Annotated in this window: 44 protein-coding genes (1 of these 44 running past the window's edge); 26 read left to right on the top strand and 18 right to left on the bottom strand. The window is 40.7% G+C overall.

The features are described from left to right. Positions 1 to 1918 carry the 5' portion of an NACHT domain-containing protein gene (locus tag PL11201_RS16395; RefSeq protein ID WP_079679999.1) on the bottom strand. It extends 650 nt beyond the left edge of the window, so the window shows 1918 of its 2568 coding nt (coding positions 1-1918); it begins with the start codon at positions 1916 to 1918; the stop codon falls past the left edge of the window. A 161-nt stretch (positions 1919 to 2079) separates the two neighbouring features. Between PL11201_RS16395 and PL11201_RS16390 the strand changes: the two genes are divergently transcribed. From PL11201_RS16390 to PL11201_RS16380, 3 genes are all read left to right on the top strand, one after another. Continuing rightward, complete coding sequence (locus tag PL11201_RS16390) at positions 2080 to 2328, top strand: hypothetical protein (protein WP_079679998.1); 249 nt, start codon at positions 2080 to 2082, stop codon at positions 2326 to 2328. Between the two features lie 352 nt (positions 2329 to 2680). Next, complete coding sequence (locus PL11201_RS16385; RefSeq protein WP_079679997.1) at positions 2681 to 6508, top strand: hypothetical protein; 3828 nt, start codon at positions 2681 to 2683, stop codon at positions 6506 to 6508. Positions 6509 to 7379: 871 nt separating this feature from the next. Further along, positions 7380 to 9278 (top strand): hypothetical protein, encoded by a 1899-nt coding sequence (locus PL11201_RS16380; protein ID WP_079679996.1) that lies wholly within the window; start codon positions 7380 to 7382, stop codon positions 9276 to 9278. A gap of 35 nt (positions 9279 to 9313) precedes the next feature. Here PL11201_RS16380 and PL11201_RS16375 read toward each other — a convergent pair whose 3' ends face one another. Further along, the gene (locus PL11201_RS16375) at positions 9314 to 11134 is read right to left on the bottom strand and encodes a DUF262 domain-containing protein (protein ID WP_079679995.1); all 1821 of its coding nucleotides are present in this window, start codon (positions 11132 to 11134) and stop codon (positions 9314 to 9316) included. Between the two features lie 413 nt (positions 11135 to 11547). Here PL11201_RS16375 and PL11201_RS16370 point away from each other — a divergent pair, with 413 nt between their 5' ends. The 6 genes from PL11201_RS16370 to PL11201_RS16345 all read left to right on the top strand — a co-directional run bounded on the left by PL11201_RS16370 (position 11548) and on the right by PL11201_RS16345 (position 18689). Next, complete coding sequence (locus tag PL11201_RS16370) at positions 11548 to 13125, top strand: hypothetical protein (protein WP_234996730.1); 1578 nt, start codon at positions 11548 to 11550, stop codon at positions 13123 to 13125. Between the two features lie 9 nt (positions 13126 to 13134). Beyond that, entirely contained in the window at positions 13135 to 14004 is an 870-nt protein-coding gene (locus tag PL11201_RS16365; RefSeq protein ID WP_079679994.1) for a hypothetical protein, read from the top strand. Between the two features lie 358 nt (positions 14005 to 14362). Next, the gene (locus tag PL11201_RS16360; protein ID WP_079679993.1) at positions 14363 to 15493 is read left to right on the top strand and encodes a hypothetical protein; all 1131 of its coding nucleotides are present in this window, start codon (positions 14363 to 14365) and stop codon (positions 15491 to 15493) included. 1 nt (position 15494) lies between these two features. After that, the gene (locus tag PL11201_RS16355) at positions 15495 to 16211 is read left to right on the top strand and encodes a hypothetical protein (protein WP_079679992.1); all 717 of its coding nucleotides are present in this window, start codon (positions 15495 to 15497) and stop codon (positions 16209 to 16211) included. Between the two features lie 15 nt (positions 16212 to 16226). Beyond that, positions 16227 to 17951, top strand: coding sequence for a TrbI/VirB10 family protein (locus PL11201_RS16350; protein ID WP_079679991.1), 1725 nt, complete (start codon positions 16227 to 16229; stop codon positions 17949 to 17951). Between the two features lie 30 nt (positions 17952 to 17981). Next, entirely contained in the window at positions 17982 to 18689 is a 708-nt protein-coding gene (locus PL11201_RS16345) for a hypothetical protein (protein ID WP_079679990.1), read from the top strand. 57 nt (positions 18690 to 18746) lie between these two features. Here the strand turns inward: PL11201_RS16345 and PL11201_RS16340 are convergent, their stop codons facing one another. Continuing rightward, on the bottom strand, positions 18747 to 19166 hold the full coding sequence (locus PL11201_RS16340; RefSeq protein WP_079679989.1) for a type II toxin-antitoxin system VapC family toxin: 420 nt from the start codon (positions 19164 to 19166) through the stop codon (positions 18747 to 18749). Continuing rightward, positions 19166 to 19423 (bottom strand): type II toxin-antitoxin system Phd/YefM family antitoxin, encoded by a 258-nt coding sequence (locus PL11201_RS16335; protein ID WP_042158411.1) that lies wholly within the window; start codon positions 19421 to 19423, stop codon positions 19166 to 19168. The genes PL11201_RS16340 and PL11201_RS16335 overlap by 1 nt, the downstream gene beginning before the upstream one ends. Before the next feature lie 373 nt (positions 19424 to 19796). Here PL11201_RS16335 and PL11201_RS16330 point away from each other — a divergent pair, with 373 nt between their 5' ends. Then, positions 19797 to 21212, top strand: a complete 1416-nt coding sequence (locus tag PL11201_RS16330) for an ATP-dependent DNA helicase (RefSeq protein ID WP_079679988.1) — start codon at positions 19797 to 19799, stop codon at positions 21210 to 21212. Here PL11201_RS16330 and PL11201_RS26850 read toward each other — a convergent pair whose 3' ends face one another. Then, the gene (locus PL11201_RS26850; RefSeq protein WP_200816794.1) at positions 21213 to 22301 is read right to left on the bottom strand and encodes an energy-coupling factor transporter transmembrane component T family protein; all 1089 of its coding nucleotides are present in this window, start codon (positions 22299 to 22301) and stop codon (positions 21213 to 21215) included. It abuts the gene before it with no gap. A 501-nt stretch (positions 22302 to 22802) separates the two neighbouring features. On the opposite strand from PL11201_RS26850, the gene dnaN reads away from it, so the two are divergent. From dnaN to holA, 3 genes are read left to right on the top strand one after another with little or no spacing between them, the layout of a single operon-like run. Beyond that, positions 22803 to 24197 carry a DNA polymerase III subunit beta gene (dnaN, locus tag PL11201_RS16320; protein ID WP_079680107.1) on the top strand — a complete coding sequence of 465 codons (1395 nt, stop codon included), beginning with the start codon at positions 22803 to 22805 and terminating at the stop codon, positions 24195 to 24197. A gap of 14 nt (positions 24198 to 24211) precedes the next feature. Then, positions 24212 to 25594 (top strand): DNA polymerase III subunit gamma/tau, encoded by a 1383-nt coding sequence (gene dnaX / locus PL11201_RS16315; protein ID WP_079679987.1) that lies wholly within the window; start codon positions 24212 to 24214, stop codon positions 25592 to 25594. Continuing rightward, the gene (holA, locus tag PL11201_RS16310) at positions 25591 to 26574 is read left to right on the top strand and encodes a DNA polymerase III subunit delta (RefSeq protein ID WP_079679986.1); all 984 of its coding nucleotides are present in this window, start codon (positions 25591 to 25593) and stop codon (positions 26572 to 26574) included. The genes dnaX and holA overlap by 4 nt, the downstream gene beginning before the upstream one ends. A gap of 116 nt (positions 26575 to 26690) precedes the next feature. On the opposite strand, the gene PL11201_RS26515 is transcribed toward holA, so the two are convergent. Beyond that, the gene (locus PL11201_RS26515; protein WP_158442920.1) at positions 26691 to 26852 is read right to left on the bottom strand and encodes a DUF6364 family protein; all 162 of its coding nucleotides are present in this window, start codon (positions 26850 to 26852) and stop codon (positions 26691 to 26693) included. A gap of 213 nt (positions 26853 to 27065) precedes the next feature. Between PL11201_RS26515 and PL11201_RS16305 the strand changes: the two genes are divergently transcribed. Together PL11201_RS16305 and PL11201_RS16300 are read left to right on the top strand one after the other, a co-directional pair. Next, the gene (locus tag PL11201_RS16305) at positions 27066 to 27455 is read left to right on the top strand and encodes a ParB/RepB/Spo0J family partition protein (RefSeq protein WP_079679985.1); all 390 of its coding nucleotides are present in this window, start codon (positions 27066 to 27068) and stop codon (positions 27453 to 27455) included. Between the two features lie 60 nt (positions 27456 to 27515). Then, entirely contained in the window at positions 27516 to 28628 is a 1113-nt protein-coding gene (locus PL11201_RS16300) for an IS630 family transposase (RefSeq protein ID WP_079678737.1), read from the top strand. 309 nt (positions 28629 to 28937) lie between these two features. On the opposite strand, the gene PL11201_RS16290 is transcribed toward PL11201_RS16300, so the two are convergent. Further along, a complete protein-coding gene (locus tag PL11201_RS16290; RefSeq protein WP_234996729.1) occupies positions 28938 to 29369 on the bottom strand; it encodes a helix-turn-helix domain-containing protein in 432 nt (143 codons plus the stop codon). 81 nt (positions 29370 to 29450) lie between these two features. Between PL11201_RS16290 and PL11201_RS27105 the strand changes: the two genes are divergently transcribed. Then, on the top strand, positions 29451 to 30011 hold the full coding sequence (locus PL11201_RS27105) for a hypothetical protein (RefSeq protein WP_234996728.1): 561 nt from the start codon (positions 29451 to 29453) through the stop codon (positions 30009 to 30011). Positions 30012 to 30055: 44 nt separating this feature from the next. On the opposite strand, the gene PL11201_RS16280 is transcribed toward PL11201_RS27105, so the two are convergent. The 6 genes from PL11201_RS16280 to PL11201_RS16255 form a co-directional block, all read right to left on the bottom strand. Next, on the bottom strand, positions 30056 to 31285 hold the full coding sequence (locus tag PL11201_RS16280) for a HEAT repeat domain-containing protein (RefSeq protein WP_144017787.1): 1230 nt from the start codon (positions 31283 to 31285) through the stop codon (positions 30056 to 30058). 38 nt (positions 31286 to 31323) lie between these two features. Further along, positions 31324 to 32430: an IS630 family transposase gene (locus PL11201_RS16275; RefSeq protein WP_079678947.1), complete on the bottom strand. Its 1107-nt coding sequence runs from the start codon at positions 32428 to 32430 to the stop codon at positions 31324 to 31326. A gap of 35 nt (positions 32431 to 32465) precedes the next feature. Further along, positions 32466 to 34610 carry an NACHT domain-containing protein gene (locus tag PL11201_RS16270; protein ID WP_079679982.1) on the bottom strand — a complete coding sequence of 715 codons (2145 nt, stop codon included), beginning with the start codon at positions 34608 to 34610 and terminating at the stop codon, positions 32466 to 32468. Positions 34611 to 34769: 159 nt separating this feature from the next. Continuing rightward, entirely contained in the window at positions 34770 to 35198 is a 429-nt protein-coding gene (locus tag PL11201_RS16265) for a hypothetical protein (protein WP_079679981.1), read from the bottom strand. Between the two features lie 172 nt (positions 35199 to 35370). Continuing rightward, the gene (locus PL11201_RS16260) at positions 35371 to 36522 is read right to left on the bottom strand and encodes a type IV secretory system conjugative DNA transfer family protein (protein WP_234996727.1); all 1152 of its coding nucleotides are present in this window, start codon (positions 36520 to 36522) and stop codon (positions 35371 to 35373) included. 98 nt (positions 36523 to 36620) lie between these two features. Next, positions 36621 to 40787 carry an NACHT domain-containing protein gene (locus tag PL11201_RS16255; RefSeq protein WP_079679980.1) on the bottom strand — a complete coding sequence of 1389 codons (4167 nt, stop codon included), beginning with the start codon at positions 40785 to 40787 and terminating at the stop codon, positions 36621 to 36623. A gap of 241 nt (positions 40788 to 41028) precedes the next feature. On the opposite strand from PL11201_RS16255, the gene PL11201_RS16250 reads away from it, so the two are divergent. The 4 genes from PL11201_RS16250 (at position 41029) to PL11201_RS27095 (ending at position 43562) form a co-directional block, all read left to right on the top strand. After that, the gene (locus PL11201_RS16250) at positions 41029 to 41373 is read left to right on the top strand and encodes a hypothetical protein (protein ID WP_079679979.1); all 345 of its coding nucleotides are present in this window, start codon (positions 41029 to 41031) and stop codon (positions 41371 to 41373) included. A 168-nt stretch (positions 41374 to 41541) separates the two neighbouring features. Further along, a complete protein-coding gene (locus PL11201_RS16245) occupies positions 41542 to 41772 on the top strand; it encodes a hypothetical protein (protein ID WP_234996726.1) in 231 nt (76 codons plus the stop codon). A 32-nt stretch (positions 41773 to 41804) separates the two neighbouring features. Continuing rightward, positions 41805 to 42428: a ribonuclease H-like domain-containing protein gene (locus PL11201_RS27100; protein WP_234996725.1), complete on the top strand. Its 624-nt coding sequence runs from the start codon at positions 41805 to 41807 to the stop codon at positions 42426 to 42428. Between the two features lie 51 nt (positions 42429 to 42479). Beyond that, positions 42480 to 43562, top strand: a complete 1083-nt coding sequence (locus tag PL11201_RS27095) for a DNA polymerase (protein WP_255377702.1) — start codon at positions 42480 to 42482, stop codon at positions 43560 to 43562. An 82-nt stretch (positions 43563 to 43644) separates the two neighbouring features. Here PL11201_RS27095 and PL11201_RS16235 read toward each other — a convergent pair whose 3' ends face one another. Then, the gene (locus PL11201_RS16235) at positions 43645 to 43965 is read right to left on the bottom strand and encodes a hypothetical protein (protein WP_079679978.1); all 321 of its coding nucleotides are present in this window, start codon (positions 43963 to 43965) and stop codon (positions 43645 to 43647) included. Between the two features lie 113 nt (positions 43966 to 44078). Here PL11201_RS16235 and PL11201_RS16230 point away from each other — a divergent pair, with 113 nt between their 5' ends. Together PL11201_RS16230 and PL11201_RS16225 are read left to right on the top strand one after the other, a co-directional pair. Beyond that, complete coding sequence (locus tag PL11201_RS16230; RefSeq protein WP_079679977.1) at positions 44079 to 44465, top strand: hypothetical protein; 387 nt, start codon at positions 44079 to 44081, stop codon at positions 44463 to 44465. Positions 44466 to 44533: 68 nt separating this feature from the next. After that, positions 44534 to 45394, top strand: a complete 861-nt coding sequence (locus PL11201_RS16225) for a hypothetical protein (RefSeq protein ID WP_079679976.1) — start codon at positions 44534 to 44536, stop codon at positions 45392 to 45394. 32 nt (positions 45395 to 45426) lie between these two features. On the opposite strand, the gene PL11201_RS16220 is transcribed toward PL11201_RS16225, so the two are convergent. Beyond that, complete coding sequence (locus PL11201_RS16220; protein WP_079679975.1) at positions 45427 to 45729, bottom strand: HNH endonuclease; 303 nt, start codon at positions 45727 to 45729, stop codon at positions 45427 to 45429. 272 nt (positions 45730 to 46001) lie between these two features. Between PL11201_RS16220 and PL11201_RS16215 the strand changes: the two genes are divergently transcribed. Both PL11201_RS16215 and PL11201_RS16210 read left to right on the top strand, forming a co-directional pair. Continuing rightward, positions 46002 to 48284, top strand: coding sequence for an FdhF/YdeP family oxidoreductase (locus PL11201_RS16215; protein WP_079679974.1), 2283 nt, complete (start codon positions 46002 to 46004; stop codon positions 48282 to 48284). 122 nt (positions 48285 to 48406) lie between these two features. Then, positions 48407 to 49513 (top strand): ParB N-terminal domain-containing protein, encoded by a 1107-nt coding sequence (locus PL11201_RS16210; protein WP_079679973.1) that lies wholly within the window; start codon positions 48407 to 48409, stop codon positions 49511 to 49513. A 204-nt stretch (positions 49514 to 49717) separates the two neighbouring features. On the opposite strand, the gene PL11201_RS16205 is transcribed toward PL11201_RS16210, so the two are convergent. Next, positions 49718 to 50113 carry a DUF4351 domain-containing protein gene (locus tag PL11201_RS16205; RefSeq protein ID WP_079679972.1) on the bottom strand — a complete coding sequence of 132 codons (396 nt, stop codon included), beginning with the start codon at positions 50111 to 50113 and terminating at the stop codon, positions 49718 to 49720. 44 nt (positions 50114 to 50157) lie between these two features. On the opposite strand from PL11201_RS16205, the gene PL11201_RS16200 reads away from it, so the two are divergent. After that, positions 50158 to 51552, top strand: a complete 1395-nt coding sequence (locus PL11201_RS16200) for a Uma2 family endonuclease (protein WP_079679971.1) — start codon at positions 50158 to 50160, stop codon at positions 51550 to 51552. Positions 51553 to 51692: 140 nt separating this feature from the next. Beyond that, the gene (locus PL11201_RS16195) at positions 51693 to 52667 is read left to right on the top strand and encodes a tyrosine-type recombinase/integrase (protein ID WP_079679970.1); all 975 of its coding nucleotides are present in this window, start codon (positions 51693 to 51695) and stop codon (positions 52665 to 52667) included. Between the two features lie 216 nt (positions 52668 to 52883). Here PL11201_RS16195 and PL11201_RS16190 read toward each other — a convergent pair whose 3' ends face one another. After that, a complete protein-coding gene (locus PL11201_RS16190; RefSeq protein ID WP_079679969.1) occupies positions 52884 to 55562 on the bottom strand; it encodes a penicillin-insensitive murein endopeptidase in 2679 nt (892 codons plus the stop codon). 153 nt (positions 55563 to 55715) lie between these two features. Then, entirely contained in the window at positions 55716 to 57584 is a 1869-nt protein-coding gene (locus PL11201_RS16185) for a caspase family protein (RefSeq protein ID WP_255377701.1), read from the bottom strand. Between the last annotated feature and the right edge of the window lie 87 nt (positions 57585 to 57671).

The raw sequence follows: 57671 nt of genomic DNA, 5'->3' as shown, positions 1-57671 counted from the left end.
AAGCTTGCTTCCAATAAAAATTTTCACACCCATCATCAAAATTCACCAATTTCTCAATAAACCCCTCCTTCTCCTCATCCGCAATATCCCGCCCCAACCACAACAAAATCACCTGCTTCCACTGCGGTTCAAAAATTCGATATTCCTTCCCCGCCACCGGAAAATTAACATGATTCCGAGGTAAAAAATAATCCCAATCATCTACCGCCAACGCTGCAAAATACTCCTGAAACGTGGCATGATAAAACACGCAAATCGCCTCTGGAAACCGTTCCACCCGATTCAACAACCCCAACTTCTTCACTGCTTCAAAAATTGGGCGACTTCCCAACACCTTCAACACCCAACTTTCCCGCAACCGCGATCGCGAAACCTCATCTTTCTGTTCCATCGCCACCAACGCCAACCGCGCCAAGGCTGTATCAATTGCCTCCCGTTGGTCTAAAATCTCCTCATCCGCCTTCCAGTCATACACCCAATCCACAAACTGCCCGTATAACCCCGCCTGCGTTTCCGGCAAACCGCCGCCAGTCTGCCAAATTTGACACAACATCCACAACCGCAAAGGATTCTGAATCAACTCCTTGAGACGGGAATTTTCCGACTGTGCTAACTCCGCCTCTAAACTCTCCCCCGTCGCTGCATCCCCTATCCCGGCAAACCAACGGCGAATATAGTCCGTTACCTGTTCCGGTTTAAACGGCAAATTGCGAAACACATCAAACCCCGAAAAAGCATTCTTATCCGCTTCCCAGACATTCACCCGACAAGTCACCACCACCCGCGCATCCTGCACCCATGAACTTGATAAATCTTTTGCTAACTGTTCCATTCTTTGAGTGTGGCTCATTTCATCCACACCATCAAGCAACAACCAAGCCTGACTAATTTGCGGTTCTAAATCACTGAGTTTGACTTCTCCTTTACATTTGGGTAGCCATTCATTTTCCAAATACTGGCAGATATTTTGATTTTTTAAATCAGCTAAATCTATCCAAATTGGAAAGCCTAAGTCTTCTTGATCTGGCTTTAAAATCCAATCGGCAATCTTCTGTAACCGCGTGGTTTTACCCGAACCCGGTTCGCCAATAATGGCAATTTTTCGCCCTTGACTAATTTGGCTTTTCCCTTGTCGCAAGACTTCCTCAAAAAAGCATTCTTCTGCAATAGGAATTGGTTTTTCTTCTTCCTTTTCTTCCTGCTGATTCCTTGAGAGAGATTTGGGCAGTTTTTGTTCAACAATCGCTAAACGAACATAATTTTTATCTAGTTGCAGTTCTGCCCCGTAACGCTGAAACACTTTTGTGGTGAATTTCTTTTCTGCGAGCTTTTGACTACAGATTTCTCGCCAGTTTAGGAATTTATTTTTCGATCTGAAAGTTTCATCAGATGTCTTGGTGGCAATAGATCCAATTTTAATCTGCCATCGCTCCTCAATTACTTTTAAATTATCTTTTATCTCGGCGGTTTGATGTTTCAGTTTGAGAGAAAATTTCCAAAAGCCGTGAGTTTTTACAGTAGGTTTACCCTTAATAGTTTCCTCAACAAGTATATCTAAATCTTTTAGACAGTCCAGAATATCTTGAATTGCATTATCTTTTCTGTCAGCTTCGGGAGGTTTGTTTTTTTCATCCTTGGGTGGAGAGAGTTCTAACGCCTCTCCCAAATATTCTACCAATGTCCATAAATCTTTTTTAGTTATTCCTTTCTCAACGGTTTGGGTTCTGTTTCTGCGTGTTTCTTGAACCTTCCCCGATACCAGCAACTCATCTTCCTTGACCCATTCTACACAAAACGTGGCCTTCAGCTTATCCCCTGGAACCGCTATTTCCTTATCATCCGCAAGGGGAAGTAACGCCTTAACCAATTTTAGGACGTTGTTGAGCGTGGTTTTGTTTTTCCCGTATTTTCGTGCCATCGCTACATTTTTAGCCTCAAGATGACCGCTTGCCCAAACGCAGGGGTTTGCCCAAGCGGTTAACTCTCATTATAGAAGGGTTTGAAGATTTTTGGGGTTGGCTTGATTGGGCAAAAACCCAAAAAAACAATTCATCTCAAAGCTACAAAACGAGGTGAATTATGGACAGCCAACAAGATAAAATCAAAGACCGCGAAGCCTTAGAAAATGCTTATACTAATTTTGTTGAACCCCATGTTAATCAATTGATTGAAATTGATGCACAGTCTTTACCTACTATTCCTGTGGTTCATTCTGGGTTTTACTGTGTATCGGGATGGTTACTATTAACTCTGTTATATTGTTTTTGGATGCGCTGGCGAACAGAAAGTCATCTTGAACCCAAAACTAAGAACAATATTCGCTATTAACCAAACATACAACTTAAAGGGCGGCTACCACCGCCCACCGAACCCAGTAAAATACCAAACTTTGCCGCTTTTTTCCTTACCTTATTGGTAATAGAGGCTATTTCCAAGTTCAAATTTGCTAGACCAATTCCACCAACCTAATCTCCGTTACTTTAAACGAAACCCGACTAGCGATGGCGTAGCCGCCTGCCAAGGCATCGCATCAACCTTTAGTTCCATTTCAACCCCCTCAAAAACACTACCAACGGTTAACACCTGACCCAGTTTAAACCTGTTAACGCTTAAATAGTTCCCGCTATACCTTTCCAACAATTCCAACTCTAACCCTTCAACGATTAGGAGAAATCAACTTATGGTCACTACAACTGTTACCGAAGAAGGACTCAAAATTCCTGTCTTTGATGCTGCTTATACTGATGCCAAAGGACGCAATGTGGGACAGTTTTATAATAACCCAGAAATCCTGCGCCACTCAATTCTGCAAGCAATGTTTGAACCAGAGGAACTGCAATCCTTAATGATTGTCAAACTAGACAAATCCAATCCAGATCCTCGCCAACTCCGCGCTAGTATCCATGATCCAGAAGATAGCATCAAACGACGCATGATCTTTCAATCTGGAAACAGTTATTACTTCGGTGATGAAACCCTAGCCAAAAAGATAGGGGACTTATTCGTAACCGAAAAAGATACCGCCTGTCGCTACGGTTCTCTTCTCGTTAGCACTTGTATGTCCGGTGTGTCAGAATGTGATACAAATTTACGAGTAAAAATTGTTGATTTCACCGACCCCCAATATGCACAATATCGAACTGGAGACTGTCACGGTGTTATCAGTTCTGAATTACTGAAAAGCATCGGAGGGGAGAAAAATCGAGCCAGTCAATTTCGTTTTGCTTGGTTACGGAGTTGGAATACAGAAAATTCCGAATCCACACCTCAAGTAAGCTTTTTAGCAAAAGGAACCCTCCGTCCTGATGATCATTTACTTCACTCATTAGCTGATTCTGAAGGCAATCAACCCCAACTTATTTTAGATCGTTCCAGCATTAAAGGCATCAACAAAAAACAACTCAAAGACCTGATTCCTTGTGGTGATTATGAGTTACCAAAAGCCATCCTGGGTAATCGCAAAAACAGTCAAATTGGCATCACCCAAACAAGCTGGCAATCTACTGGAGTTTGGTTCGATGAAGAAGCTCAAAGACAAGACTTAGTACCCGCCGCTAAAGCCGAAGCCCAACGACTCGCAACCTTGCAACGTGATCCGATGAAATTGCGCCAAGCGATGATTGAAGATCATGACCGACGGGAAGCTTTTCTAGCTCGTTTAAACGAAAGAAAACTTCAAGAACAACAGGATAAACTTCCCAAAAATTGTGATGATGAAATCACAGTTAATAATGAAGATAATTCTGAAGAGCAAAAGCGGGAAAGACAAGATATTCAGATGCTAAAAGCCGATAAATTAGGATTGATGATTGGGAGTCCTGAATTTACGAATATGGCTCAACGCTGGTTAGCTTCTAAATGGCGAAATCTAGCAACTAGAGGCGCTTTAGCGATGACTTCAGCAATGGCTTTACCTTGTGAAGATTTACCCAGAGGTATTGTTTGTGCTAACCATCTCGAACAAGGAGACTGTATTCAAGGACGATTTCCCATTCTCAATAAAGATGGTCTGAGAAAATACCAAAATATCCATGCCAAAAACCTCGAAACTGTTCCTGAAGAAATTCGCACGGTTATGGCAAAAATTAAAGGGGTAATTTGGTTTCATCCTAAAGATTTAGAAAGATTCCACCAAGGGGATTTTGATGGAGATGAACCCTTTGGAATTGAATCCAGAAAAATTCCCCATATTGCTCAACAAATCTTACCTGCACAAGAGGAATTATTTGACTTTGGGGAAGTGATTCAAGCTGAGAAAGTTCCTTATACCCAAGCTCGATATCGAGAAGATGACTCCGAAGTTTTAGAAGGTAAAGCCAAAGCAGGCGATCGCAAATTCACTACCCTCGAACAAATTGGTGTAGCCAGTTCTCAAAATGAAGTTGGACTTGTGGCTTTAGCTATTGGTAAAGTTGCGGCTGCACTTCCCAACTCTGGAGAAGATGAAAAGCTATTTCTTAAACAGCAAAAGCGGTTCATCTCGGCTTTGAGTATTATGGAACAATACGAAGTTGATTACCAGAAAAATTCCTTACGGGGTAAAGATGCCAAAGAAGTCAAAGAGAAAACCGGTTTAAACCCCGATACTTTACTAGAAAAAGTTGATGAATGGTGCGAGAAACACAAAAGCTGCACTTACTTTTTCCAGTATAAAGGAGATGACCGACTTTATAAACAATTTGCCATGCCCGCCGACTTTCCTAATGCTGTTTATGTTTTAGCTAAGGAAGCGGTGAACCCCTATTGGGAACAAACGCGACTCGTTTGCCGAAACCGAGATGAATTTCAACATATTCTTCCCGCAATTCCCGCTTATCTTATTGTATCAAAAGAATATCGCAAACAGTTAGATACAGCAAAGATTGAATACGAGAAAGAAGGCAGTCAATTGCACGTTCCTTACCCCTACAAAGATACTTTAATTGACAATGAAATTGAGTATCGTCCTAGCCCAGAAAATGACCTTAATTGGGAAGAAAACGAATTGCAGTGGGCAAAAGATTTAGTGCAACGCTTTCAAGAAGACAAAACGATTATCTACGAACGAACAGGTAATGATATCAAAATGCGAAAGGAGGAAATCGGCAAACTTTATGACAGTTATCGGGTTGAAATTGATGAAATTTGGGATACCCCTGAACGGAAAACCAGAGCCGCTCATGCCCTGTTCCAAGCTACCCACACTTGTGATAACCTCAGCAAACACCGGACGATTGGTCAGAAAGTAGCCGAGGAACTAGAAATTACCTTTTCTCTCCAACAAGACTACGAGTTACTCCACGAAGCTTTGCCACGAGATGTCTATGTCCTGCAAGTTCCTTTCAAGAAAGTAAAAACTCAAGACGGCCGTAGTATTGACCTTCCTAACCAATGGAAAGATTCACTTGATAGAAAAGGCATTGAATATGAAGCCAGTGCTCATCACGAATTACCCTTAGTTGAATTTGCCTTTAAAGATTTACCCCAGAGCATGGCAGCGAAACTTGATGCTAAATACGGAGATAACTCTAATCACCATATCGATCCTGACGCTTTGAAGGTGACAAACTACTCCGGTAATGAAACCCGATTGCTCATTGTACCTCCGGTCGATTGTCGCTGGATTGAGTCTCACGATAAAGCGGGTCGAGGCGCACTGGTCTATAAACTATTTATGGATGAAATTTGCCATGCGTTGTCCAACTATCAGGTTAACCAAATCGAAGTTGTTAATGTCAAACATCCTGATAACGACTACTCCCAGGAAGATTTCTGCAAGTCTAAATGGAAAGACCGGACTGTGACTCTGCAAGTGGGAACCCTAGACTTACCTCCTACTCACGAGAAATATTACCGATTTCAAGGCACTCCTATTATTCAACTTGACGGGAAGAAATTGGGAACCTTCTCCCCCGATAGTCCAAAGTTGCCCCCTGGAACAACGTTTGAAGCCACGATAACGCTGAATCAAAGTGGTAGATCGCTGATGCTGAAGGTTGATTCAGAATCCATCCAATTACCTCAAACCCAATTGCCGCCAATTGATTCCCCTGAACCTTCTCACAGTCCTGCTTCCATCGTTCAAAATGGCAGCCAACCCCCAAAACCTCAACAAAAACCCGCCTTAAAACCAGAAACAGCAGTGAATAACGGAAAACACAGTCCGACGACTCCTGACACTAACAACTGGCGGCTTTCTCTCCAATATCTGCTGTTTAGCGTTGTGTCAGACACATACCAACAACGACAAGCGCAACTTCCTCCCGAGCGCACCCAGCACTTCAAGTTTGGGGACAACCAATGGACAGCTTATGTGCAACCTAACGGGGATTGCTTTGTCAGAAACGAGTCTAAGCGCACCGTGTTTAAAGCCAACGTTCACACCGGAGAGGTTCAAATTCCCTTGACAGAAAAAGCCGCAACTCGTTTCCAAGAAATGATTATGGCGCGAGAGAAAGCGTTATCCCAACCTCAAATAACTGTCATGTCTACGGCGAAAGCCAAACCAAAAGAACTAGAACTGGTTTAGTCGAGAGGGTTGCAGATTTTAAGGCGATGCCGCAAGGCGGCGGCTACGCCATCGCACAGGAGTCAATGGAAAATTTTCCATTGACTCCTGTTACATTTGTAGTATTAAGACTACAATTTGACTCTTTCTTTCCACACAAGCTCAAAAAAACGCTTGAAACAGATAGGAAAAAGTAGAGAATAAATGCACTATTTTCCCTATTATTTCCTTCTGTATTACGTTGTATTATTCAAAATTTGGTATCTTATGTAACATTTTGCCATTTAATCAAAATCACAAAGAGGGAGTTTATGCACTGTTTTCCCTTCTATTTTTCCCGCAGTGGAACAGCAAGCCATGTCAAAATTCCGTACACCAATTTAGTAAGTAAAATTACTCATTTTAGTAGGTTAGGATTTTGATTGTTGATTAATTTCTAAAGTGCTTTAACCCTTTGATTGTTTTGTCCTTGTTGCTTGCGATGCCCACAGGCCGCGGCTATGCGATCGCGGAGTCGTTGTTGATTAGCATTGCGATGTCAAGGCGCAGGCGGCTACGCGATGCCGACAGGCGGTAGCTACGCGATCGCATAGACAGACACACATCACCTATCGGCATCGCACCTAGCCAACCTGTGATTAAAGTAGTTATCCACCCACAAAAGCATTAAATATCAGTCTTCAGCCATCAGGGGGAAGCAGTAGCATCAATTAATCCTCTTAGTGTCTCAACCCAATGGATGATAGCTTTCCTAGTAATAACTTCCAATTTATCTAACTTGTGACTGAATCAAATATAAACCCAAAGAAACAACCTTATTTCAAGCACTATTACCGACAATTAATAACTATTAGAGCCAACAAAAATAATTAGCTGAAATGGAGATTAATAAATGGCTACAAAATCAGCAACTAAGCCTAAAAAGTTTTCCCCACCTAAACGGGATTGGTCTGTTCTAACCGCTACAGATCCCAAACACGTTAAAAGGCTAGAGCATATTCAAGAAACTTTAGATGCTGCCATTGATGCTATTCAAGAAGAAGGGGGTGTTGAAGATTGGGAGGATTTCAAAAACTTTGTTGAGTCCTTCAATAAACGTCCTGATCGACTCAATGAATCAGGAAATCAAAAAGCCAGTATTAGTGTAGATTTAATCACTGAAGGAAAAAATGATGAAGTTTCTGGCTTTGTTTTCTACCTAACTAAAGATCCCAGTCAAAGAACCAGTGGGGTCTATTTAGTTAAAAATCTCAAACAGGCTGGAGTTGATACGAAAGAAAATAACAATTTCTACACGCCTTCTCATGTCAGCGATTTAATCGATTTAGAAGCTAATGATCAATTAGAAGATGATGACCTTTCAGAAGATTTTGATGAGGATTTAACAGATTTAGAAGAAGATGAAGAACTCTCAAAACCCAAGAAAGCTACATCAAAATCAGCTTCTTCTCACCGAAATCGTCAAGAACCACAAAACCTAGAGGAAGATGATATTGATGAACTACTATCAGAGGATAACGATACTCCTTTGAAAACGGGAGCTTTAGGTGAAATCGCTAAGAATCGCACTTCCCAAAAGTCGATGAAAACTCCTGAAACTCAGCAACAAACACCTGAACAGTCAGAAGAACCATATCCACTGCTTGAGTCTTTGGAAGCGTTTCTCAAAGAAAGCCAACATCAAGGTTCAATCATTAATGCTAAATCCAGTGAAATTGATGGGCTAACCGTCACAGGTTTAACCCTTCAAGCGACTTCTTTAATGGGATTATTAGCAGTTAACAGCATTCAAGAACTTATTGATGGAATTACCCAAGCGAAGGAAAACAATCAAGCTAAAAAACTTGAGGAAATTCTGGAGCAAATTCAAACTTTAAATGAACGAACGGAGGAAATTAGCATTCGCGTTCGACAAACTGACGTAATCGCTGATTTAGAAACCTTAGCAGAACGAACTGAAAATCTTTCTGAACGAACTCAAAAGGTTAAACCCAATAAAACTTTCCAAAACCAACCAATTAGTTCTAAAGAAGAGAAACAGCAAGTCACCTCCGAGCAAAAAGATCCCATCTTAATTGATGATACTGAAATTAAAGCCGTTGATATTGGAGAGAAAATTGATAAACTCGGAAACCAAATTGATCCGAATTATAAAAGGTCTCCTCCACTCGAAATTAATAAAAATGTCAGCCTTAACCAACAACTTGACCAAATTCAAGATTATTTAGGGAAGTTGTCAGAAAGGTTAGATCGGTTAGAAGAAATTGTTGAGGAACTAGAGCAAACCATAAAACCTCAAGTTTCCACTCAATCTCATAGCGAACTTAACTCAACTCTGCCTGTTTCTAAGCCTCTAAATTCTTCTGTTCCTTCTCCTTCCGAATCATTGATTGATGACGAACCTGAAGATCTCCTAAGCAAAATTGTGACTCAAAAAAAAGTACAACAGCAACGTGAAGCCGTCGCCGATTGCTTAGTTAATTATGCCATGGCAACTGGGCAATCTCCCCCATCTGGAATTCCTTTTGAGCAAGGTGGCACACTGTATGTTACTCCTGATCATCACAAAATTCAAGTTGCTGTTATAGGCAGTGACGGACAGGATATCTTCTCAGGGACAAAAGAAGGCGATCGCTGGAAATTTGGGGCCAATCAAGACAAATTAACCCCAGAGGAACGGGAAGCCATCTTTAAATTGCCTCAAACAGAAGCGGAATACGACAAACTTGCAACCGCCCAAGCCCTCGTTGAAACCTTCCAATCTGCCTTTCCCAAACACTTAAGTAGTTAAAAATACTCCATATTTCCCTCCATATAAGCTAGGAACTATATTTGAAAAATTTTCATTCCTATATTTATAAGCTGTTGCTTATAAGAATTAATTTCATTTAAGTCCCAAGCTGTTTTTGTTCCAACCTCTTCTTTTGTTAAAAAGACTGAAGACCCTTGATAAACCAATTTTTTTGTGACAAAACTATCATTATTTCCAGTCGCATTCAAAGCTGGATCTAGAATTGTCAAGTTTCCTAATGAATGCTTTACAGGCTCTAAAGTAGAGTCAAATACACTACTATCTGCATTTTGTGAGTATATATGCTCGATAGAGGTACTAGCAAAGTCATATACTCTAGTCTTGTCAGTACAAACAGGCTCCCCAGTCGCTCCCTGTTTAAACCATTGGTAATAATACTCAGCAGTTAACAAAAAATATTTAAGTGGTTTATTACTACCGCCTCCCGTCTCTTTATAATGAAGCAACTCAAGGTTGGCTTTGAATACGTCATCTGAAGCTCTTTTATTTATTAAAGTGCGTAACTTCCCCTTTAAACTTGTGAGTTTGTATTGTGTCGGATTAGTTCTAATTGAATTTGCTTCTTCACGATAGATTGTTTGAAGTGGAGTAGCGTGTTGGTTACATATAATTTTGTAACGAAAAAAAGCCTTTTCTATAATTTGTACAACTTGAGAAAATTTTTGATGATCCAGTGTCGATGCTGCCAACAACAAAGGTATACATAATGTATGATCTAACTCTTTTAACAAGAGATTGAGACGGTTTTTATCCCAACCTGTTATAGGTTGCTGGTTTTTATAGAGCCACTCTCCATTTTCTAATTTTCTACACTTTATAATATTTTCATTTATGTCCTTTACTTTTATATAAATATTATTTGCATCATCTACAGTCAAATTAGGAGATTTATGCTCAGGAAAGAAAGCGTCAATAAAATTATCAAACAAAGCATTTTGTGATGCTCTTCTCCCATGATTAGATTCATAAATCCAATTAAGATAGTTTGCAGTTTTATTAGGAGGATCAGAAAGAATTTCATTCCATAAATCTTCAACACTATTCTGCTCTGTGCTAAAATTTTCTAATATTTCCAACGTTTTTGCTCTTAGTAAATCTCCTTCCGTTAAACTTGTCCCTCTATCATTAATAACTTGAAACAGCCTAAAAGCATCTTCTTTTGCTTTCGTAACCATGTGTAAGACAGTAAAGTCACTATCTATAACGTTCTGAATAACTTCAAGATCGTCCATCTTAGTTACTAAATTCGACTTATCTATCATTTCTTTAACCGCCTCAGATATGCTGTTATATGCTTCTAGTAACTTTCTATGAGAATCTCTTGATACTGATGGTTTTTTTTCTCGAATTAAATTTCTATAAAAATTCTGATCGGGCTTTGATAATTTTAAAACCTCAACTTTAGTAATAGTTCTTTGTACTTCTTGATCAAATTCTATAAATCTCTTAGATAAATCCTTGATTCGGCTTTGAAGGATTTCTTCATTTGTTGCATCTTGTGAATTTTTGGCTTGATTTAGTAATTCTTTATACATTGTGACGAGACAAGCCATAAGCAGAGTAAAAGTTGCTGCTCTTTGTTGCCCATCTATAATTTCATATTCATGTTGCCTTACTACACCTGCAACAGGATACTCTACGCTTAGAATTCCACCTAAAAAATGATTGATAGGAGATTGAGATTTTCGTTTAACAAAACAATTTTTTAAATCTTTGATAAAGTCTTTTATAGATTCGCCTTCCCAAGCATACGCTCTTTGATACTTAGGAATAAAAAACATGGGTTTATTATCAAATAAGGTTCCTACAGGAGTATAAGCTGGATTCAGATCCATAATAATTCCCTCATTTCTCAGTTAGTATAATTAGCCTACTATTGTACCATACTAAGTCAACATAGACACAGTAAAATTAAAATAAAAGCTGATTTTATGCTTAAAAGCTGTGTATTATAGCAGGTAGACTTAATTTCTGATGTTGATTTAATAATATTTAAAATTTTGTTCAAGATAACTTAGCTCGGCAAGCAAAGGGTGCGAAAACTGCGAGTATTAGAGCCGTAACGAAAGGGCAGGGACGAGATATTGGTGCTGAAATTAAGCAAGAGGAGTCTTTTGATGCCCAACATCGGCTTTATAAAGGGGCGATTCCTTTAAATACAGCCGTTGCCTTTTTAGTATACAGAAATACGGCTGAAGAATTAAACCAAGCTTGCAACGCTCTTTCTAATAGTTTTGGAACTGCTAAAGTGATTCGTGAACGTAATATTGCTTGGGAAATTTGGTTGCAATGCCTTCCCATTACGTTTAAATGGTTGCTTCACAGTGGCTCATGGTTAAGCGAAAGACGTTTAACATTAGATACTGAAACGATAGCCGGAATTCTACCGTTAACGGTTCCCCGTGATATTGATCAAAAAGGAGTTGAATTATTAACTGAACGGGGCGGAAAACCGATTTTTATTGATTTGTTTTACAATCAAATTAGTCGGGCTTTAATTATGGGAGAATCGGGTTCTGGAAAAAGCGTTTTAGGATGGCGATTTGCCACAGAAGCTTTAGCAAATAATATTCCTGTTGTGGGGATGGATATTAGCAGTGGCGGTAACAGCACTTTCAAAACTGCTATTGAACTTTTAGGAGATCAAGGCGCTTATTATGATATCAGCGAAGGGTCAAGTAATTTATTAGAACCTCCTGATTTAAGAAAATTTCCTAAAGCTGAACGAGAACGGCGGATGGAATCTTGGAAAGAATTTATTCGTAAAGCATTAGTGGCGATCGCAATGGGAAAAATCCATAATCCCCACTTAGCACAACGAGTTGATTCTATTCTCTTACGAATGCTTGATTTCTACCTCAAAGATCCAGAAATTGTAGCTCGTTATAATCAAGCATTTGAAAACGGTTGGCAATCTTCCCAATGGCAACAAATGCCAACTTTCCAAGATTTATTGAGGTTTTGTAGCAAAGAAAGACTTAATCTCAAATCCTTTGAAGATCTTGACAAATTGGCAATTAATCAAATCCTAAGTCAAGGTAATGCGTTATTAACATCCCGTTTAGGGAAAGCCATTGGCAGACCCAGTACCTTTTCCCCAGAACCTGCGGTTAAGTTCTTCGCCCTATCGGGTTTATCAAATGAACAAGATGCTTATTTGATGGCAATTAATGCCCATACTGCCTGTATTCGGAACGCGCTTTCTCATCCAAAAAGTTTATTTTTAGGGGATGAATTGAGCGTGTTGTTAAAGAAAGATGGATTTGCATCTGTTGTGGGCGAACTTTGTGCAACGGGGCGAAAAGATGGCATAGCCGTTGTGCTATTAAGCCAAGATTTTGATGCAATTTGTGAGTGTTCAGCAGGTGCTCAAATTATGCAAAATATGGTCTACAAAATTACTGGAAGAATCACGAATACAGGCGTTGTCGCGGCTCAAAAGTATCTTGGTTATGACCCCCGACTCATCAGCCAAAATGCAACAGAAGCCTTCTTACCCAGAGTTTCTGACCTCTATTCCTGTTGGTTAGTTGAAAAAGGAGGTCGGTTTTGGCGAACTCGATTTTATCCGGCGGAGATGATGCTGGCTTCTGTTGCTAATAACTTACAGGAAAAAGAAGCTCGCGATCGCCTTTTCGCTCAGTACCCATCCACTCTCAAAGGGCGACTCCAAGCTTTAAAACAATTCACTCAAGATTATGTTGCAGCCCTCAAAGATGGAAAAGGTTTTGACTCCATCGGACGGAGTGATTCTGAAACAACTTCATCTCCATCTGCATCTACACCGGACACTACCCCTTCCAAAACACTTGTCACCTATCGGTAGGTAATGTTTATGAAATCTCAAATTCTATTGATTACAAAACCAGTAGCCGTAAAAACTGCAATTGTGCTGGGACTGAGTTTAAGTTTAATAAATTCAAACCAACTCACCTTGGCTCAAACGACTCCTCCTGTTGTAACACCCACCCAAACTTCTGTGGTTCAAACGTCATCAACTTCGGGTGATTTCTTCGCACCTATTGAAAACGTGATTAAGGAAGTTGATCAGTTTATTGGTGATGTGCGTGGCTTTGTACAAAACGACTTATTCGGCACACTAAATGAACTGCTTTCTTCGTCCTTGGGAGCGATTAAAATTCCCGATTTAAGTCAAATTAGTCGCGAAATTTTAAACGCGCCAACCTCCCGTTATGAAGGAACACAACTTTCAGATCAATTGGAGAACAAATTAGGCTCATCCGATAGCCAAGGTTCAACTGCAATTATGTCTGAACTTGATAGACAAGCTCAACGCAATACTGCGACAGGAATTGCAGATGGCTCCACCTTGAGTGAAGAGGCTCAAGCTCAAAGTCGCTCAGTTTTACAAGCCACAGAGCAAGATACAACCCAGAATGTTCAACTCGCTGAACAATCCCAAAGCCTTGATGTGAGCCAACATATTTTGCAAAACCTCTCTCAGCAAACAGCACTCAATGCTCATGTTAATGCTCGAGTTTTGCAAGAAGCTCAACAAGCTCGTACAGATCGGGCAATTAACAACGTTTTACTATCCCAAGCGGCTCAGGAAATATCTGCTATTAATACGAGCGATCGCCGAGGCAGCATTACATCCGGCAATCAAGCAAGCTCCCAAGCGGGAATGCTCATGTTGCCAGGAGGGGGTTATCTGGGACAAACAACCCACGAGAGCACGAATTAGATAGAGTGCAATAAGAGTGCGGAGTACAGGGTGCGGGGTGCGGTGTGGAGAGTGCGGTGTGCGTCAAGAGTGGGTTGTTTGCTGTCTAATTTTCGCTCTTCACCTGAGTCAACGAAAGGTCTTAAACCCTTATTCCACCGTTGGCGACGATGCTCCGCCCAGCCGAAGGCGATCGCAAACTGTCTGAAGTGTTGTTACTTGAATTGTTCTTATTAAACCCATACTCCGCACCCCACACTTTTATTGCACACAGCACCCCGCACTCTTATTGCACTCCGTACTCCGCACCCCGCACTCTCTCTTCTTGCACTCCGCACTCCGTACTCCGCACTTCGCACTTTCTTATCCGGTCAAACCCATGATGCAACTTTTAGGACAAATAACATCTCCCACCAGTGGTGGGGAAGGAGCAGCATTAGATATTGTTCGTGAATCGATCAATTTAGCTAGGGCCACTTCCGAATCCTGGGACAAAGTTTGGATTGGGACAATTGACCCTATTGCTTCAGGATTGTGGGTCGGTTTAGTATCCTTGGGAATTACCTTAGCCGCCATCAGTATTTTGTTCCTCACCCTTACCAGTGGCAAGGATATTATCGAAAAACAATCTTGGTCAGAACTAGCCTCATTGTTTGTTTGGCCCCTGGTCATCATGCTCTTTCTAGGCGCTAATGGTCGATTACTCGCCAATACCGTCATCGTTAGCCGCAGCTTTGCTTATCAACAAGTGCAAAGCGTTTTGGAAGCCCAATTAGGAGAACTCACTTTTAGAGATGCAATTACTAACGTTACCCTGAGCAGTATTGGTAAACAGCAGCTTGAAAATCTCTATAGTGAATGTCGAAACCAAGTCGGGGAAGAACTCGTAACCTGTTGGAATTCTAAACGCGAAGCGGCTCAAAAAATTGTTGATGAAGCTGAAAGACAAGCGGCTGGTTCTGTTCCTTTACAAGCATTGCGAACCTTTGGACAAATGCTTTGGAATCGTACCTTATTCGGTGCTGCTGAAGATGCCGTTACTTTCGTCACTGACCCGGGTTCCGTGTTTCGAGAAAAAGCCATACCCATTCTTCGTTTTATTTTGTACAGCATTCAATGGGCCTTCGTCAACGTTCTTGAAGCTGCTTTACTGCTGACTGGTTTGTTTGCACCGATCGCAATGGGGTTGTCTCTCCTGCCGCTGCAAGGTCGTCCGATTTGGGCTTGGGTAACAGGTTTTCTCAGCTTATTTGGTGTCCAGCTTGGTTACAACATTATCGTTGGACTGGCTGCCGTTGTTCTGGTCAACTCAGGAGCAGAACTGGCCAGTGATGTTGCTTTCCTCTTCTTCATCAGTATTTTTGCCCCTGCACTAGCTCTTCTCATCGCCGGAGGAGGGGGAATTGCTTTATACAACGGCATTGCGGGTCATGCTAAACAACTGGTCGATTTATTCAGCAATGCTCTTGGAGCCACAACTAATCTGATTATTTACAAAGGATTCAGATAATATGAAGCTTCAAAAATTAACACACCCTGCGCTACTTCCCGAAGCTAAAAATTGGCTTGCCTTGTGTTTTGTGATTTTAACATCTATCAATTTTTTCACGCTAATTCTGCATTTATTTATTGCCTCCCGCATGAATTCATTGGCTAGTTTAAGAACAACCCAAGTTCAACTAATCAATGGTCAAACTTATTATGTTTCTGAACGAGACCAACGGTTCCGCTATCCATCAGTTATTCAAAATTTCGTCAAGACTTGGGCTGAGTTAACCTTTAATTGGGATAGTAAACTTCCGGGTACGAATGAAACTGACTCAGGGATCAAAGTCAATTCAAAACGAGTTCCAACCAGTACCTACTTTGCTTCTTTATTAATGGAACCTGAATTTGGCAAGGCTTCTCTTGATAAAATTGCTGATTTGGTTCCAAGTACCGTTTTTTCGGGTCAAGTCCGCTCAACAATTATTATTTCGTTTCTTTCTGAACCCAGAGAAATTCGCCCTGGAGAATGGGAAATTGATATGATTGCCACTCGACTAATTGTTGATCGGAGTTTAGGAAAAGATGAAAGAATTCCGTTCAATCGAACCTTTAGAATTAAAGCCGTTGAGATTCAAACGGCGACATTAGGAGACCAAGCGTCCGCATTTGAGCAAAAAGTTTATGAAATCCGCTCTGCGGGGTTAGAAATTAATAAGATTACTGAATTCAATCTCCAATAAAGTGAGGTCAAAATCATGAGTAATAATGGTTTTCAACATCAACCTGATTTTAATTCTGAACCTGATACGATTGAAGAAGGATTAACTACGTCTAATTTGAAGCAGCAAAATTCCTCTAAAACATCGATCTCTAGCTTTTCAGAGACAATTGATGAACTTAGCCCTGATGAAGAAAGATTATTAGCGGGCTATGATCAAGATGCTTTAGAATTGTTAGCTTCTGAATACAGAATTAAACAGGATGATGAACAAGTAGAAAGTCGAGAAATTTCTCAAAAACCATCCGTTCGGATGTTTTCTGTTTTGACTGCTACAGGTTTTGTTTTAGGCGTTTTTGGCTTTTTATGGTTTGTCTTTTTTGCTCCTAAACCCGTTGCTCAACAACCGAAAACCTCAAAACCCGAAGTGACAACATTTTCCCCTAAAAATGAATCAGGCGAACTGAAAAGTCAATTGGCTTTTCAAGATCAGCAACGCACCCTAAACGCTCAATCTCCAACACCTAAAAAACCGCCTACTTCAAATGCAGCGCCACCTTCTAAACCCAAACCTACACCTGCATCTAATTCTGCAACCCCCCAACCTGTAAGACCTGTTCAAGCGACACCACCACCCAGACCCAGAACAGTACAAGTTGTTCCTCCCCCTGTACGGCCTGCACCTGCCCCCCGTCCTGCACCGACCGTAGCGTCTCGACCTTCAAATCCCCCATTAGAAGATCGAGACCCCTATCAACGCTGGGCGGAGTTAGCGTCTTTAGGACAAAGCCAAGCCGATGTTACAGACTATCCAGCTATCGCCCGCAATTCCATTACACCTCCACCTTTTGGGATGACAACGGCCGTAGCAGCGCCAACATCTATTCCTCAAACTGAACAATTTATGCAGATCAGTTCACCCACCATCCCTTCTCCCAAACAATCTGAACAACATCAAGAAATCAAAACGGTTGTTATTGGTAATCCTAGCCCAGAACGTTTAACTTCTGCTTCAAGGGTTGATGAAATGAGTGCCGGAGAAATTGGTATTCTTAACCGCACAACGCTTGACGAGAAAGGAACTGACTATACTTCTCCTAAACAGATTGCAATTGGTTCATCTGTTAAGGGAAAAGTGATTGTGCCGATGATTTGGGATGAAACCAACCAAAGCCCAACGGCGGGAAGATTTGCAGTAGAATTAACTGAGAATTTGTTAGCTAGTGATGGGGCGATCGCTTTACCCACAGGAACTATTTTAATTACCGAAGTTGATAATGTTACGCCTGGTAATCGCTTGGTTTCTCAAAGTGCTGTCGCAATAGTTTATCCCGATTCTACAGGCAATATTCAGCAGATGCCTATCCCTGAAGAAAGCTTACTGATTCGAGGTTCAAATAACAAACCGTTGATTGCTCAAGGATTATTTGATCGGGGTTCTGCAATTGCTAAAACCGATATTTTAGTTGGTGTATTAAGTAGTTTAGGACGGGTTGGACAAATTATTAATCAACCTACTCAACGCACATTAAGTCAACACAGTGGACTATTGGGAAGTAGCAGTGTGGAAACTCTTACCGGACGCGCTCAACCCAATATTTTAGCCGCCGCTTTGGAAGGTTTCTTTACACCTACGGCTCAACGTTTACGCGAACGCTCAGATCAAACTTTAGAAGAACTGATGAAGCGAGGTAATGTGGCAATTGTGCCAGAAGGAACGGAAGTTTCAATTTTTGTTAATGCTTTTATTACGGTCAATTAATCACTGAATTTAATTCGAGGTTATTGCATCATGAAAAAACTTCTTCAAAAGATGGGTCTAATTGTACTTTCTCCTGTTCTCTCAACAATTCTGATCACCAGTTTATCTTCCCAAAGTTCTGCTCAAAATCCAGCTTTACAACCGATGAGTCGGGATACGGCAACTCGTACAACCACCAATCTCCCAGTCTGGCCAGGTCGCTTTAGCGTGATTGACTTTAGCCAAACCGATGAAATTGTTACTTATATTCGATTAGCTGACCCTTCTAAAGCAGTTTTTAATACTGATATAGAATTAAAAAGTAATCAAGCTCGGATGGTATTAGTTCAACCCATTCAACCCTTAAATTTTCCAGGGGCAACTACTACTTCTATTACTAATCTTGTCATTAAAACTCGCTCTAGTCAAGGTATTGAACGCCTCTATTTGTTTAATATTATTCCCCATTCAGGACAGCCAATTAGTAATGGAATTGCGATGACTACGAGTACACTTGGGCAGGAATCGACAGTATTTGTAGATCGTCATCGTGTTGCTACACTCCAAGATATTGAACAAGGTTTAAAGATTGCTATTCAAAAAGGTTATACCCCTGCCACAGATCCGGTTGTTTTCAAAGTTCGAGAGTTTCTAACGTTGGTTAGAAATGGCATGGGAATTCCTGAAGCATCAGCCCAAACTCAACTGTCTATGCCGATTCTTATTTCCTTGGGAAAACTGGGGCTTGAGAAGCTATAAATTTGATAGAGCTACAATTACTGATTGTAATAAATGGGTAAATTCTTCTTATTCTCTCTAAACAAACCAGTTTTCAATGGTCAGTCCTTCAAAGTCGGCAAAGTCTGAAACATTACGAGTCACCAGAATCAAATGATTGACTTTAGCGATCGCTGCGATCTGCCCATCCGGGTATGACGGCATTCGACCCAAAGCAGTCAGTCTAGCCCGTTCCACCGCAAACCATCCGGCGGCAGCATGACAGTACGGCAAGATGATCATTTTTTCTTGGATCACCTGGGTTAAGTAATCAGATAAATTCTTTTTTCGCCGAGACTCCGGCAATCGATATAACCCATAAAGAAGTTCATGCCATGTCACCGATGCGATCGCCGATTCTTCAAGATTCTGTCGAAAATGTTCCAGAAAAATATCATTAGGCTGTAGTTTGATACTTTCGGAAATGATGTTAGTATCCAGGAGAAATTTCACGCTCATCACCAGCAAGGTTTTTCGGGAGTCGGGGTGCAGTCCCGAACATCAGCAAAGATTTCATCACTATCCAAATCAATTCCTTCTGAAACGATTTTGGAGCGAAAAGCATCGAAAGCCTCTAAAACACCCTCAGATTTAGCCGAAATAATTTTAGCAATCGGTTGGTCTGCTTGAAAAATCACAAAACTTTCTCCAGCTTTAGCCCGTTGAAGATAGTTGATCAAATCTTGAGTAATTTCTTCTAGGGTAATTTTATTCATGGGTTAATCTCCCGACAAAATTGTACGACTGGTCTAGTCTAGTTATATCTTAAATCAAAGCCAAATAGCCCGCAGGCAAAAGGTTCACTCAACAAGAAAATAGAAAATTGAGCACTATGGGGAGGAGGTACTAACGAGGCTTAAACAGTTCCCATAAGCCAACGGTGCCAACGAAAAAAGTATAAGCACCATATTGAATAGGCTGGTGTTTGAAAGCAGGTGCATAAGTAGCCGCTTCGGACTGCCTCAATTGAATGAATGGTGATCGCAAAATGCCCCAACCAAAGAATTGGCATAACTCATTGGGAATTGCGATAGAGTATTTCACAGCTAACGCTGAATCCAATTAGTAGTCAACAAAAACCTAATCGTTATGACACAAAATTGGGTTCAACCATCTTTTCAACTCACCTCTCAACAAGATCAAGCTTTAAAACAAATTGAGCAATTTCTCAACAGTCCTCAACAAATATTTGGATTATTTGGATATGCAGGCACAGGAAAATCAACGATTATTAATTTAATTGCTCAACAGCTTGTCAATACAGGAAAACGAGTTGCATTTACCGCTCCTACAAATAAAGCTGTGGGAGTTTTGCAACGCATGGCAACTGAGAAAAAAGTTAGAGGAGTAGATTTTATGACAATTCATCAACTCTTAGGATTAGCTCCTGTTAAACAAGGACAACATAAAATCCTCAAACAAGTTTTACCTTCATTACTGCATTTATACGATACAATTTTTCTGGATGAATGCAGTATGGTGACAACCGAATTGTGGAATATTATTCAACACCGAATCCAGAATACTTTACTTATTGGTAAAAATCGCCAACTCATAGTCATGGGAGATCCCGCTCAATTATCCCCAGTTAACGAGGATAACCATGAACGAAGATCACCATCTTTTAACGTAGAAAATAAAGTTGTTTTAACCGAAGTTGTTCGCCAAGGAAAAGATAGTCCTCTCCTAGAATTTGTAACCGCTTGTCGAACTGCTGTTAAAAGCAAAACCGTTTTCCAACCCTTCTCCAAATTTGACTTAGATCGCAAAAATGGAGCCTTCATGGTTCGAGAAGAAAGGTTTCTCAAATATGCACTAAAAAAATTCTCTGCAACCTTTCCTTCAGATCCAGATTGCTTCCGAATTCTCTGCTACACTAATAAACGAGTTGCTTACTGGAACCATAAAATTCGAGCCAAACTCTACGGAAAAAATGCACCTAGATTTGTGGTGGGAGAAAGACTCATTAGTAAAGCTCCTGTGATTGCTCCTGACAAAAAAACCGTTATTCTTCCTACCTCAACAGAAGTAGAAGTGATGGAAGTGGCAGAAGATCGCTATTCTGGTTATAAAGCTTGGAAACTGAAGGTTAAAATCGAGAATAATGGGAGTTTTTATGCTTCCGAAGATTTGCGTCAAATCTATCTTCTTCATGAAGACGATGCTCAAAAGTTTCACAAAGATAATATCAAATTATTACGAAACGCTAAAACTAATCCTAGCCTTTGGAAATCTTGGTATAATCATTGTGAAATCTTTGCGGATCTGCGAAATTGTTGGGCTTTAACTGTTCATAACGCTCAAGGCTCTACTTTCCGAGAAGTCGGAATTGATAGCAATGACATCTCCAAAAAAGTTGCGACCAAGTTTTTGTATTTAGCCCAACATCTTCCTAAGCAAAAACTTGAATTTATGAGGGACTATCGCAACAGTGTGTTAGCGTGTAACCAACTTTATTATGTCAGTTGTAGCCGAGCTAAAAATCGAGTTTTCATTATTCGCTAATTAGAAGTCAACTACCCAATAGTTTGCAACCAACCAAGCACCCAGTCCTGAACCAATCCAACCCAATAAAGCCATTGCAATCAATGCCATGATTGCTTGACCTAACCCTCCCAACGACCCCGCTTCAGATGGGCCTGTTTGACGCTCATGAAGCTCGAAGTTGTAGTTGCACAAATACATCGCAGCGATCGCCATCAGCACAAACCCAACGATTCCACCGACCGGAATCAACAGTAGCCTCCAAGTCAACCCAAATCGCGCAACAGCACCCCAGAGAATCAAAAGGGTTGGACTCAGCAATATTATCAAACCCACCATCCAAGGCAATAAAACTCCAATAAAAGCAAGGATAGAGTCAGCCCCGACCGTAACCACCCACTTCCAGGCCGGATGCACAACTGGGGCTGTGTCAATCTTTGAGTTAGGACGATCTCCTATTGTTTCTAGTGTTTCGGGGCTAGAATCAAACTTACCAAACCAGCCTCCGGTGTCCCCTCCAGCCCATCCTTCAACGCCAAACGTCTTACGACATAACGCTTTGAATTCTGGAGCTACACTGATGTCTTGATTTAAGTAGCCTTCGGGGTGAAAAATTCTGCCGATATATCGACCCTTAAGCCGAACTTGTCCCACCACATAAATTCCTCCCCCGACTGAATACACAGCCTTGGCCGGATCTCGCGAATAAAACGCCACATATCCACCGTCTGCACCCTTGTACTGATTGACGGTCGGTAAAATTCGCGGCTCAACTCCCTGCCCCTCACCCCTTGAAGTGCCAAATATACCCTGATTATCCATAAAGATGGGGAAATCTTCTGGTAGCCAGTAGGGAATGAGATCCGATTGCGATGGTTTTTCTGGGATTAAGCTAGGAATCATCGCATCAGGCTGCGGTAGGGGATTGGCGGTTTGTGAAGGTACTTTGGAGCGTGTCCCCATTTCTACAAACTGACTCCCACTCATGAACAAACTCCCATCTTCTTGTACAAGAAGGGTTTCAGTGAAGGGATCAGTTATCCAAGCCAGCAAAACCGAGCGACCATCGGGTAAGATGGTGTACTGACCTCGGCGATCTGTGCTTAACAATCGATAAGAGCCATCGACTTCAAATAAATAACAGTATTTGTCCCTGTGCAGCCAGATTGAGCGGATCAGTTTCTCCCGCAGACTGTTTTCTGGCTCTGTTATGAATGAATGTGAGGAATTGCTAGGCATAGACGACTTGCGCTTTTTTCTCCTCAAATCTAGCTCAAACTCAATTCACGGTATTCTAAAATGTTTTTGAATCGATAACGTTTCTTCCTCATAGCCATTAAAAATCATTATCCTAATGCTTCTTTATCTAGGATTTATCAAGAATTCATCAGAAGGCACTTAGGCTCAGAATGGCTAACCGTTTTAAGATTAAAAACAACAGAATTTGAAGAAAAATTTAGGATTGAAGATCCTTTAGAAGCAGAAATTCTTCAAGTTCAATCTCTTTTAGAGTTAGCTTTACAACAAGCAGGGTTATAAAAAATAATAATAATGCCTCAGTTTGTAAGCAGCTATCGCTGCTAGGTTTTGATCAATATATTAATGGGAAAAATGCCAACTAAAACCCGACGTTCGGCAACTCAAAGCCGAATTAAAAAGACCAAATCCTCTGACCTTCAAACTGTTCCTTCTAAAACCTCCAAAATTTTAACAGAAGAAAAAAGCCAAGTTGTTAACACCTCTAAAACTTCCCCATCTTCCTCAACTTCAGATGCTACTCTGCAACTGCTTTGCACACAAAATGATTTAGCAACTCACCTCGAACTGGTTAGCCATGCTGTTCCTGCTAAACCAACCCATCCCATATTAGGTAATGTTCTGTTAGCAGCTTGCTCTAAAACTCAGCGTGTTTACTTAAGCGTATTTAATCTGAGTTTAGCCATTCAAACTTCCTTTGAAGCTAAGGTTAACACTCCAGGGGAAACGACAATTCCCGCCGAACTTTTAAGTGAAATTGTCCGTAAGTTTTCTTCCGGTGATCTCCAATTAAGTAACTCAATCTCCTTGAACGCTGAAAATAACCAAGATCACCCTTTAAGTACAGTTAAACCCGAACAAAATCCAATTTTAACTTTAGTTTCCGCCAGTGGACGTTACCAAGTTCGAGGTTTATCAAGCGATGAATTCCCCTCAATTCCTGAAGTCAACCCTTGCCAAAATCTGGCTATGGCTGCGGAAGCTCTAAAAAGTGGTATTAAAGGAGCATTATTTGCAACAGCGACCGATGAAACGAAGCAGATATTAACCGGAGTTCATCTAAAAATTAACTCTAATACCTTAGAATTAGCTGCAACGGACGGTCATCGGTTAGCTGTGGTAGAAACCTCCATTCAAGGGTTCAAGAAAAAGAAAGAAACGGAGAATACAGAACCTTTGCAATTTACCCTTCCCGCTAAATCTCTATTGGAATTAGAGCGAATTTTAGCGAGTCGGACTTCTGCTGAACCTGTACAACTATCTTATAATCTGACCACGGGTTATGTAGAATTTTCTTGGGGCGTGCAACGGCTAATCACTCGTTGTTTAGAAGGAGAATATCCCGCCTACCAAGAGCTATTAAACCACGAGTTCAAACATCAAGTTTACCTGGAAAAATTACCTTTTGTGAAAGCACTGGAACGGCTCTCGGTCTTGGCGGATAAAAAAGAAAAAATCATCAACATTGACTTTAGCCCTGAAAACCAGCAAGTTTCCTTATCCTTATTAAGGGAGTTTGGGAATGGCAGAGAAGAACTGACAGCAATTATCAACTTTAGTCATTCTTTTTCCATTTCTTTCAATATTAAGTATTTGTTGGAAGGGATTAAAGCGATCGCTAGTTCTGAAATTTCAATTCACCTCATTGATAGTGCTCATCCGGCTATCTTAAAACCCTTTGGTAATCGAGAACAACCCCATCTTTTAATCGATAGCCAATACTTGTTAATGCCTGTTGTCAAATCATAACTTTTCTTGTCATTATGTACACTCCATTTCCTCAGAAATATCGTCCCCGTACCCTATCTCAATTAACCGGACAGGAGTACATTCAAAGAACCCTTTCTAACGCCATTCAAGCGAACAAAATTGCTCCTGCTTATTTGTTTACAGGAGAACGGGGGACTGGAAAAACTTCAACAGCCCGAATTTTAGCAAAGTCCTTAAATTGCACCGCTACCGACCAACCCACTGTTACTCCCTGCGGTCAATGTCAGTCCTGTCATTCTATCGAAAAAGGAAGCAGTTTAGATGTCATGGAAATTGATGCAGCTTCCCACAACGGAGTTGAAGACGCTCGGAATTTGATTGAACGAGTCCACTTTGCTCCAGCCATCGGTCGTTACCGAATTTTTGTTTTAGACGAAGTTCATTGTCTCAGTTCCCAAGCCTTTAACGCCCTTCTCAAGTGTCTTGAAGAACCACCCGCTCATGTTGTCTTCATTCTCTGCACAACAGAAGCACATAAAGTGCTACCTACTATTGTCAGCCGATGTCAAGTGTTTCGGTTTCAGCCGCTTTCTGTTGCTGCGATTGTTCAGCATTTAACCATTATTGCCGAAAAAGAAGCTATTTCTATTACCTCATCGGGTAAAATTGCGATCGCTCGCGCCTGTGGGGGTGGACTGCGAGACGCCTTGCAATTACTGGGTCAGTTAAGCTTGTTGGGAGAAGAAATTACCCATTCTCAGGTTCTAGCACTATCGGGTCGCGTTTCAGAGTCCGACTTAGTAACAATACTGCACTCCATTAACACTGGAGACACCCTGAAGCTGCTACAACTGTCTCGTGAACTCCTTGATAGTGGAAAAACACCCCTGACTCTGCTAACCTGCTTACTGAGTTGTTATCGAGACTTGTTGCTAGTCGCCAACGTCCCTGACTGTTCATCCTTACTCACCAGTGGTGTTTCCTATTCAAAACTCAAGGCGATCGCAAAAACTTGGAGTCAATCTTCAATTCATCAAGGTTTTGAACAGTTAAGCACTTCAGAATGGCAGCTTAATAAAAGTGTGCAACCGAGTTTATGGCTAGAAGTTTGTTTACTGGGATTAATTCCTAAATCTGCTAAAAATAAACCCCGTAATCATCAAACTCATAAGCGAAATTCAACCTCTGTTTCCTCCTCAAAACCCATTGATCTAAAAAACACCATTTGGGAAACCGTGCTGTCAAAAGCATCTGAAAAGAATCGAGTTTTCCTGTCGGTTGCTTTCCTTGCGGAACTAACCGAGCAAAAAGCCATCTTAGCTGTACCTTCCCCATATCTTAACAAATTTAACCGCAATATTCGGAAGGTACAAAAACTATTTTTGACAGCAACAGGAATTAACTATCAAGTCTTAATTCAGGAGGGAAATCAATGATTAGCTTGTTAGTTGGCGATGATCGGTATGCAATTTCCAAAAAACTCTTGGCTTTCAAAAAAAGCCTTAACCCCGCTTGGCTTAGTTTCAACTATCATCGCTTTCATGCTTCTGCTGTAGATGAAGCCATTTATTGCGCTTTAACTCCGGCTTTTGGTTCGGTTAAAGCTAAATTAGTAATTGTGGAGGACTGCAACTTTAAACAGTTTGATCAAGCCGTGATGGATATTCTTCAATTGCTCCCAAAAGTTCCCCAATCAACTGATTTGATTTTTGTAGCTTCCAGCATTGACAAACGATTGAAAGTCTCAAAATTTCTACTCTCCCAAAGCCAACTGTTTGAATTCAATTTGATTGCGCCTTGGCGAATTGATCTTATTGCCCAATATATCCGTACCCAAAGCCTTCGCATCGGTTTATCATTGGATCAAAATAGTAGAGAATATTTAGCTGATGCTATTGGCAATGATTCAGCCCGAATTGAATCTGAACTGCAACTTCTAGCTCTCTACAGTAATGGCGCAAAGCTGAGTTTAAAACAAGTGCGTTCTCTTATCCCTTCTACCACCCAAAATAGCCTGCAATTAGCTAAAGCAATTCGAGAAAATAATGCCCAAAAAGCGGTTGATTTACTCCAAGAACTCTTGACAAAAGAAACATTTCCTGTTGCGATTTGTGCGACTCTTATTACCCAATTTAGAACTTGGCTATGGGTCAAAGCAACAATTGTTAAGGGGGTTAAATCTGATTCGGAAATTGCCAAGATTTGCCAAATTGCTAATTTTAAACGAGTCTATTTTCTTAAACAAGAGGTACAAACGATTCCTTTGCAATCTTTAGTAAAGGCTGTATCTTTGTTACTGGATTTAGAAATAGCTTTAAAACAGGGAAAACGAAACTTGCTGCTGTCTTCTATTCTGGCAATTACCCAACTTTTTGCAAGCCAACCTGTTAAAACAGCAGCTAAATCGTTTGAATGATTAATAGTCCCTTTATCAATCTCAGGATTTTGTTAGCTAAGAACTAACAAAACTCTGGGATTATTTTTTTTATTAATATCAAATTTAATAGAACTTGAAAGTTGATTGCTCAAACATCAACTGGAAACGGATTGAGCAAAATTATGCTCTGGGGGATAGTGCTTGATCAAGATTCTCTCCACCTCATTACTGATTTTGCGGTCATCTTTTTGTGCCGCTTGTTTGATTCGTTCCAGCAAATCTTCATCTAAAGATAAGGTAATTCGTTTTCTTGCCATTGCATCCTCCTTGCGAATCCTCTGTTACTATATTGCACTTTCTGAGGCATTTTCGCGACATTTCCTGTAGAGACGCGCCATGGCACGTCTCTAACCGTAACGATCACCCTAATTCGCCTAAAAGTATGATCTTTATGAAACGTATGATTATTATGCTATCTTAAGGAGAGACTGGCAGCAAGCTCAATCCCAGATAAACGTCAGGGCGATATCATGAATACAAGCCAAACGCAATCGCTGAAAAGCTTTGAGGTGATTGAGTACGTTCCGCTTAATCACCTCAAACCCCATCCCCGCAATGAGGCGATTTACGGTCGCAACGAGAATCTGACGGACTTGATGGAGGCGATCGCCCTCAAAGGTTATGTCCGTCCGTTACTGATCAAAACCGATGGGACGATTATTAGCGGTCATCGGCGTTGGCGAACCTTGCTGGCATTGGGGTGGGAAAAAGCTCCGGTTCAAGTCTGTCACTTTGAAAGCGAAGACGAGGAACTATTCGTCTTGATTGCAGAAAACCGTCAGCGACAACAGACAACGGTGCAGAAAATTCGAGAAGGTATGATTGTAGAACCCCTCGCCCGCAAACTCAGAAATTGTTAAGCTGTTAAGCATCTAAATAGGGTATAATGAAAAACTAAGTTTAGAAAAATCAATAAAAATATGCCTGCTAAAAATCACTTAAATGAAAAGCAAGTAGAGAAACTACAGAAAAGATTGAAAGAGGAAGAAAATGGACAAATTAGAGAAAGAATCTTGATTCTACTATTGCTAAATGATGGTAAAAAACAAAGTGAAATTGCCAATTTTTTGGGATGTTCAATAAATAAAGTATGTTATTGGTGTGTACATGGAGATCCGGACAAGTTAGAAAGCCTAAAAGATGAAAGAATGAAAGGAAATTATAGAAAAGCCACAGATAAATATATAGAGATATTATTAGAAACTGTAGAAAAAGAACCGGAAGAATTAGGATATGAATTTGGGAGATGGACAGGAGAAAGATTGGCAACTTATTTAGAACAAATCACAGAAATAAAATTAAGTGGTTCACAAGTGAGAAGGATATTAAAGAAAAAAAAGTATGTTTACTTGTGGGCAAAGTATAGCTTGGAAGAGAAAAGAGATCCAGAAAAAAGGAAATTATTTAAAAATAAAATAGAAGAGTATTTAAAAATAACAAAAGAAAGTCCAGAACAATTACAGGTATGGTTTTGGGATGAAAGTGGATTTAATTTAAGAGTAATAAAAAGAAAGAACTGGTGTAAAAAAGGAAAGAGGAGAAAGATTAGAGGAGACAGAAGAAAAGGAAAAGTTAATGTTATGGGAGGATTGAGGTACTCGGACAAAAAAAGATTTGTAGAATTTCTGGATAAAGGGAATGCAAATAATTTTTATCAAGTGTTAAAAAGTTTTTATCAAGAGCTAATTCATGAGTGGGTATTAGCGGGAAATCAAGCAGAAGAATTTGTAGAAAAAGGAGCCAAGATTGTCATTATTCTTGATAATGCAAGTTTTCACAAAAAAGAAGAATACCTAGAAAAAATCAAAGCAGAAATGCCGAATATCTATTTAGAATTTCTTCCAGAATATAGTCCAGATTATAATTTAATTGAATTGGTCTGGCATTCAGCTAAAGAATATATTGCTAATCGACTCTTTAAATCAGTTGATGAGCTAGAGTGTTTATTGCATCAGCTTTTAAATGAGGGACAGTTATCTATTAAATGGGGACGTAAACTTAAAAACAAAGGTAATGCTATAATCACAGTTTAAATGCACAACAGCTTACGCTTTTCAAACTACGCCACGCACTTCCGACTCAGAAATGACAGTTTCATCCCAGAATCCTCAACACCCTTCAATGGAAAATTTTCCATTGGGGAGGTTTAATCTGAATTTGAATGGAAAACAAATGCAACTAACTGAGAATATTGTGGCAGCTATTGTTGGGTTAGGTTGTGGCAGAACTTACCGAAAAGGGCGTGTGGCGATTCAATCGGCGGATCTCCTCCACATCGATGAACCCAAACTCGCAGAGGTTTGGCTGGAGATGATGAATCAGCAAAGTATTGATGCGGGGTATCAGTTGGCGANCTTTTTTCTTTGTAATATTCTCCTGACTTGAGAGCCACTCAACTTAATTCCTGTTGCTTGCTCTAAATATGTTGCTAATCTATTTCCTGTCCATCTCCCAAATTCATATCCGTATTCTGATGGTTCTTTTTCTACTACTTTTAGTAACATTTCTTCATATTCAGCCGTAGCTTTCCGAAAGTTTCCTTGGCTTCTTCCATCTATAAAACTCTCCATTTTATCGGGATCACCATGAACAGCCCAGTACGCTACTGTCGGATAGGAAATTTCTAAAAAATTGGCTATCTTTTGATAGGTTTTTCCCTCATTCATTAATAATAAAATTAAAATCCTTTCTCTAATTTGAGCATTTTGATTTTCTTTCATTTCTTTAAGTAATCTTTCTTTTTGCTCTTTAGACAGATGATTTTTGGCTGGCATTGGGGGTTATATCCCTAAAAATACTTAATCTTCTATTATACAATCAAGCTGCGTAGCAGCTTACCAGAGGAGAAACGGAAAATGATTCTTGATGCGATCGCCACAGGTGCAGCAAAAACCCCCAAACAAGCTAAAATTTTGCTCAAAGAACAGACAATTTTTAACCCCATTGATATGAAGGCAGAACCCGATTCGCAATCCCCAACTTCCGCAGAAAATCAATCCCTAACAGACGAACCAGATGATATTAAAACAACTCAACAAGAATTTACTCCCGCCATTGGAACTTGGGTGATCATTAAAATTCCTTTAGTACCCAAAGAGAGAATTCCTCAACGGAAATGGAATGGATTTTGGGGTCGAATTACAGCCGTAGGAATGACCGTCAAGGTTGATATGGGAAGCGAGATTTTATCGCTACTTTTATCCGATGTCGAAGTGATTGAAAATCCCCAGCCAGATTTTTGCCAAGTTGCAGAGCGAATTCTCAGATTGCAACGCTTTGATACTGTGCATGAGTTTGGAAAAATGATCTTAAACCGAATACAAAAACGGTTATCCTGGAATGCAGCCACTTTAACTTATCTTGATGCAGTCGAACAAATTGAATTAGCGCATCGAGCTATTGAACAAGCTTTTTAGATATAATAAAAGGCAAAAGCAAGCTAATCTATAGACTAATTTCTCTATTCTTCGAGCATTCTTTCCATCATCCAACCTACAATATCTGCAATTAAATTGGGTTGACTTGGTGAAAAAGTTTGCAACGGAATATCCACTTTTTCTGATACTACACAAATCGCGCCATCAAATTTGCTCAATGCTGTCAAAAAAGGAAGGCTAAATCCTGTGGGTGTGGCTGTGAGTGCTGTGGAATCGTAGCAGATGAAAAAGAGGGGATTTTTGCTATTGCGATGCAGGGAATTCCAATAAAGTTTGAGTTTTTGCATTGTTTCTGGATACCCATTCTGCCACTCTGGACATTTTTGATTTAGCATCAGGTCGTAAATTTCTGGAGCGGGATTTTCGGGGTCGATGAATTGGTGTGTGTCGATGCAAATTAGCTTTACTTTGCTGCATAATTCGGGTTGATTGTTAATAGCTTCGGCAAGGACTTGAGGTAAGTTTGCTATGTTGAGATTTTCTGTTGCGGTGTTGGTAAGGGTGTCTTGATGCCAAGATTGGTAGAAGTCGGGGTAGGTTAGATTTTGGGCGTAGTGCCAAATTAATTCGTAGCAGTAATCATCAATTTCCTGAGATTTATTGAAATTGGCTTTTAAGGTTTTGATGACGGCAAACTGCTTGTCTTTTTGGATTTTCTTCAAACTTTCTGTTATTTCCTCATGAGTTTCATAATCAAAATAATCAAAAATATCGGGTGAACTGAGGCATTGCACCAAAGTATCTATTGCATTTTGATTACCTGGATCGATTTCTCTTAAGATTTTTGCTAATTTACAACGGTCATATTCATCAAGTTTAGATGAATTAAGTAGTTCCATTAAAGTGTCAATAGCTTTTTGATTGCCTGGATCAATTTTCCCTAAGCTTTCTGCTACTCGCCTACGAGTCTGATTATCAAGATGGGGGAAATTGAGTAGTTCCATTAAAGTATCTCTAGCTTTTTGATTGCCTGGGTCAATTTTCCCTAAGCTTTCTGCTACTCGCCTACGGGTATCATCATCAAGATGGGGGAAATTGAGTAGTTCCATTAAAGTATCAACAGCTTTTTGATTGCCAAAACCAAATTTCTCAAAGTTTACTACCACTCGCCAATGGATGTAATTACTAATATGGGATGAGTGAAGCAATAGTACCAAAGAATCGATGGCATTTTGATTACCTGGATCAATTTCTCTTAATTTTTCTGCTAGTCTGCAACGGTTATTATCATCAAGTTTGGGTGAATTTAGCACTTCCACCAAAAAATCGATAAGCTGCTACGCAGCTTGATTTAATAAATAGCATTTCCTTTGTTTTTAATTTTGCGAGACCAATTAATGATTAAATCTCCTTCGTTTAACAATTTATTCAATAATTCTTCTAACTGCTCTACTGATTCAAATAGCCGATGAGCAATATATTCTTTAGCTGAGTGCCAAACCAATTCAATTAAATTAAAGTCAGGGCTGTAAGGGGGCAAAAACTCTAACCTAATATTCGGCATTTCTGCTTCTATTCTCTCTAAAATCTCTTTCTTTTTATGAAAACTAGCATTGTCTAAAATTATTACTAATTTAGGCCCAGTTTCTAAAAATTCTTCGGCTAATTTTCCCGACTCTATCCATTCTTCAACAATCCAATTATGTAAAGCTTTGATTTGTTGATAAAAGGTCTCCGATTCTCCTTTCTTAATCACAAAATTTATTCTTTTTTTATCGCTATACCTTAACCCTCCCATTAGATTTACTCTTCCTTTCCTTCTTTGTCCTGTTACTTTTTTTCGGCTTCCCTTTTTCCCCCAGGTTTTTCTTCTTATTACTCTCAAACTAAATCCTACTTCATCCCAAAACCATACTTGCAAGCGTTCAGGTGATTCTTTTTCTATTTTTAAATACTCTAACAATTTCTCTTTAAATGCTTTCCTGTGTACCGGATTTTGTTTGTCCTCTAAGCTGTACTTTGCCCAAAGGTAAACGTACTTTTTTCTTTGTAATATTCTCCTGACTTGAGAGCCACTCAACTTAATTCCTGTTGCTTGCTCTAAATATGTTGCTAATCTATTTCCTGTCCATCTCCCAAATTCATATCCGTATTCTGATGGTTCTTTTTCTACTACTTTTAGTAACATTTCTTCATATTCAGCCGTAGCTTTCCGAAAGTTTCCTTGGCTTCTTCCATCTATAAAACTCTCCATTTTATCGGGATCACCATGAACAGCCCAGTACGCTACTGTCGGATAGGAAATTTCTAAAAAATTGGCTATCTTTTGATAGGTTTTTCCCTCATTCATTAATAATAAAATTAAAATCCTTTCTCTAATTTGAGCATTTTGATTTTCTTTCATTTCTTTAAGTAATCTTTCTTTTTGCTCTTTAGACAGATGATTTTTGGCTGGCATTGGGGGTTATATCCCTAAAAATACTTAATCTTCTATTATACAATCAAGCTGCGTAGCAGCTTAGCTGTTTTATTGCCTGGGTCAATTTTTCCTAAGTTTTCTGCGACTTGCCAACGGGTATCATCATCAAGTTTAGGTGAATTTAGCAATTGCATCAAAGCATTGATCGCTTTTTGATTTTGATTGCCTTGAGATATTTGTCCTAAGCTTTCTAGAACTAGCCAAAGGGTATCATCATCAAGTTCGGATGAATTTAGCACTTCCACCAAAGAGTCGATGGCTGTTTTATTGCCTGGATCAATTTCTTTTAAGCTTTCTGCAATTTGCCAACGGATATCATCATCAAGTTCGGGTGAGATGAACAGTTCGACTAAAGCATCAATTACTTTTTGATTCCCTTGAGCAATTTGCCCTAAGCTTACTACTCCTTGCCAAAGGATGTCATCATCAAGTTCGGGTGAGTTGAGCAGTTGCACCAAAGTATGAATAGCTATTTGATTACCTGGGTCTATTGTTCCTAAACTTTCTGCCACTTGCCAACGAGTTAAATTAACTTGCCAAGGGGTTAAGTTAGAAAGATGCAGTGAGTTGAGAAGTTGCACCAAAGCATTGATCGCTTTTGGGTGCTGAGTCTGCTCTAATGCTTGCCTAGCTTCATTAATAATTAAATAGAAAAAATTTACCCTCTTTTTTTTTTTATTATCAAAATCATTAAATGACCACTTAAAAATTTGCACAATCACTTCATCTACTTTGGAATAATCTTTAAATTCGGCAATTCCTTCGGAAGCTAAAAAGTAGGCTCGATATTCATAAAAGCCTCTATCTACTTTATCTTGCTTGCCCCATTCTCCACATCCATCCTCAAAATTAACCAAAGCATCAATAAATTCCTCTTTCTGTTTTCCTTCTATCTTCCTTCGCCCCAACCACAGCAAAATTACCTCTTTCCACTGCCTCTCAAAAATGCGGTAACTGCAAGAAGAAACAGGGGGAATTTGATGATTTAAGAAAAAGTGCCAATCCTCAATTGCACAAGCAGCGAAATATTCTTGAAACGTCGGATGGAAGAAAGCGTAAACAGGCTTTTTCGTGCGGGTATCCCTGTCAACTAAAACCAACCATCCCAATTCATCTGCTAAATTAAACCACTCTTCCTCCATCTGCTCAACGGCAAAATCTTGCTCAATCCGAAACCGATTAACGCTTTCCATTGCCGCTAAAGCCAACTTTGCCAAAGCTTGTTGAATCTGTTTTTTATCCGGCTCTTCTAATACCCTCTGATGCTTCTTCTCGAATTCCTCTTGTTTCCACTCAAAAAAATAAGTGGTAAACTGCTCGTAAAGTGCCGCCTTCGTTTCGGGCAATTCCGGTTTGGGTACGCACCAAGACTGACACAACATCGACAACCGCAGGGGATTGCATACCATTCTCCTAATGTTCTCTTTTTCCGGTGATTTTAACTCTTGCTGCAAGCGTTTGCCCTGTTCTAGCCAAAAAGTTTCATTGCCAGAATTGCGCCGTTTTTCATCCTGACTTGCCTCTTCAAACCACTGACGAATAAACTCATCCACATCATCGGGTTCAAATTCCAAAGTTTTATAAGTATCAAAATTTGTCAGGGTATTGCTAATCGTGGCATCCCAAACATTCAAACGGCAAGTTAGCACCACCCGCGCCTTACCCACCCAGTCTGTCAGTTGTTCCCGAATTCTCGCTAACGCCTCGATAGGGGAAGCAGCCGCCATTTCATCCACCCCATCCAACAGCAACCACACTTTACCTTCAGCGAAAAGTTGCTTGAGTGCTTTTCTAATTTCTGGGGTGACATTTTCTGCTTCAACATCGATAAATTGCAGCGCTTTTGAAAGCCAATTATTGAGTAAATAATCGGCAATTGTGCTATCCCGTAAATCTGCCAATCGAATACAAATCGGAAAATTCGGGGAATTTTTTGACAAACGTTCCGCCAGTTCTCCTAACAGCGTAGTTTTCCCCGCACCTGGTTCGCCAATAATGGCGATATGCTTACGTTTTTCGGTGTGATTTTCGGCAATAACTTTCTGGAAAAAAGCATCATCTTTATAAGTTTGGACGATTTGCAGTTCTGGTTCTTTCTGCGGTGGCGAGTCTTCCCCTGTGGGGTTTCTTCTGGGATTTGGTGTTTTGGGACGTTCCATTAATCCCAAGGGAACGTAAATATTTAATTCATATTGTTGTGCTGTTGCTTGGCGACGGAGTTGTTGAGTTGCTACAACTTTGTCGCAGATATCGCGCCATTTAACTTCGATATTCTCGGTGAGATTCGACTTTGCCCCGTTCTCAAAGGACGGATGCAGTCAGAAATTGTTAGTCTGGTTCTCGATATTACCTTGATTGATAACTCCCTTTTCTTGCAACTTCGACCAGTTCAGGTTTTGGATGGATGGTTGTTGGGACTGGAGCTTGTTCATTTCCGCTTGGATATATTCGGCAAGTCTGGGATTTGGATCTGCCTGTGCTGCTGCTAGCAATTGGATTAATATTTGTTTGAATTCGTCATTTCGAGCAGCTACTGATTGCACTTCCAGCATTGCTTGACCGTAATCTAAAGGTTGCTCAGGCGCAAGTTCAATCGCACTCGCCGTATCTGGAGACTCGTGTTTGAGCAATGACCAAAATTTTTCAACCCATTGAGTCACCGCATCTCCAAGGTTTTCTCCAATTTTTTCCCAAGCTTTTGTTGCCAGTACGGTTGCGAGCGCGGTTGCTACAGTAGTAGGTTCCATTTGTAAGTTCGAGCGAGAATTGATTACTTATTTCAGAGCATAGCAAGACCTGTCAGGGGTTACAACCCCTAGCTAATATTTCAGTCCGCGTTCTTCAGATTCTCAAACATCTTAGCCAAATTGCTCTTAACTAATCCCCAACCTCAATGGAAAATTTTCCATCAGTGAAAGATCAATCGTCTCGTTTCCCAATAATTCCCCCAGTGGAAAAAACTCGTTTGGAACGTCCTGTCTGATGAGCGATCGCATCTAAAGGATCTGAGCCGTAATTGCGGTTTGTCCCCGATGCGTCTGGCGATTGCGGGGGAACATTTCCCCCCGGATCGGGTAACGGTAACATCCGTTCAGCCTCCTCAATACGCTCGTATAATGCGGCGGTAAGTCCCTCAAGATTAGTCAGTTTAACCCGACTTTCCAAACGAGGTCTAACTTGTTCATCCCACAACGCCTCACTTTCATCTTTGCGCTTCAAATCCGCTTTAGGAATGGGGATTGTCAGTGCGTAAGGAATCGACCCTTCGCCACCGGAACTGTAACCGGGATTGGTAATCACACATCGTCCTTGGGGAAATCGCAAAATTTCGTCAATGGAAAATAAAGGCATTTTTTGCAGAGATTCGTTCCAACTAATCGAGCGATTACTGGCAGATTGACCGCCAAAAGAGCGACTGGTAGACTTACTTTTGATCAAAATTTCTTGATCACCATAACGCTCTGAATATTTTTTTGCCGTGTCCGTATTCCCAGGGTTAAATAGAATGTGGGTGCTGCACGCAGAAGCGATCGCCGCTCCCATTTTCTCCCCATACCCTTCATAAAGTTGTTCCAAACTTTGAATTCCTAACAGAAAACAAGCTCCATTAGAACGATATTCATTAATCCATTGTGGCATCCGTTCTAATCGAATTGATGGAAATTCATCTAATGAAATAATCAACGGATCTTTTCGGGGACGACTTAAATTAGAAACCACCAACAAGTGAATCGCCGCCGCCAACAAAGGCCCAACAACAGAGCGTCGCTCATCATCAAGTTTAAAAATAATCATTTGACGACCTTCAAGCCGAGTCGGAATATCCGATTTCCCCAAAAAAGCTCGCAGTAAATCAGCTTGAATAAAATTACTAAACGTTCCGGCAGCGGTTGTTAGAATTCCTGAGATGGTTTTTTCAGCATCTTTCGCGCTCAAAAATTGATTAAAACTCGTAGCTACCCACTCATCAATTTGCCGAGATTGAATCGCATAATCAAGCCGTTTCACTAAATTCGGCAACCTCAAAATTGCATACAGCATTGCCATATCAGGATACTTTGAACCTTTCACTAATTGCAGTAAAGCTTTAGCTAATAAATCTCCAGCTTTTGAGAAAAACTCATCTGCATAGCTATCCTTTCCTGCAATCTACTAACATCAAGTCTCCTCTAATCAATCTCAGGAATTATTACCTGATCAGTCTTGGCAATCTCTTGATATCTTTCCATCGCTATACTTAATACTGAACGGCTATAAGACCCAGGTTTTCTTAGAATTTTTTCCAGTAGCTTACGCCACATTAAATGCTTTTCTTCAGCCATATAAATTTCTTGTAAAAATTCATTCCAAGCTGTCTCTTCTTCATCAGTTTGGGGCTGCTTCAAATTATTTAGAATTAGATTTTGACATTTGACCTTTTCCACTGGATAATCCGAAGATAAAGTAAAGAGAGTAATACCTATCAGACGGCGTTTGCTGTCTTCGTCATTAATAAAACTCATTCCTAAACTTGAATCTATCAGAATATTTTTTAACTCTTTCAATTCAGGTTTTCTAGATCCAGGATATTGCTCTATTGAGCTTATAATAGCTTTTAAAAGAAGCGTGCTTCCCGCACTAACCAAGTCTTCGTCGTGCTGTGTTAATGCTTGCAGTACAGATAGATATTTGGGGGAAACTTCACTGATAACAGCACGAAGAGGCCAAGGTCTTCTAATGTCCAAAAGTTCAGTCAGTGGCAGAATTGTAAATAAACGTGGTGCTATTTCTTGTATGTGAGTGTCATAAGCCAATAGCTTGAGGAAGAGAAGAGCAGCTAGCTCGGCAATTGGAAATTCTGAAGATTCCGAGTAATTGTCAAGAATTAGTTCTAAGAGTTGTCGTGCCTGTTCTATAACTACTGGATCAGATGGCCATGAGAATTCAAAGATAGTCCACAATGATGTTATTGGTTTATTAGCCTGTTGTATGATATCTTTGGCAGTTATCAGCAACTTTTGAAGTTGATCAACGGTATATTGATATCCCAAAGAACTAGAGTAACCATAACGGCGGTAAACTGTAATGTAGGCTCCTACCAAATCATCAACAGTTACACCCATTGATTGGGATAACTCCTTTAACTCAGGCAGTATTTCATCTAGCCCAATCTGAGTTTCTAGAGCTATAAACAATTGTTGTTTTTGGTTGTCGTCTGATTCTTTCAAATAGTCTTCAACTATCTTAACCAATTGGCTGTGAATAGATATCTGAATATTAGCATCTAGAAATGGTAGGAATCGATTAACAACATCCTCACTTGTAATTTTTTGTTGCTCTATAGCTAGGGCTAAAATTGGCCAAATTTCTCTTAAGCTAGAATAAAACCATAGCTTTGTTGAGACTACTAGACTTATTTCGATTGACCTCATTCTATCAAAAAATCTAGAAACATTGATTTGATTAGGCTGATTAATTAGCCAGAAAATCATCCACAAGATTACTTGAAGCTCCGGCATCAAATCCGAATCTTGCAACAGATATTCAACACTTACCCTTAGATTTTCAGCATCATCAAGAATAGATAATTGAGGATTCATGATTGTTCGGATAAAGAATGGAGTATTTTTGTCTATTCTTATCTGTAAGTTCTGTAAGTGATAATTGGGAAATTCCATTCTAAAGCGAACTATTAGGCGAAGACATCTCAAAAGCAATACTAATTGGTCTGAAAATGTCTTTGGTTCAGGCAATTCCCATATCACTCCTTCACTTGAGTTAATAGACTTATATACCCAAGAAAGATCAAAAATTGCTTCCGCTAGTTCTGTTACTTGCTTGTGAGAAAGCGACCAGGAATTAAGCAATTTTTCGGTATATTTATTTGAACTTGAAAATATCTTTTGTGCATCTTCTTTCCAGTATGACCAGTAATTTTCTAGTCGTTCTACCATCCATAAAGGCTCTGATTCATAGCGCAATGCCAGATTCAATGCACAAAGCACAAAATTTTTCTCTTTAGTTTCAATTAAATCATCAATTTTATTCTGAAAGAATTGTGTTGAACCAAAATGTTTCCCATAAAGATTTAAGGCAATTTCCCAACAAGTTTCTGGTAAATGCTTAGAGTTAAGTTTAGCTTCCAAAGCAGGTCGAAGAAGATCGCGCTTGTCTTCTTCAGAAAGTTGTCCCATTAATGAACCTAGCTTATTCTGCTGTCCTCGCGTCAAACCTGTTTCCAAAACCTCCAAACCATAATCAATAGCTTCTCGCTGAAGATCACGGTACCCTTTACTTAGAGATCCGTCGGCTGCAACTTCCAGAGCAAACCAAGCTCCAGGTCGTAAGTAATGATTTGCAACTTCTTCATCTATAGGTTGATCAACTTGGCGACAGACATCTCTGACGATACAATCTGCATCCTCACCCAACAAACGAATAATGCGACCTGCTAGGATTAAAGCAACATACAGCCAGTGTTCTGAACCCAGAATAGATTTCAAATGTTCAAAACGCTCTCGTTTCTTGAATAAGTAAACTGACGCAAAGAATTCTTGAAAAGATCTCAATTCAAAACCAAAAAAACCTGGTCTTGGTGAAACGATTAATACCAATCTGTCTTTAGCATCACTGACAAACTGTTCTACTCTTAAAGTAATATCTTTTTCGGAAGATTGACTGTCTTTTTTTTGCAGAAATTTAATTAGTGATCTCTTAAATTCTTCTTCGGGTAAAAGAGATTGAACATTTTCATTGGAAGCTCGACGGTGTAGTAAATAACCAACGTAAGCATTAAGATCTAACAAGGTAGTATCATCTACCTTAATGATATCTTTATCTTTACTTTTTTCTCGCTTAAGGATTGTATTCCAGTATTCATCAAATAAAGCTTCTCTTTCTCCAGGGGGTCGTCCTTCATTTTTGATAATTAATAAAATTATAGTTACTTGTAAAGGCGTTTTTAATAAAGTAGATACTCTTTGATCTTGCTGGCATTCTTCGAGCGTCCGAATAATCTTGTCTTGTTTTTCTTTCGGCAAATCTCTTCTAGCTACCCACTTATGAGCATATTTATTAACCTGATCGGAGGAAAGAGGCAATAATTCTAAATGTATAAAACTTTTAGGATCAAATTGGTCTTCATATATATTAGGGCGGGAAGTAGCTACAACTTTTAGATTAATATTTGAGTGTTTTGTCCAGTCTAGAAAACTATAAATACTTGAAAGCATTTGTTCTTGTAAATTAGGGTCTACAACTTCATCCAATCCATCTAAAATTAGTAAGCATTCTTTACACTCAAAAATCTCGTGGATATTTTTAGAAGATATCTCCCCAGGTTGTGAAGCTACGTCGCCTATATTTTTAGCAAGGTAAGCTTCGAGGCTATCAGAATCAGGTTTATTCACCAGCCATTGGGCAAAATACTTGAGTACAATCCGAAATGGAATGCGTTTCACTTTAGCTTGATCTACAAATTCATAAGACTCTCCAAGCCACTTAGCACGATAAACTTGAGCAAGCTGTTGTCCTAGTGTAGATTTTCCCTGACCTGGGCCACCAATTATCACAAATTTAAGCCGTTTCTCACCAAGAAGACATCGCATTGCAAAAAGATTATCACTTCCTTCAATAAAGAAGCCATCGTCATCCAGTGATGAGACTCTACTTACGGGCTGTGTAAGTTCCTCTCGCCTCCAGTCAGGAGGGTTTATACTCTCACAAGGTTTAACTTTAAGGTCAATAAAAACTTCTTTGAGTTGTGTGCGTCGCTCTCCACCTGTGTCACGTTCACCAGCTTGATCTAATTCAGCAAATTTATCAGCATTAAAAGATTTAGAAAGGTAAGTTTTAATAGTTCGTTCAAGTTGTAGGCTTAGTTCTTTTTTAGCAACATCAGATTTTGCTGAATTGCTTACTAATGAAGTTTGTTCACCTTTAGCCTTTTCTGTTTTAGGGCGGTTTACCCATGCTAACTCCAACTGTATGCAGTTATTCTCTGGGCTGCTTGTGTGCCAAAGAATAAACGTGAAGTGTCGTATACCTTTACTTTTACCTTGGTAGCTACTCTCTTCTTTGACAACTCCCAATTTTTTTAGGCGAGTAATAATATCTCGGATTTTTTCACCTTCTACCTTAGCCTTGGGATCACGATTAGACTTGATGTGTTTTTCGTCAAGCAACCATGCTATATCTACCAGGGTTGTCCTTACCTCTAGCTCAGGGCGAACGCTATTTTCATTTCGCCACTCTGCTGATAAATGATCCCTATTGGTATTGTTATAACGCACTAGAAATTTAATCAAGTGCTTCGCCTGCTTTAGTGCCGTGTCTCCCCAATCACCTGCGCGCCCCATAATTTTAATTACTGACAAAGGTTTTCTGTATCGGTTTGGGTTAACCCAAGCTTACCCCAAACCACATACACTTATTCTAAACAATATCCGATAAAAAAGTTTGGGTTAACCCCAAACTGTTCCCAAGCTACATAGCCAGATTTTATAGGAGTTTCAGACTTAAATAGATACCTCTTGCCTTGGGGTAGTAGGGGGAAATTATTCTAAATTCAGTAACTTAAATTCCTAAAAGGATTTGAAAATGACCCTCATTAACTACATCCAAACAGCTAAAGACTTTGCCGATTCTTACGGTGTTGATCGCTTAGATCGTCTGATGACTCTAGCTCAAGCCTCAGAAAATTCTCTCATCACTCAACCCAGTGGGATGAATGGGAACCGAGGTGACATCTTGCAGGAGGTAGAAGCAGTAGGGTTTCAACTTAATGCTTGGCTTAAAAATTTGATTCTAAGCACCCCCATTGAGGTGGTACGGAATGCTATGGCGGTCGTTGAGGAAAATGAGCGTTGGAGAATTGTAAAAAATCGTGAAGGGCTTTTAGTTGAGGCGATTCGCAATCAATGGAAACCTAACATTTCTGCATAAACGCTTCTTTTTTTTAGGGCTTACACAGCAATTGCCAGAGGTAACGTTCAAGTTAACAAGCTGTATAAGCCCTAAATCACTCACAGAATTGGGAAAATCAGACAGAGGTAAGGTGTTCAGTTGAATCCCCCCTTTTCTACTTCTAAAGTTCGGGGAATTGATTTAGATATGATTCAACGCGCATATCACCTGTTTTTAGCGTCTTCTGGTCGGTTGGTTAGCGTTGTCAGTAATTCAATGAATATCAAAAACGATGAGCGATCGCAAACTTTCCGAGGATTTCTTAAACAAACGAAAGCCAACGTAATCAAACTCCCTTTAGAAATTTTTTGGGGTACTCTTCGTCCGGTTACAGTTGAAACTTATCTCATTGTAATTGATAAAGCTTCTGAATTCTAATTTGTTACCCTTTTCTTATCAACCACCTGCTTATGAACTATAACTTTATTACTAATCATGATCAGCTTAAAAAGGCTTTATTTCCTTTAATGAAAGCTCCTGTTCTGGCTATTGATACTGAAACAACAGGACTAGATCCATTCATAGATCGGATTTGCCTGATTCAAATTGCTGTTCCTCAACACCCGATTCTAATTATTGATTTAACTTCTATGGAAACGAGGGGGTGTCAACTTTTAAAAAAACTCCTCAATAGCCGTGCGCTGAAAATTTTCCAAAATGCTAAGTTTGATTGGAAAATGCTAGAAATGGCAAATCTCCGTCCATCAGGGCCTTTTTTTGATGTGATGTTAGCCAGTCAAGTGTTACGTTCAGGACTCAAGAAAGATCATGATCTTCAATCTTTAGCTCGGGAATTTTTAAAGGTTAAACTTGATAAAAGTTTACAGTTTAGTAATTTTGCGGGTAAACTTTCAACGGCTCAGTTAGAATATGCAGCATTAGATGCGGCTGTCTTACTGAAACCAAAAACTCGACTGCATTCTAAACTTCAAAAGGCAGGATTATTAGAAACGGCTCAAATCGAGTTTGATGCGTTGCCCGCCGTTGCCCAAATGGAACTGAATGGAATGCAACTTGATGCAATAGCATGGTAGCAGGTAGGTTCTGAGTTAAAAGCTCAAGAACAGAGGGTATTAACTCAATTAATCAATGCGGGTTTAAAGCCAGCCCCTAGCCCCCAATTATCTCTATTTCCCGAATTAACAGAAACGCTTAATCCTCGTTCTACTTCCCAAGTTTTACAAGCTCTTCGTGCCCTTAATATTCCGGTTCAATCAACTCGTAAAAATGAATTAATTCCTAAAGCTCGTGAATATCCAATTCTGCAATTTCTCCTCAACTATCGAAAGTTAGCGTCTTTGTGTTCTAACTTTGTGGAAGCTTTGCCTAAACATATTCACCCCAAAACAGGGAGAATTCACCCCAGTTATCGGCAGTGTGGAGCGCGTTCAGGTCGTTTTAGTTGTCAACAACCTAATCTACAAAATATTCCCAGAAATTGTACGGCTAAAGGAATGCGAACCTGCTTTATTTCAGCACCAGGCTATCAAATTATTAAAGCAGATTATAGCCAAATTGAACTCAGAATTGTTGCTGAAATATCGAGCGATCGCCGAATGTTAAATGCTTACTCTAAAGGGGAGGATTTACACGCTTTAACGGCATCTTTAATTACAGGGAAATTGTTAGAACAGATTACGCCTGAAGATCGGCAAATTGCTAAATCTGTAAATTTTGGCTTAATTTATGGAATGGGGGCGGCTAAATTGCAAGCTTATGCTGAGGAAAAATATGATGTTTTGTTGACGTTGGAGGAAGCTAAACTTTTTAGAAAAAGGTTTTTTACGGCTTATCAAGGGGTTAAGAATTGGCATGAACAAGTAAGGAAAACGGTGTATGCTCAAGGACAAAGAGAGATTCGCACAATTGGCGGACGTCGAAGACGATGGGCCTCTAAACCCCGTCTGTGTGAGTTGCTCAATCATCCGGTTCAGGGTACTTCAGCCGATTTGTTGAAAGTGGCGATCGCTCGTTTGTTTGAGGTTTTACCGGATACAGAAGCTAAGTTGATTGGTGTAGTCCATGATGAAATTCTCTTAGAATGTCCCCAACAAACTCTTGAAAAAACAACTCGCCTTCTTAAAACCGTAATGATTGAGGCAGGACAACAATATTTGCAGCAAGTTCCCATTGAAGTGGATGTGAATACTGCTTTGAGTTGGGGTTAAGGATAGTAAAGAGCTAAATTTGACAAGGAACATAGTGGAAAATTTTCCACTATGTTTCCCACCCACAAAAATCGTCCCTCAATCATATTTTTCCGCAGGTTCCGGTTTCGTTAATTCCGTAGAGCATCAGTTGGCTTTTAGGGCAGTAAATCTTCACTCTCCAGACTAAACACTCCCAATTTGAATCTAGCAAATAATAACCGCTTTCAGGCTCAATGGCAACACACCAATTATAATGGGTTTCAAGCAAACGATTCCGAATTTTTTCAAAGTGTTTATAGCATTGTTGATCCAAATCTTCTTTTTCAGCTTCCCTTCTGTTGATTTCTTCAGGTGTAAAGGAATCGAAATCAAAAATCCGAGACATAGCACGAGCAGTACGTTTGGCAACTAGAGGAGCCATATCGGTAACGAGTAAGATGTTGGGACAGGGACAGTTCTATTATAATTGTCATCTACCAATGAAACTCGTGTTCATTAAATCTCTTAAAAAATTATTAAGGAAATTTGGAACGAATGAAATTTTTAGACTTATCACAACAAACCCTAGAAAAAATAAACACTTTGCGCTGGGATAGAATTATTGAAAAGCATGAAGGCCCTGAAAGTTGGGAATCGGTTTTGCGCTGGCAGACCGTTGAAATTCTTGAAATTGATGGTCGTTCAGTTCTTCTGCCTATAGATCAATCTCAGCATGACAATCTAACAATTTTAAGAACGATTTGGAGTGCGGATGGGAATTCGGTTACGCTCTTTCTAAAAGATACTACCTATTATGATGATGATTTTATGTCAGGATATTTAGCAATTTGTGATCAACTTAAAGAAGACAATTTATTTGTTGCTATCGTCTATCATGAATGGTTTATTATCGATAATAAAGAAGTTTTAGCCGGAGATTAACTCTCAATTACTTCCTTAAGTATTGATTGTAATTCTGACTGATAAGTCCTAGCTCCAGATTTAATCTTATGGCTCAAATTCTTCCTAAATTTACAATCAAACCGGGCTATCGACCTCAATCTCAAGATACAACACCAGAAGTTGATTTATTAGGATTCTGGCTATTAAAACAACGAACACCCCAACAGCGACTGTTGATGGGAAGCTCGATGAACCAAAATGCTCGTCGCTTTGCCATTAACTGCTTCCGCCAACGCTTTTTTGATTTAAAAGAACCAGAATTTGCTCGAAAACTCGCTCAAGCTTGGTTAGGTGAAGATTGTCCACAACATTATATTCCCACCGGAGATGAAATGACTTGGGTTCAAGATTCCATTAGTCTGGCTGAAATTCTCCACCCAATTTTTGAATCCCTTAATATTCCTTATTATATTACAGGCGGGGTTGCTGCTATTGCTTATGGAGAAGTCCGAACAACCCGTGATTTAGATATTGTCATCTCAATTATTCCTCAATATTTAAGTGCATTAATTTTAGAATTAGAACAAGTGGGATTTTATGTTTCCGGTGTAGATGATGTGGTTTCTGGTCGAATGCAAACCTTGCAAATTACTCATATAGAAACCATTTCCCGGGCTGATTTAATCATTGCCGAAGATTCAGAATTTGAGAGTCTGAAGTTTGAGCGACGACAACAATATCAAATTCCTACTGGGGCAACTGTTTTTCTCGCCTCACCTGAAGATCTAATCCTTAATAAGTTGCAGTGGCGGAATTTCAATCAGTCTCAAAAGCAATGGCGGGATGTATTGGGAATATTAAAAGTGCAAGGAGACTCTTTAGATAAAATTTACCTCAAGAATAAAGCTGAATCTCTGGGGTTAGTTGAGGATTTAAACCGAGCTTTAATTGAAGCCGGACTTGAATAAATAAGCGCAAAACTTCAGTGTTCAATTTGGAATTAGGATAATTTTAAGTTAAGGGATAACTGTCCTGGAGAAATATTTCCTCGACTGCGGCGATGACAAGCTAAATGACAACTACTACACAAAGGAACCAAATTTTCTAAACGATTATCAGCCGGGTTATGATTCCAGTGATGCACTTGCAGTGTATAAGCTCGGCGTCGCGATTTCATAGCATTTGATAATGGTTCTCCCGGCTTGATACAGAATAAACCACATTTTTGACATTGCCAATTCGCTGTTTCTTTAACTGCCAATGCCAGTTCCTTCCAATTTTCAGGATAACGCTCTGAAGCCATGAATAGATTGATTGATTTGCTGAAAACCGAGTTTAATTTTAACACTGAATATCGACTTTAAACCATCCCCATCAATCATGCTGGACGTTAATCAAATACAATCCATCGCTCAATCTTATTCCCCTCAAGAACTCTTTGCCGCTTTGGTTTGGCATCGGATACGCTTCTGAATGAGAGTTGAGGTCGCGATCGCTAAAATCTACCCAATGAGGAATACTCCCACACCGTAAATTACGTTACGTTGGACTGGTAAAATACTTTGCCTTCGTAACATGAATATCCACCCTCAACCCGAACCCCCTTTTTCTGAAACGAATCAGGATACACCGGAAATTGGGGGAGGATTGCCCGTCATTGAGTACTGGGCAGAGCATACGCTATCGCCAGAAGGTCTAAAGCTGTGGAAAACGTTATTGCACCACAGTGCTTGTCTGTCCTGTTCCTGGGGCACTGGCGGACAAAAGGGCGGGTTTACGAACGAAGAAGGCGAAAAACTGCAACGCTGCATGAAAAGCGTTGAGGCAATTTCAGCCGAGATTAAACCTGCCATACGAGAAGAATTCTTTGATACTCACTCGATCACCCAATTACAACGGTTAACTTCTATGGAAGCGGATCGCCTGGGACGGTGGAGTTTTCCAGTAATTCATCGAGCAGGCAGCGATCGCTACGAGCGGATTTCCTGGGAGGAGATCTATACCATTGCCACGGCTGCGTTCCAAAAACCACCAGAACAAGTCGCCTCTTATAGTTCCGGGCGTGGCTCCAACGAAGCGGCGTTTCTACTGCAACTTATGTTGCGAACCTTGGGTTCCAATAACTTGGCGGATTGTTCGGATCTATGCCATGCACCTTCCACCACAGCACTCAAAGAGATGTTTGGTACGAATACCTCGATCGTCAGTCTGGAGAGCCTGAAGCAGGCAGATTGTGTTGTATTAGCGGGAGCCAATTCTTCCTATAACCATCCCCGGTTGATGAATGAGTTGATTAAACTGCGCGAGCGCGGTGGCAGGGTGATTGTGATTAATCCCGTGATGGAAATTGGCTTGGTCAAATTTGGCTCTCCCGCGTTTCCCATCAAATCTTTAATTCCCGGTTCAGATATTGCTTCGCTGTATCTTCAGCCGATTCCGGGTAGTGATGTGGCATTGTTTGTCGGCATTCAAAAAGCACTGATGGAACAGGGTTATGTGAATCAGGCTTTCTTGCAAGCGCACACTGAAGGCTGGCAATCTGTATTGGAGCAAGCGCGAGCGCTCGACTGGGACACCCTGACTGCAACTTGCGGTGTTTCCCAATCGGAAATTGAAACCGCGGCCGAGATAATTGGCACATCTAAAGGGGTTGTCTTTGGATGGGCGATGGGCATCACACAACACACCAATGGGGTTGATAACGTTTACAGCATTGCCAATACCGCCTTAATCAGTGGACAGATCGCCAAAATGGGAGCCGGAGTGATGCCAGTGCGGGGACATTCCAACGTGCAGGGCTTTGGCTCGATGGGTGTGACGGTGAAGCTCAAAAAAGAGATCCTTCAAGCATTAGAGCAGTTGTTGGGGCGATCGCTCAACTTGCCGAAAGGCTACCACACCCGCGACCTGATTGAAGCAGCAGTTGCCGGGAAAGTGGATAGTTTGCTGTGTGTGGGCGGCAATCTCTATGGTGCCAATCCCGATTCGGCACAGGCCAAACGAGCGTTGGGCAATATTGAAACTATTATCTATCTGGCGACTAAACCCAACATCGGGCACTTTCATGGACTGGCAAAAACCAATACGATCATTATTCCCGTCCTGAATCGATTTGAAAACCCACACAAAACGACGGTGGAATCGGGTAATAACTTTGTGCGGCTCAATGATGAAGGCACAACCCACTTGCAAGATGCCGATTTGATTTCCGAAGTTGAATTTCTCACAGAATTGGCCTATCGGTTGCTAGGTGAGTATCCCGTCGAGTGGCGCAAACTACAGGATACTCGTTACGTGCGGCAGTTGATTGCCAGAACTATTCCCGGTTATGAAAAGATTGGGGAGATCGATGATACGAAAGAAGAGTTTACTATCTCTGGACGCATTGTCACCGAACCCCACTTCAAAACGCCATCGGGCAAGGCGAAAATGTTTACGACTCCATTGCCAACACTGACTTTACCAGACGTTAGCGAGTTTGGTATGGAAGAACCTGCAAATATTCTGGTTCTAGCATTGATGACTGGACGCAGCTATTCTCAACACAATACGGTAGTTTACAAAATTGGCGACAAGTATCGAGGGATGCCACACCGTCACTGCATTTTAATGAATCGCTTGGATGCAGAGAAAATTGGCTTGGCGGAACACGATCGCGTTACTGTAAAGGGTGATGTTGACAAACTGGACAATATCGAAGTGATTTACGGTGCTGTGCGCGAAGGTGCAGCGTTGATGTTTTATCCCGAAGTGAATGTCATTTTTAAGGCAAAAACAGAAACACGCTCTGGTACGCCTGCTTACAAACGGGTACCTGTGCTGGTTTATAACAAGGAGCGATCGCCCAGATTAGACTAATCATAAACACATTCATCTAAGTAAAAACTGTCTCCTTGATTCATTTCGTTCAGTGAAGCGATCGCTTAAAATGGCGAGTATACTTAATCCCAAATCATTAAACTGTCAACGAACTATCCCACTTGTCCTCTCTACCCGATGCCCACTCCACTGTAACAACCGTAGACCCCAAACTCCTCAAACCCCATCCCCGTTACCTAAAAATCTATGGTCGGATGAACATCGAGGAATTGGTCGAACAAATTCAATTGTCCAATTGGATTAACCCCATTCTCATCACCCCAAAACAGATAATTGTTAGTGGTCATCGACGCTGGCAAGCTGCCCTACAATTAAAGTGGAGCGCCATTCCCGTTGAAATTCGAGCCTTTCCCAACCGACTCTGTGAACTCGAAGCCCTCCTGAGTGAAAATCTCGCCCGACCCAAAACCCGGGAACAAAAAGTTCGAGAAGCCAACTCTTGGAAAGAAATTGAATCGTCGCGCGCCAAACAACGCCAGGAAGCCGGACTGAAAATTGATGAACCCGACAACCTTATGGATATATTTTCAGAAGGTCGGAAGGGAACTACCCGTGATTTAGTTGCTGCTAAGGTGGGTTTGGGTTCGGGTGTCACTTACACTAAAGCGGCTAAAGTTGTCACTCAAATTGATACAGAAACAAAAGCCGGAAACGACGAATGGGCTGATGCTTGGCGTTCAATTCTCAACACTGTCAGTATTCAAGCGGCTTATTCCTTACTGAAACTGCCTCGAAAACAACAAAAACAAATCTTAGATTTAATTGCCACAGGTGCTGCTCGGACTCCCAAAGAAGCTGCCCTACTGCTGGCCGAAGAAGCCAGTCTCGATGACCCCCGCTTATTTGTATCGGGGGATTTCGCCGTTGTCAACATTGACCCGAACTTAACCTTTGCTCCCTCTGACAATCGCTGGAATGGTTATTGGGGAAGAGTGGAAGGCACAGGAACTTCTGGGTTAATTGTGCTGAACTTAGGCAGTGAAATGCTGCAATTTTACAGTCGAGATTTAGTAGAAATTGATGAGCCTAGTGATGAATTATTACAGGTCGCTTCCAAAGTGTTGCGACTGCGGAGTTTAGACTTAGATGAACTGGAAATCGCCTTGCTGGATGTGTTGCAACAGCGTTTAGAATTTACGCCTCGACAACTGCTATATCTGGAATATTTGGAAAAAGTTTTAACGTTACCTCGGCTTTCCGGGTCTTAATTTCTCAACCGGTGTGAAAACAGCCTTCCCCAGAAGATGAAAGCTGTGTTGCTTGCGTAATAATGATTAGGGAGAGTTAGGTTAAGATAATGCAGATTCTCTGACGCTTAGTTTTTCATTTGAAATTGGCGTTTGAAGGGGGAATGAAAACCAATCATAATATCTGAAGTGGGTACACCCATCTCGACATGATCTCATTCAGGATTAATCGTTTTGAGTCTGCAAATAGGCACTTAGATATTCCACAGAGTCAAAATCGAGGACAGCTATACTTAAGTCTTCAAGTTGTTCAATCGATAGAGCCTCCACCTGGGCTTGTACCTCTGGCGGTAGCCCATTTGCGAGTAAAGAAAAATCTTGTAATTTATGGTAGAGTTGATTAAGAATAATAGCCAAAGTCGCTTCTTTACGAACAGTAAGCCTCGTTTGAGTAATCAACGCTTTGATATCGGCATTGAAAGAAATCTCTTGGGCAGCAATACTCGCCTCTTCAACAATCCTATTGCCCAGACGAATATTATGGCAAGCATCCCACTCCGTTTCTGCCGTCAACTCGGTTTCATAATGGACAACAATCCAATAGCGTTTCAACTCACTCATACAACTTCACAATTTCAAGGGTTTATATTCAAGGAGATGTAGCAATGACATCAAACCTGTTCAACGAATTTATCGACGCCGGCCCAGAAGCCAAACTAGAATTGATCGAATCCAAGCTAATTGTCGGTAATACCCTAGTTGGCAGCCGTCTGCTACTCAAACAAATTCTCGCCGGATGGGGAGCGCGGGCCGCCATCGCCCTAGCCCCCATACAACAATGGCTAGAAGCTCTCCGTCTTACCTATAACGCGCCCATTCCAGACAGTACAGAAGCCATCACCACCACCTTACAAACCTGGGCAGCCAGTTTCCACTACCAACCAGAAGACCTACTACCCGGCTCTAGAGGAGAAGAAAACCATCACAATCCCATCCGCAGTTATATCAGCCACTCCTTGTGGGAAATCGCAGAAAGACTAGGAGGACAATCATTCAGCCGCGATTTTGTCATGCGCCTAGGCAACAATGGCTTCACCCCAGACATCCTATTATTTTTAGGGCCCCCGCGCAACACACTCAGAGAATACTACCTGGAAGGGCCAGCCGAAATTGTCATCGAAATACTGCGACCCGGACATGAATACGCAGACCGCATCATCAAACGAGACTATTACGCCGCAGGTGGAGTGCCAGAGTACATCATTCTCAATCCGGCCCAAAAAGAAATCGAATTTTGGCGCTTAATCAACGGAAAATACGAGCGAATGGCTCCTGACCCATCAGGATGCTACCGACCGCAAAGCGTACCGGGGTTAGTTTTTGTCCCCGACAATTTGTGGAGAGAAGATGAAGACTGGTATAGCTGGCCCCACGACCCCGCAATTGTTTATATTGAAGGCACACAGCCAGAAGGTCGAAGACTGCGAGCGGTAGAGAATGGTTTGGGTTGGGGATGTTTACCATTTAATCCCCAATTGCAGTTAGAGCCAGTACCGATTTCTTTTGAACAATACATTGCTTGGTGTCCAGAAGCCAAGTTTGAGTTTTGGGACGGGAAACCTCAAATTGGCAGTAAAGAAGGCATTCGTAACCTGATTGGGATGTTACTGATGACTTTTGGTTTAGCAGATGCTTTAAAGGTCTTGCCACCCGTTGAGTGGGTAACAGCGTTATTAGAAACAGAAACTCTAAGCTGGCAAGATGCCCAACGGAAAGCAGTTTGGTGGGATTTAGCTCGTCAAGCAGCTAATCTATTGCGTTCTAAATATGGGGTAACTCGCTTGGGAGTCATTGGAGATTTAGTCAAACCTGAGCCCTTAAATTTTTGGTCAGAAATTACGTTGGTTGTTTGGGATTTACCCGGGAGGAAAGATTACGAGATTTACCAGGATTTGTCTAATTTAAGCAAGGAACCTGAGATTAACTTTATTGAGGCAGATAGTAAGTATGCTACGCTGGCTCAACAGCAGGCGATTTCTCAATACGTGGTTGAGATTTAGTTCCCATCGATTTCTGGTGTAAGTGTTTGACCAGGAAATTGGGATAAAATCAAACCTACATACTATTTTTGTCTTCCTTAACTCTATCTAAATCGCACTCCGCACCCCGCACCCTCCACTCCGCACTCTGGATAGCCCCTATGAACACCCTCCCGTCTAATTCTGCTGTTGAAATTGTTCCAGCTTCTGTTGTGGGGACATTAGCTGAACGCAATGTGATGGAGGATTTATTAGCTACCAAGCGTTCTGAAAATACCCGGAAGGCTTATAGTCGAGATTTGAAGGATTTCTTTTGGGCAGTAGCTCATCAAGAACCCACCGCTCAGTTAGTGATTGAGTTTTTACAGTTATCCAAGGAACAAGCCTTAAGTTTGGTATTAGGTTATAAGCAGCAATTGTTATCTAAAAAGTTATCAGAAGCAACAATAAATCGACGTTTAGCCGCGATTAAAGCGTTAGTGGCATTTGCTTATCGGATTGGACAATGTGCTTGGACGTTGGCGGAATTAAAGGGGGAGAAGGTTAAGACTTATCGGGATACGACGGGAATTCCCCCAGTGGCGTTTAAGAGGATGTTGCAAATTCCCAATCGTCGTACAGTTAAGGGAAAGCGAGATTATGCTTTGTTACGGTTGCTGTGGGATAATGTCTTGCGGCGGGAAGAGGTATGTCAAGCTAATCTTGAGGATTTGGATTTGGAGGGGAAGACACTCAAGATTTTGGGGAAGGGGAAGGGAACACAGAAGGAAGCGGTAACGTTATCGAAGCCGACGGTGGAAGCTTTGCAAGATTGGTTGGTAGCTAGACGAGAATTAAAACGGTCTAAACCTTTGTTTATTGCCTTGGATAGAGCGAGTTATGGACATCGGCTGACGGGGACGGGGGTTTATAAAATTGTTAGTCAAATTGCCAGAGAAGCGGGGATTAATAAGCCGTTATCGCCTCATCGGATTCGTCATTCGGGGATAACGGCGGCATTAGAAGCAACGAATGGAGATGTGCGAAAGGTGCAGAAATTGAGCCGCCATTCGGATTTGAATACGTTGATGATTTATGACGATAATCGGAAAAATCAGCAGGGGGAAGTCACGGATTTGTTGGCGGATTTGGTTTGATGAAAGCCAACAACTAATACCATTTCTCTATACTCGGTTTCTAGCAAAAACCGGGTTTCTACCCAAAAGCTGTACCTCACAGAACTGAAAACCGCTATATCTACGGAAGAAGTTGAGGGTGATCGCACCGCCTTATCAAAACAGTTAAGCTTGAAGTTCAGAGCAATCATTGAATTTTGATGTCTTAGGTGGCTGGCTATGCGATCGCCACAAATCTTAGCTTAATTGATTTTGCCAGTTTATGGCATAAGTTTGAATCTGTTCTGCCTTATCATTGCCATTGATGATTTTACGGGCTTTCAAGAAATCAACATGATTGTTGGAAATACAGTCATCGAGTTTTATCCCCGTAAATACACCCGATTTCATTCCATGAATTAAAACAAAGACTGCAATATCGGGACGCATGACCAGATCGGGAGCATTGACCAAATCTAAGCCTAAAATATTTGAATATTCCCGATAGTTGTCAAGGTGAGTAAGTTGTACATAACCCCGTCCATAGTAAGGATAGTAGGGTAGGGTTTGGCGATGATTTTCTCCTTCGACTTCGCCTAAATAATACCCTTCTCGTACCGGTTGAAAAGTATCTCCTGTCTCATGTTCAACGGTTGCCAAAATATAAGCAATTTGAGCTTGAGACGTAATGCCTTGACGATTCGCTTCTTGAATAATTACCTTAACTGTGGCTTGTTTATCACCCCCTTGCCACTTGGGTAATAATCCAGCACCGGGTTTGGCATCCAGTAACGCTTTAGCGGTGGTTGGCCCTAACACATCTCCGCCATCAAGTTGACGATTTGTTTTAAAATTTCTTAAGGCTTCTTGGGTTTTAAGGCCGTAAATTCCATCAACACTTTCTAACAGATGATTCGCGCGTAAAATGGTTTGAATTTCTGCACAGAAGAGTTGATCTTTAACTAACACCCCAGAGTCAATATTATCAAAAGGAATGGATTGGTTTTGGTCAATGACATCTTGGAGTGTCAGACCCGATGGTTGGTCGGAAACCCCACGAGATTGTCCAGAGATTAACTGTTCTAATTTAGTTTGGGTCACAAATCCAGCAATTCCATCCACCTGTAAACTCTGTTGAGCTTGAAATTTACGAACAGCGGCATCCGTTTGTTTTCCAAAGATACCATCTGCTGTTATTGTAATTCCAACGTTCGCTAAACTTTCTTGAAGTTGACGAACTCGTTCTCCCTGCATTGGCGGAATAACTAATCGCAAATCCCCGTCTTGGTCGCTGCTATAGGGGGCTGAATCAATCCCTGGTGAAAGGAAACTAACATGAAGATGATTGTCGTGTCCTACGTAACGTTCTACCCGTGTAATATCTGGATCATTGAAGAGAATTCTCCGAATCCCCAAAATTGGATTACTGTAAAATAAATCCACCAATTCCTGAGTACGTTGGCGAGAGTATTTACTATCCTGCCAAGTCAGCCCAATTTCTTCATTGGTGTTAGCAACGGGTGCAATATCAACATCAAGTCCATGTTGATGAGAGCTATGGGGTGGCATTGGCCCTCCATTGGCAAGGCTAATGTTTCCGATGCTAACACGAGGCCCTTGGGGATAGCGTTTTTCCCACTCAACACAGATGTATTTCAAAGCTTGAAGGACTTCTGGACGACCATAGCACTTCTCTGGATACTGTGCATAGCGTTCATACCCGGCTCCACTGGCAGTCTTATCAGACTTTTCTGAGGTAGCTTTTTGACTGCTGTTATCCCTTAATAATGGAATGAGTCCTGCTTTGACTATGCTTGACTTACCTGAACCCGATGCGCCAGTTAAAATAGTAAACTTTTGCTTATGAACACGATTAAACAATTCAGTTACCAACTCATCCCGACCACAAAATATAGGATGATCTTTTTCTTCATAGGCAAATAAACCTTTGTACGGCTTCTCTAAACCTTCAATCTTCTCCAACAGATTTGGATTAAACTTAGGAAGTAAGAAAAAATATTGTCCTAATATTGTTATTTGTTCTGTGGGAAAAAATATCTCAGGGTGTTGATTTTTCTTAATACGATTATCGCCTACAATATAATTATAAACTTCCTGAACGGTAAGGATATTGTCGTTATTGGAATCGACTTTTCTATCATAAAAACCATCCTCTAAAGCCTCGAACAATACCTCTGCAAAAGGAGAATGATGGGATGTCGAGTTTGTCAGGTCTGGTACGGGTCTATAGCCTCCTGAACTAATTACTGTAAAGGTTGGTCTTTGCAAGCATTCATAATCTTGGCTATAGACTTTTTTACCATTATCTATCTGGGGTGTCCTAGAAGCTGCTTTTTCGTTAGTAAAAGTTTCTCTTACTCCTGCTGAGAAACAACAGTCCAGAATCAGAAGCGTGTGTATGCAAGGTAGCTTCTCCAAAGTTTTTACTAAATCATCAACTGGAAAATCTTTTTCATCTTGAGATAGCAACTTTAGGGATCGCAAACTGCTGTGACCATTGTTTTCAGTTTGATCATTTGTTTTTAACTGACCATGACCTGCAAAGTAGAACAAAAGACGTGAGTCCTTTGTTAATAACACTTTTTCTTCTGAAGTTTGAATGACTTGATCTTTATATTTAATTTCTTGCCCTTTCAAATGAATTTTTCCGTTTTTTGACTCTGTCAATAAATTAGTCAGTTTCTCAAATGTTGCTTCGCTATCTTGTAATAATAAAACTTGATACCATTCATCCCCGTCACAGTGATTCTTGCGCTCCTCACTCGCAAGAAATGTAGCTAGTCGTTTTGCATCGTTGACTGCACCATTCAAATGATTTGCCTTACTTTGATATTCATTAATGCCAATGATAATGGCAAAGTTTTTAGTAAAATTGTGTCGTTTCTTTTGATTAATCTCTTGATTAAATAAATTCATTGCTCAAATTCCTCAAAAAAAGTACGGTGAACAGATGTGATAGTGGAGTTTTGCCTTGACTAGAGTTTGAATCAAGGCAATTATCATTTTTGGTAATCCGTGACTCCTCACTGTTCAAGTGAATAAATGAACTATGCGGAGCCGTTAAAATTACTAGGTCGGTAATACACTTGTCAGGATGACTTGTTGCGTATACCAGTCGTCGTAGGTTTCTGAGGAAGAAACTTGAGGAGATCGAGTTTGAGCGCGATTCATTAAGCGATTGAGTGGGCTTTGTTTGAATAAGCCCCGATATAAACAACGAGGTTGGTCTAGGGCATCCTGAAGACTTAATCGGGCATCAAATTCAGACTTACTCACAATCAACTTCAATACATCCTTGGTCTCTCGAATTCCTAGCTGCATCAATTCTGGATCAATTGACCATTTAATATAGTCTCCGTCGGCTGCCCATGCCCATTGTCCTGGTTCGAGCCGCACATAACCTGCTTCAAAAAATGGAGCCACTATAGCAAATCGATCAGTGAAACATAGTATCGTGCAGTAGAGGGTTTTGTGACTGTTATTTGTTAGTTTAATTGTGCATTTGGGAGGCTGCGGTGTTCCATTTTGAGGCTTCTTGTATTCTCGGCGAATCTCCTTCTCAATGGGAGAAGTATTCTCACCCTCAAACAAAAGTTCCATCTCAATATCGTTAGGTTGAATTCGGCTTGCCGGAGGGCTGGGAAGCTCACGAATCGTCAACCAACGTGCAATATGCTCCAAACGTTCAATCGCCAGTTTGGCATTATCTAATGTAAAACCTTGAATCGGAGCAACTAAAGGGCGATTATCCCCTTTAACCTGAATGGAATATTCTTGATTGCGACACTGCAAGTACAACTGGGCTTGGTCGCGGTTCTCAACTTTCCGAATATAGGCAGAAGGACGGTTGCCCATCGTAGCGGACTGAATAGCTTGAGAAGCCAACTTAACCCCTGTGGCATCACCCTCAATATAAACGCCTTGTGCTGGCAAAGGCACAGCGATCGTTATAGCTTTATATATGCTCCCAGTTGACAAATTCTTACTGTTGCTGATGATTTCTAACTGGCTCAATTGAGGCAATACCTTCGTGACTTTGGCTTGACCAATGGATTTATTAGGATCTTTAAAGTCATTAACATTGCAGTTGAAATCAAACAACGCCAATACGGTTGTTTCCTCTCCCGCAGGAGGTTGAACCCCGTGAACTCCTCCTCCATCAATAACCCAGCCTAATTTGTTGTCATGACGAACTGTGAAGTAAGATGGTCGTTCTGCGATCGCCCCGTCCAGAAATAGTAAATTACCATGATCTGGAGGTGTCACTTCGAGTTGCGGACATTGGCTACTTGATATTTTTTTAAGTTCTATGGAAACCGTGTTTTTAGTTTCTTGCCACAGTTCCCGATAAGTTAATTTACCGGGTCGCTCTAAAGCTTTTAACAAGCTGTAGGTGAAAATTCCTCGTTTTTGTTTCTCATCACCAATTGTTAGTTCCTTGGCTGTGTCATGGGGTTCACAAGCTGCCATCAGAATGTTTCGTCCTTGAGGCAATTCCCATTTTTTAGAACCCGAACGTAAACTTTCCAACTCCTTAGCACTGAAGATGTAGCTTTCTAAGGGTCGAGGGCGATCATCATCAGCAGCACGACGTTCTACGACCTCTAAAGATGGATCTTTTACACCACCACCGGAATGACAGCAATCAAGGATAACGCAAATATGAGGGTTTTTGACTGCAACTTCCGAGATCAGTTTAGCAAGTTCTTTGTCTGCTAAATGCCATTTACCAGGTTCACTACTATCGTAACAATACAACGTTTCATTTTTTTTATCTGGCTCAAAACGCAAAAACACTTTGTTTATGTTATTTTCTTGGGAGCCATGACCACTGTAGTAAAAGAGAACAACATCGTTGCTGTTTGCTTGAGATAAATGCTCCCGAAAACCTTTAATAATACCGTCACGGGTTGCTTTTTCGTTGAAAAGGGTTTTGATCTGAAGTTTGTAGCTAAGCTGTTGAGCATTTAAACTGTATATTTTAGAGGCTGAAACCCCTTACTGGCTTGGATCGTCTCGAAAATT

This window comes from Planktothrix sp. PCC 11201 (assembly GCF_900009135.1).
In the GTDB taxonomy this organism is placed as follows: domain Bacteria; phylum Cyanobacteriota; class Cyanobacteriia; order Cyanobacteriales; family Microcoleaceae; genus Planktothrix.
Note: the sequence above shows the minus strand (reverse complement) of the source record. Positions and strands in the feature narration are given on the sequence as shown.

Coding starts and splice junctions, on each gene's coding strand:
- PL11201_RS16220 (WP_079679975.1), bottom strand. CDS start 45,729: ATGGCTTCAGAGCGTTATCCTGAAAATTGGAAGGAACTGGCATTGGCA.
- PL11201_RS27100 (WP_234996725.1), top strand. CDS start 41,805: ATGAACTATAACTTTATTACTAATCATGATCAGCTTAAAAAGGCTTTA.
- PL11201_RS16390 (WP_079679998.1), top strand. CDS start 2,080: ATGGACAGCCAACAAGATAAAATCAAAGACCGCGAAGCCTTAGAAAAT.
- PL11201_RS16355 (WP_079679992.1), top strand. CDS start 15,495: ATGAAGCTTCAAAAATTAACACACCCTGCGCTACTTCCCGAAGCTAAA.
- PL11201_RS27105 (WP_234996728.1), top strand. CDS start 29,451: ATGATTCTTGATGCGATCGCCACAGGTGCAGCAAAAACCCCCAAACAA.
- PL11201_RS16330 (WP_079679988.1), top strand. CDS start 19,797: ATGACACAAAATTGGGTTCAACCATCTTTTCAACTCACCTCTCAACAA.
- PL11201_RS16270 (WP_079679982.1), bottom strand. CDS start 34,610: ATGGAACGTCCCAAAACACCAAATCCCAGAAGAAACCCCACAGGGGAA.
- PL11201_RS16300 (WP_079678737.1), top strand. CDS start 27,516: ATGCCTGCTAAAAATCACTTAAATGAAAAGCAAGTAGAGAAACTACAG.
- PL11201_RS16250 (WP_079679979.1), top strand. CDS start 41,029: ATGACCCTCATTAACTACATCCAAACAGCTAAAGACTTTGCCGATTCT.
- PL11201_RS16205 (WP_079679972.1), bottom strand. CDS start 50,113: ATGAGTGAGTTGAAACGCTATTGGATTGTTGTCCATTATGAAACCGAG.
- PL11201_RS16265 (WP_079679981.1), bottom strand. CDS start 35,198: ATGGAACCTACTACTGTAGCAACCGCGCTCGCAACCGTACTGGCAACA.
- PL11201_RS16225 (WP_079679976.1), top strand. CDS start 44,534: ATGGCTCAAATTCTTCCTAAATTTACAATCAAACCGGGCTATCGACCT.
- PL11201_RS16385 (WP_079679997.1), top strand. CDS start 2,681: ATGGTCACTACAACTGTTACCGAAGAAGGACTCAAAATTCCTGTCTTT.
- PL11201_RS16380 (WP_079679996.1), top strand. CDS start 7,380: ATGGCTACAAAATCAGCAACTAAGCCTAAAAAGTTTTCCCCACCTAAA.
- PL11201_RS16255 (WP_079679980.1), bottom strand. CDS start 40,787: ATGGGGCGCGCAGGTGATTGGGGAGACACGGCACTAAAGCAGGCGAAG.
- PL11201_RS16235 (WP_079679978.1), bottom strand. CDS start 43,965: ATGGCTCCTCTAGTTGCCAAACGTACTGCTCGTGCTATGTCTCGGATT.
- holA (WP_079679986.1), top strand. CDS start 25,591: ATGATTAGCTTGTTAGTTGGCGATGATCGGTATGCAATTTCCAAAAAA.
- PL11201_RS16305 (WP_079679985.1), top strand. CDS start 27,066: ATGAATACAAGCCAAACGCAATCGCTGAAAAGCTTTGAGGTGATTGAG.
- PL11201_RS16345 (WP_079679990.1), top strand. CDS start 17,982: ATGAAAAAACTTCTTCAAAAGATGGGTCTAATTGTACTTTCTCCTGTT.
- PL11201_RS16340 (WP_079679989.1), bottom strand. CDS start 19,166: ATGAGCGTGAAATTTCTCCTGGATACTAACATCATTTCCGAAAGTATC.
- PL11201_RS26515 (WP_158442920.1), bottom strand. CDS start 26,852: ATGGCAAGAAAACGAATTACCTTATCTTTAGATGAAGATTTGCTGGAA.
- PL11201_RS16350 (WP_079679991.1), top strand. CDS start 16,227: ATGAGTAATAATGGTTTTCAACATCAACCTGATTTTAATTCTGAACCT.
- dnaX (WP_079679987.1), top strand. CDS start 24,212: ATGTACACTCCATTTCCTCAGAAATATCGTCCCCGTACCCTATCTCAA.
- PL11201_RS16230 (WP_079679977.1), top strand. CDS start 44,079: ATGAAATTTTTAGACTTATCACAACAAACCCTAGAAAAAATAAACACT.
- PL11201_RS16360 (WP_079679993.1), top strand. CDS start 14,363: ATGATGCAACTTTTAGGACAAATAACATCTCCCACCAGTGGTGGGGAA.
- PL11201_RS16365 (WP_079679994.1), top strand. CDS start 13,135: ATGAAATCTCAAATTCTATTGATTACAAAACCAGTAGCCGTAAAAACT.
- PL11201_RS16190 (WP_079679969.1), bottom strand. CDS start 55,562: ATGAATTTATTTAATCAAGAGATTAATCAAAAGAAACGACACAATTTT.
- PL11201_RS16275 (WP_079678947.1), bottom strand. CDS start 32,430: ATGCCAGCCAAAAATCATCTGTCTAAAGAGCAAAAAGAAAGATTACTT.
- PL11201_RS16195 (WP_079679970.1), top strand. CDS start 51,693: ATGAACACCCTCCCGTCTAATTCTGCTGTTGAAATTGTTCCAGCTTCT.
- dnaN (WP_079680107.1), top strand. CDS start 22,803: ATGCCAACTAAAACCCGACGTTCGGCAACTCAAAGCCGAATTAAAAAG.
- PL11201_RS16335 (WP_042158411.1), bottom strand. CDS start 19,423: ATGAATAAAATTACCCTAGAAGAAATTACTCAAGATTTGATCAACTAT.
- PL11201_RS16200 (WP_079679971.1), top strand. CDS start 50,158: ATGACATCAAACCTGTTCAACGAATTTATCGACGCCGGCCCAGAAGCC.
- PL11201_RS16245 (WP_234996726.1), top strand. CDS start 41,542: ATGATTCAACGCGCATATCACCTGTTTTTAGCGTCTTCTGGTCGGTTG.
- PL11201_RS16375 (WP_079679995.1), bottom strand. CDS start 11,134: ATGGATCTGAATCCAGCTTATACTCCTGTAGGAACCTTATTTGATAAT.
- PL11201_RS16215 (WP_079679974.1), top strand. CDS start 46,002: ATGAATATCCACCCTCAACCCGAACCCCCTTTTTCTGAAACGAATCAG.